The organism is Micromonospora sp. BS32 (genome assembly GCF_059089345.1).
On sequence record NZ_JBSSHR010000010.1, the window covers coordinates 1 to 57,671 of the forward strand.

General features: G+C 73.3%; 43 protein-coding genes and 1 pseudogene (1 of these 44 running past the window's edge). 19 read left to right on the forward strand and 25 right to left on the reverse strand.

The window, feature by feature from the left end:
- Positions 1-63 precede the first annotated feature (63 nt).
- From AC5RWQ_RS16570 to AC5RWQ_RS16585, 4 genes are all read left to right on the forward strand, one after another.
- Positions 64-1,113, forward strand: a complete 1,050-nt coding sequence (locus tag AC5RWQ_RS16570) for a carbohydrate ABC transporter permease (RefSeq protein ID WP_494283620.1) — start codon at positions 64-66, stop codon at positions 1,111-1,113.
- A 1-nt stretch (position 1,114) separates the two neighbouring features.
- Positions 1,115-2,080 (forward strand): carbohydrate ABC transporter permease, encoded by a 966-nt coding sequence (locus AC5RWQ_RS16575; RefSeq protein WP_494283621.1) that lies wholly within the window; start codon positions 1,115-1,117, stop codon positions 2,078-2,080.
- Between the two features lie 66 nt (positions 2,081-2,146).
- A complete protein-coding gene (locus tag AC5RWQ_RS16580; protein ID WP_494283622.1) occupies positions 2,147-3,217 on the forward strand; it encodes a LacI family DNA-binding transcriptional regulator in 1,071 nt (356 codons plus the stop codon).
- Between the two features lie 43 nt (positions 3,218-3,260).
- Entirely contained in the window at positions 3,261-4,931 is a 1,671-nt protein-coding gene (locus AC5RWQ_RS16585; RefSeq protein ID WP_494283786.1) for a glycoside hydrolase family 13 protein, read from the forward strand.
- Positions 4,932-5,235: 304 nt separating this feature from the next.
- Here the strand turns inward: AC5RWQ_RS16585 and AC5RWQ_RS16590 are convergent, their stop codons facing one another.
- From AC5RWQ_RS16590 to xylA, 3 genes are read right to left on the reverse strand one after another with little or no spacing between them, the layout of a single operon-like run.
- Positions 5,236-6,666 carry an MFS transporter gene (locus AC5RWQ_RS16590; RefSeq protein WP_494283623.1) on the reverse strand — a complete coding sequence of 477 codons (1,431 nt, stop codon included), beginning with the start codon at positions 6,664-6,666 and terminating at the stop codon, positions 5,236-5,238.
- Positions 6,667-6,715: 49 nt separating this feature from the next.
- The gene (locus tag AC5RWQ_RS16595) at positions 6,716-8,218 is read right to left on the reverse strand and encodes a xylulokinase (protein WP_494283624.1); all 1,503 of its coding nucleotides are present in this window, start codon (positions 8,216-8,218) and stop codon (positions 6,716-6,718) included.
- An 11-nt stretch (positions 8,219-8,229) separates the two neighbouring features.
- Positions 8,230-9,417, reverse strand: coding sequence for a xylose isomerase (xylA, locus tag AC5RWQ_RS16600; protein ID WP_494283625.1), 1,188 nt, complete (start codon positions 9,415-9,417; stop codon positions 8,230-8,232).
- Between the two features lie 51 nt (positions 9,418-9,468).
- Between xylA and AC5RWQ_RS16605 the strand changes: the two genes are divergently transcribed.
- The 3 genes from AC5RWQ_RS16605 (at position 9,469) to AC5RWQ_RS16615 (ending at position 13,560) form a co-directional block, all read left to right on the forward strand.
- Positions 9,469-10,731 (forward strand): ROK family protein, encoded by a 1,263-nt coding sequence (locus AC5RWQ_RS16605; RefSeq protein ID WP_494283626.1) that lies wholly within the window; start codon positions 9,469-9,471, stop codon positions 10,729-10,731.
- Positions 10,732-10,861: 130 nt separating this feature from the next.
- Entirely contained in the window at positions 10,862-12,538 is a 1,677-nt protein-coding gene (locus AC5RWQ_RS16610; protein WP_494283627.1) for a PP2C family protein-serine/threonine phosphatase, read from the forward strand.
- The gene (locus AC5RWQ_RS16615; RefSeq protein ID WP_494283628.1) at positions 12,535-13,560 is read left to right on the forward strand and encodes a cobalamin B12-binding domain-containing protein; all 1,026 of its coding nucleotides are present in this window, start codon (positions 12,535-12,537) and stop codon (positions 13,558-13,560) included. The genes AC5RWQ_RS16610 and AC5RWQ_RS16615 overlap by 4 nt, the downstream gene beginning before the upstream one ends.
- Before the next feature lie 30 nt (positions 13,561-13,590).
- Here the strand turns inward: AC5RWQ_RS16615 and AC5RWQ_RS16620 are convergent, their stop codons facing one another.
- Positions 13,591-14,103 carry a MarR family winged helix-turn-helix transcriptional regulator gene (locus AC5RWQ_RS16620; RefSeq protein ID WP_494283629.1) on the reverse strand — a complete coding sequence of 171 codons (513 nt, stop codon included), beginning with the start codon at positions 14,101-14,103 and terminating at the stop codon, positions 13,591-13,593.
- 89 nt (positions 14,104-14,192) lie between these two features.
- On the opposite strand from AC5RWQ_RS16620, the gene AC5RWQ_RS16625 reads away from it, so the two are divergent.
- Entirely contained in the window at positions 14,193-15,323 is a 1,131-nt protein-coding gene (locus AC5RWQ_RS16625) for a PP2C family protein-serine/threonine phosphatase (RefSeq protein WP_494283630.1), read from the forward strand.
- Between the two features lie 16 nt (positions 15,324-15,339).
- Here AC5RWQ_RS16625 and AC5RWQ_RS16630 read toward each other — a convergent pair whose 3' ends face one another.
- From AC5RWQ_RS16630 to AC5RWQ_RS16660, 7 genes are all read right to left on the reverse strand, one after another.
- Positions 15,340-16,827 (reverse strand): sugar transferase, encoded by a 1,488-nt coding sequence (locus tag AC5RWQ_RS16630; protein ID WP_494283631.1) that lies wholly within the window; start codon positions 16,825-16,827, stop codon positions 15,340-15,342.
- A 209-nt stretch (positions 16,828-17,036) separates the two neighbouring features.
- Entirely contained in the window at positions 17,037-18,773 is a 1,737-nt protein-coding gene (locus AC5RWQ_RS16635) for a substrate-binding domain-containing protein (RefSeq protein WP_494283632.1), read from the reverse strand.
- Between the two features lie 164 nt (positions 18,774-18,937).
- Positions 18,938-19,978: a lactonase family protein gene (locus tag AC5RWQ_RS16640; protein WP_494283633.1), complete on the reverse strand. Its 1,041-nt coding sequence runs from the start codon at positions 19,976-19,978 to the stop codon at positions 18,938-18,940.
- A 137-nt stretch (positions 19,979-20,115) separates the two neighbouring features.
- Positions 20,116-20,718 (reverse strand): GTP-binding protein, encoded by a 603-nt coding sequence (locus AC5RWQ_RS16645; RefSeq protein ID WP_494283634.1) that lies wholly within the window; start codon positions 20,716-20,718, stop codon positions 20,116-20,118.
- A complete protein-coding gene (locus tag AC5RWQ_RS16650; RefSeq protein ID WP_494283635.1) occupies positions 20,699-21,088 on the reverse strand; it encodes a DUF742 domain-containing protein in 390 nt (129 codons plus the stop codon). The genes AC5RWQ_RS16645 and AC5RWQ_RS16650 overlap by 20 nt, the downstream gene beginning before the upstream one ends.
- The gene (locus AC5RWQ_RS16655) at positions 21,078-21,500 is read right to left on the reverse strand and encodes a roadblock/LC7 domain-containing protein (RefSeq protein ID WP_494283636.1); all 423 of its coding nucleotides are present in this window, start codon (positions 21,498-21,500) and stop codon (positions 21,078-21,080) included. Before AC5RWQ_RS16655 ends, AC5RWQ_RS16650 begins: the two co-directional genes overlap by 11 nt.
- A complete protein-coding gene (locus AC5RWQ_RS16660) occupies positions 21,500-23,851 on the reverse strand; it encodes a sensor histidine kinase (protein WP_494283637.1) in 2,352 nt (783 codons plus the stop codon). The genes AC5RWQ_RS16655 and AC5RWQ_RS16660 overlap by 1 nt, the downstream gene beginning before the upstream one ends.
- Before the next feature lie 607 nt (positions 23,852-24,458).
- On the opposite strand from AC5RWQ_RS16660, the gene AC5RWQ_RS16665 reads away from it, so the two are divergent.
- The 3 genes from AC5RWQ_RS16665 to AC5RWQ_RS16675 all read left to right on the forward strand — a co-directional run bounded on the left by AC5RWQ_RS16665 (position 24,459) and on the right by AC5RWQ_RS16675 (position 26,622).
- Positions 24,459-25,052 (forward strand): hypothetical protein, encoded by a 594-nt coding sequence (locus tag AC5RWQ_RS16665; protein WP_494283638.1) that lies wholly within the window; start codon positions 24,459-24,461, stop codon positions 25,050-25,052.
- 13 nt (positions 25,053-25,065) lie between these two features.
- Positions 25,066-26,073 carry a hypothetical protein gene (locus AC5RWQ_RS16670; protein ID WP_494283639.1) on the forward strand — a complete coding sequence of 336 codons (1,008 nt, stop codon included), beginning with the start codon at positions 25,066-25,068 and terminating at the stop codon, positions 26,071-26,073.
- Positions 26,074-26,238: 165 nt separating this feature from the next.
- Positions 26,239-26,622 carry a hypothetical protein gene (locus AC5RWQ_RS16675; protein ID WP_494283640.1) on the forward strand — a complete coding sequence of 128 codons (384 nt, stop codon included), beginning with the start codon at positions 26,239-26,241 and terminating at the stop codon, positions 26,620-26,622.
- Positions 26,623-26,725: 103 nt separating this feature from the next.
- Here the strand turns inward: AC5RWQ_RS16675 and AC5RWQ_RS16680 are convergent, their stop codons facing one another.
- Positions 26,726-28,492 (reverse strand): glycoside hydrolase family 6 protein, encoded by a 1,767-nt coding sequence (locus AC5RWQ_RS16680; RefSeq protein WP_494283641.1) that lies wholly within the window; start codon positions 28,490-28,492, stop codon positions 26,726-26,728.
- A 611-nt stretch (positions 28,493-29,103) separates the two neighbouring features.
- Here AC5RWQ_RS16680 and AC5RWQ_RS16685 point away from each other — a divergent pair.
- Together AC5RWQ_RS16685 and AC5RWQ_RS16690 are read left to right on the forward strand one after the other, a co-directional pair.
- Positions 29,104-29,760 (forward strand): hypothetical protein, encoded by a 657-nt coding sequence (locus AC5RWQ_RS16685; protein WP_494283642.1) that lies wholly within the window; start codon positions 29,104-29,106, stop codon positions 29,758-29,760.
- A 1-nt stretch (position 29,761) separates the two neighbouring features.
- On the forward strand, positions 29,762-30,484 hold the full coding sequence (locus AC5RWQ_RS16690; protein ID WP_494283787.1) for a class F sortase: 723 nt from the start codon (positions 29,762-29,764) through the stop codon (positions 30,482-30,484).
- Between the two features lie 58 nt (positions 30,485-30,542).
- Here the strand turns inward: AC5RWQ_RS16690 and AC5RWQ_RS16695 are convergent, their stop codons facing one another.
- Positions 30,543-35,609: an NAD-glutamate dehydrogenase gene (locus tag AC5RWQ_RS16695; RefSeq protein WP_494283643.1), complete on the reverse strand. Its 5,067-nt coding sequence runs from the start codon at positions 35,607-35,609 to the stop codon at positions 30,543-30,545.
- 289 nt (positions 35,610-35,898) lie between these two features.
- On the opposite strand from AC5RWQ_RS16695, the gene AC5RWQ_RS16700 reads away from it, so the two are divergent.
- Positions 35,899-37,863 (forward strand): penicillin-binding transpeptidase domain-containing protein, encoded by a 1,965-nt coding sequence (locus tag AC5RWQ_RS16700; protein WP_494283644.1) that lies wholly within the window; start codon positions 35,899-35,901, stop codon positions 37,861-37,863.
- 361 nt (positions 37,864-38,224) lie between these two features.
- On the opposite strand, the pseudogene AC5RWQ_RS16705 reads toward AC5RWQ_RS16700, so the two are convergent.
- The 7 genes and pseudogenes from AC5RWQ_RS16705 to AC5RWQ_RS16735 all read right to left on the reverse strand — a co-directional run.
- Positions 38,225-39,412: pseudogene (locus AC5RWQ_RS16705) on the reverse strand (arginase family protein); the annotation flags it as partial.
- A gap of 67 nt (positions 39,413-39,479) precedes the next feature.
- Positions 39,480-40,400, reverse strand: coding sequence for a tetratricopeptide repeat protein (locus AC5RWQ_RS16710; protein WP_494283645.1), 921 nt, complete (start codon positions 40,398-40,400; stop codon positions 39,480-39,482).
- A gap of 166 nt (positions 40,401-40,566) precedes the next feature.
- On the reverse strand, positions 40,567-42,255 hold the full coding sequence (gene icmA / locus AC5RWQ_RS16715) for a coenzyme B12-dependent isobutyryl-CoA mutase large subunit (protein WP_494283646.1): 1,689 nt from the start codon (positions 42,253-42,255) through the stop codon (positions 40,567-40,569).
- A 95-nt stretch (positions 42,256-42,350) separates the two neighbouring features.
- Complete coding sequence (locus tag AC5RWQ_RS16720; protein ID WP_494283647.1) at positions 42,351-42,764, reverse strand: Asp23/Gls24 family envelope stress response protein; 414 nt, start codon at positions 42,762-42,764, stop codon at positions 42,351-42,353.
- An 84-nt stretch (positions 42,765-42,848) separates the two neighbouring features.
- Positions 42,849-43,691, reverse strand: a complete 843-nt coding sequence (locus AC5RWQ_RS16725) for a hypothetical protein (protein ID WP_494283648.1) — start codon at positions 43,689-43,691, stop codon at positions 42,849-42,851.
- Between the two features lie 73 nt (positions 43,692-43,764).
- A complete protein-coding gene (meaB, locus tag AC5RWQ_RS16730; RefSeq protein WP_494283788.1) occupies positions 43,765-44,700 on the reverse strand; it encodes a methylmalonyl Co-A mutase-associated GTPase MeaB in 936 nt (311 codons plus the stop codon).
- Between the two features lie 114 nt (positions 44,701-44,814).
- On the reverse strand, positions 44,815-46,011 hold the full coding sequence (locus AC5RWQ_RS16735; RefSeq protein ID WP_494283649.1) for an acetyl-CoA C-acetyltransferase: 1,197 nt from the start codon (positions 46,009-46,011) through the stop codon (positions 44,815-44,817).
- A 62-nt stretch (positions 46,012-46,073) separates the two neighbouring features.
- Between AC5RWQ_RS16735 and mce the strand changes: the two genes are divergently transcribed.
- The 5 genes from mce to AC5RWQ_RS16760 all read left to right on the forward strand — a co-directional run bounded on the left by mce (position 46,074) and on the right by AC5RWQ_RS16760 (position 53,370).
- A complete protein-coding gene (gene mce, locus AC5RWQ_RS16740; RefSeq protein ID WP_334492310.1) occupies positions 46,074-46,547 on the forward strand; it encodes a methylmalonyl-CoA epimerase in 474 nt (157 codons plus the stop codon).
- Positions 46,548-46,840: 293 nt separating this feature from the next.
- On the forward strand, positions 46,841-48,196 hold the full coding sequence (gene ccrA, locus AC5RWQ_RS16745; protein WP_494283789.1) for a crotonyl-CoA carboxylase/reductase: 1,356 nt from the start codon (positions 46,841-46,843) through the stop codon (positions 48,194-48,196).
- A 280-nt stretch (positions 48,197-48,476) separates the two neighbouring features.
- Positions 48,477-49,733, forward strand: coding sequence for a coiled-coil domain-containing protein (locus tag AC5RWQ_RS16750; protein WP_494283650.1), 1,257 nt, complete (start codon positions 48,477-48,479; stop codon positions 49,731-49,733).
- 178 nt (positions 49,734-49,911) lie between these two features.
- Positions 49,912-52,068, forward strand: a complete 2,157-nt coding sequence (locus tag AC5RWQ_RS16755; RefSeq protein ID WP_494283651.1) for a coiled-coil domain-containing protein — start codon at positions 49,912-49,914, stop codon at positions 52,066-52,068.
- 240 nt (positions 52,069-52,308) lie between these two features.
- A complete protein-coding gene (locus tag AC5RWQ_RS16760; protein ID WP_494283790.1) occupies positions 52,309-53,370 on the forward strand; it encodes an AI-2E family transporter in 1,062 nt (353 codons plus the stop codon).
- Between the two features lie 6 nt (positions 53,371-53,376).
- Here the strand turns inward: AC5RWQ_RS16760 and AC5RWQ_RS16765 are convergent, their stop codons facing one another.
- The 5 genes from AC5RWQ_RS16765 to AC5RWQ_RS16785 all read right to left on the reverse strand — a co-directional run.
- Positions 53,377-54,177: an alpha/beta hydrolase gene (locus AC5RWQ_RS16765; protein WP_494283652.1), complete on the reverse strand. Its 801-nt coding sequence runs from the start codon at positions 54,175-54,177 to the stop codon at positions 53,377-53,379.
- A gap of 66 nt (positions 54,178-54,243) precedes the next feature.
- Positions 54,244-54,570, reverse strand: a complete 327-nt coding sequence (locus AC5RWQ_RS16770; protein ID WP_494283653.1) for an Rv1322 family protein — start codon at positions 54,568-54,570, stop codon at positions 54,244-54,246.
- A 16-nt stretch (positions 54,571-54,586) separates the two neighbouring features.
- Positions 54,587-55,735: a hypothetical protein gene (locus tag AC5RWQ_RS16775; protein ID WP_494283654.1), complete on the reverse strand. Its 1,149-nt coding sequence runs from the start codon at positions 55,733-55,735 to the stop codon at positions 54,587-54,589.
- Complete coding sequence (locus tag AC5RWQ_RS16780) at positions 55,732-56,226, reverse strand: SigE family RNA polymerase sigma factor (protein ID WP_494283655.1); 495 nt, start codon at positions 56,224-56,226, stop codon at positions 55,732-55,734. The genes AC5RWQ_RS16775 and AC5RWQ_RS16780 overlap by 4 nt, the downstream gene beginning before the upstream one ends.
- 41 nt (positions 56,227-56,267) lie before the next feature.
- Positions 56,268-57,671 carry the 3' portion of a 3-hydroxyacyl-CoA dehydrogenase family protein gene (locus AC5RWQ_RS16785; protein ID WP_494283656.1) on the reverse strand. Its footprint extends 387 nt past the window's final position, so the window shows 1,404 of its 1,791 coding nt (coding positions 388-1,791); its start codon lies beyond the right edge, outside the window; it ends in the stop codon at positions 56,268-56,270.

The following is a 57,671-nucleotide window of genomic DNA, read 5'->3' on the forward strand; positions in this document are numbered from 1 at the left end:
GGTGGCCCGGCCCGCGCCGCGGGCCGGACCACCGACTTAATCCGAACCCTTGAAGGAGGGTCGATGGAGTTCGACTTCGCGGAGGAACAGCCGAAGTTCCTCATGCTGATGTACGGGCTGATCGCTTTCGTCGCGGTGGTGGGCGGTCTGCTCCTGCTCCTCGACGTGGTGCCGGCCTGGTTCGCCCGACGCCGCGAGGCCCAGCTGATCGCCGCCTCGGCGAGCGGTGCCCCGCTGCCTCGACGACGCAAGCCGCGGGAAGGACTGTTCGCGTTCTTCTTCCTGCTGCCGACGGTGCTGCTGCTCATGATCGGGCTGGTCGTGCCGGCGATCCGCACCACGCTGCTCTCCTTCATGGACGCCGGCAGCAACAACTGGGTGGGCTTCCAGAACTATGGCTGGATGTTCTCCGAGGACTCGATCGTCCGAGTGCTGGTCAACACCCTGGTCTGGGTGCTGCTGGTCCCGCTGGTGGCCACCTCGTTCGGCCTGCTCTACGCCGTGATGGTGGACAAGGCCCGGTTCGAGGCGGTCGCCAAGTCGCTGATCTTCCTGCCGATGGCGATCTCGTTCGTCGGCGCCAGCATCATCTGGAAGTTCGTCTACGCGTACCGGGGTGACGGGCAGGAACAGATCGGCCTGCTCAACCAGATCATCGTCAGCCTCGGCGGCGAGCCGAAGCAGTGGCTGCTCGAGTCGCCGCTGAACACGTTCCTGCTCATCGTGATCATGGTGTGGATCCAGGCCGGTTTCGCGATGGTGGTGCTCTCCGCCGCGATCAAGGCCATCCCCGCCGACATCGTCGAGGCCGCCCGCCTGGACGGGGTCACCCCGTGGCAGATGTTCTGGCGGATCACCATGCCGAGCATCCGGCCCGCGCTGATCGTGGTGGTGGTGACGCTGTCGATCGCCACGCTCAAGGTCTTCGACATCGTCCGTACCGCCACCAACGGCAACTACGACACCAGCGTCATCGCCAACGAGATGTACAACCAGGCGTTCCGGTACGGCCAGAACGGGCAGGGCTCCGCCCTGGCGGTCTTCCTCTTCGTCCTGGTCATCCCGATCGTGATCTACCAGATCCGCAACCTGCGTCAGCAGCGGGAGGGCTGAGATGACCACCGCCACGCCCACCGTCCCGGCGGGCACCCAGGCCACCGGGAAGGGACCCTCCATCGCCGGCCGGGTCCGCAAGCGCCTCAACACCCGCACCGCCACGCTGGTCTCCATCGTCATCGCGGTGCTCTGGACCATCCCCACCTTCGGCCTGCTGATCTCCTCGCTCCGGCCGGAGGACCAGATCAAGAGCACCGGCTGGTGGACGGCCTTCACCAACCCGTCATTCACCCTGGAGAACTACCAGGAAGTGCTCTTCGGCGGCTCCTCCTCGTCGGGGCAGCTGGCCAGCTACTTCATCAACTCGCTGGCGATCACCATTCCGTCGGTGCTCTTCCCGGTGGCCTTCGCGTCGCTCGCCGCGTACGCCCTGGCGTGGATCAACTTCCGCGGGCGGGACTGGCTCTACATCGCGATCTTCGCGATGCAGATCGTGCCGCTCCAGATGGCCCTCGTGCCGCTGCTGAAGTTCTTCTCCACCGGCGTCACCGTCGGCGGGGTCACGCTGATGCCGGCATGGGACCTGGTCGACGAGCAGAAGTTCGCCCAGGTGTGGTTCGCGCACACCTGTTTCGCGCTGCCCTTCGCGGTGTACCTGCTGCACAACTTCATCTCGCAGCTGCCCCAGGAGTTGATGGAGTCGGCCCGGGTCGACGGGGCCACCCACCCCAAGATCTTCCGCACCATCGTCCTGCCGCTGATCACCCCGGCGCTGGCCGCGATCGGCATCTTCCAGTTCCTCTGGGTCTGGAACGACCTGCTGGTCGCGCTGATCTTCGCCGGTGGCGGCAACGAGACCGCCCCGCTCACCGTCCGGCTGGCCGAGATGGCCGGCACCCGGGGCAACGAGTGGCAGCGGCTCACCGCGGGCGCGTTCGTCTCGATCGTGGTACCGCTGACCGTGTTCCTCTCCCTCCAGCGCTACTTCGTGCGAGGCCTGCTCGCCGGCAGCGTCAAGGGCTGACCCGGGTACCGCCGCCGCCCGGCATCACCGGGCGGCGGCGGGGGTCGGGCGCGGAGCAGGGGTACCGTGACCAGAATTGATGACGTGGCCCGGCTCGCCGGGGTATCGACCGCCACCGTCTCCCGTGCGCTGCGCGGGCTGCCGACGGTCTCGGCCGCAACGCGCCGCCGGGTGCTCGCCGCCGCCGAACAGCTGGATTACGCGGTCTCACCCAGCGCCTCCCGGCTGGCCGGCGGCCGGACCGGCACGGTCGCGGTGGTGGTCCCCCGGATCACCCGGTGGTTCTTCGGCACCGTCGTCGAGGCCGTGGAGGACTTCCTCCACCAGTCCGGGTACGACCTGCTCCTCTACAACCTCGGCGGGCGCGAGCAGGTCCGCCAGCGGGTGCTGCGCACCGCCAACCTGCACAAGCGGGTGGACGCCATCATGCTGGTCGCCACCCCGTTGCGGCCGGCCGACCTGACCGCGCTGGCCACCCTGGACCTGCCCGGCATCACCATCAGCTCGGGCACGGTGGTGCCCGGCTGGCCCTGCGTCCGGATCGACGACGTGGCCGCCGCCCGCACCGCCACCCGGCACCTGCTCGACCTGGGGCACCGGCGGATCGCCCACATCTCCGGCGACCCCGACGACGAGTTGGCCTTCACCACCCACCTGGACCGCCGCCGCGGCTACCAGGACGCACTGCGGCAGGCCGGGGTGCGCCCCGACCCGAGCCTGGACATCGAGTCGCAGTTCACCATCGACGGCGGCACCCGGGCCACCGCCGAACTGCTGGCCCGGGGCGAGCCGCCCACCGCGATCTTCGCGGCCTGCGACGAGATGGCGATGGGCGCGATGACCGCGCTGCGCGACGCCGGACTGCGGGTGCCGCAGGACGTCAGCGTGATCGGCGTCGACGACCACGACCTGGCCGGCGTGCTCGGGCTGAGCACCATCGCCCAGCCCGCCGCCGAGCAGGGGCGACTCGCCGCCCGGCTGCTGCTCGACCCGCTCGGCGCGCGCACCGCCGAGGCGTACCCCCGGCGGGTCCCCGACCCTCGCGGCGGCGCCGACGCCGACCCGCCCGGCGGCCCGGTGATCCTGCCCACTCGCCTGGTGGTGCGTGAATCGACCGCGCCGCCCCGGGAACACTGAACGGATTCGACCGCCCGCACCGGCTCGACACAGGGAGAAGGCTCTGAACACCGACGCGACGCAGCAGGACCAGCCCGGGGGCGTGACGCCCGGGTGGTGGACCGAGGCCGTCATCTACCAGATCTACCCGCGCTCCTTCGCCGACTCCGACGGCGACGGCATCGGCGACCTGCCCGGCATCACCGCCCGGCTCGGCCACCTCACCGAGCTGGGCGTCGACGCGGTCTGGCTGTCGCCGTTCTACCCGTCGCCCCAGGCCGACGCGGGGTACGACGTGGCCGACTACCGGGACGTCGACCCGCTCTTCGGGCGGCTGGAGGACGCCGACAAGCTCATCGCCGAGGCCCGCGCGAAGGGGCTCCGGGTGATCGTCGACCTGGTGCCGAACCACACCTCCTCGGCGCACCGGTGGTTCACCGCGGCCCTGGCCGCGGGCCCGGGCAGCCCGGAGCGGGCCCGGTACGTCTTCCGCGACGGCCTCGGCCCGGACGGCGACCAGCCGCCGAACGACTGGCAGAGCGTCTTCGGCGGCCCGGCCTGGACCCGGGTCACCGACCCCGACGGCCGGCCCGGCCAGTGGTACCTGCACCTGTTCGACACCGGCCAGCCCGACCTGAACTGGGACAACCCGGAGGTCCGGGCGGAGTTCCTGGACGTGCTGCGGTTCTGGCTGGACCGCGGTGTCGACGGCTTCCGGGTGGACGTGGCGCACGGCCTGATCAAGCAGGCGGACCTGGCCGACTGGCAGGAGCCGCAGGAGATCCTCTCCGGCAACGAGGTGTCGAAGCCCCGGCCGCCGATGTGGGACCAGGACGGCGTGCACGAGATCTACCGGGAGTGGCGCCGGGTGCTCGACTCCTACGACGGCGAGCGGATCCTGGTCGCCGAGGCGTGGGTGGAGCCGGCCGAGCGGCTGGTCCGCTACGTCCGCCCCGACGAGATGCACCAGGCCTTCAACTTCGAGTACCTGCTCGCCTCGTGGACGGCGCCCGCCCAGTACGCGGTGATCACCCGCTCGCTGGAGGCCACCGACGGGGTCGGCGCGCCGACCACCTGGGTGCTCTCCAACCACGACGTGGTGCGGCACGCCTCCCGGCTCGGCCTGACCATCGGCGGCGGCCGGCCCAACGGCATCGGCATCGGCGACCCGCAGCCGGACGCCGCGCTCGGCCTGCGCCGGGCCCGGGCGGCCACCCTGCTGATGCTGGCCCTGCCCGGCTCCGCGTACCTCTACCAGGGCGAGGAGCTGGGCCTGCCCGAGCACACCACGCTGCCGGACGAGGCGCGGCAGGATCCGACCTGGGGGCGCAGCGCGCACACCCAGCGCGGCCGGGACGGCTGCCGGGTGCCGATCCCGTGGGAGGCCGACGCGCCGTCGTACGGCTTCGGGCCGACCGACGCCAGCTGGCTGCCGCAGCCGCCGCTCTGGGCCGAGTACGCCCTGGACCGGCAGCGCGGGGTGGCCGGCTCCACGTACGAGATGTACCGCACCGCGCTGGCGCTGCGGCACGAGCACGGGCTGGGCCGGGGCACCCTGAAGTGGCTCGCCTCGGGCGACGAGGTGCTGACCTTCCGCAACGGCGCGCTGACCGTGCTGACCAACTTCGGCGACGCGCCCGTGCCGGCGCCGACCGGCGAGGTGCTGCACAGCAGCGCCCCGCTGGACGCCAACGGCCGGGTGCCGACCGACGTGACGGTCTGGGTCCGCGCCTGACGACCACCCGCGAGCCGGTCCCCGCCACCGAGGCGGAGGCCGGCTCGCGGCGTGTTCGGAGGCGGCTGGCGGCGTTTCGGTGCACGCCCGGCACGCTCAGCAGTGGGCAGCGAACAACTGTTCCGTCGCTACGAACTTGAAGCCGTGCACGTCATCGAGCGGCACGACCGCCGCGGCCCGAGCGGTGATACATCCACGACATCAAGTTCGTAGCGCACGCACCACCTCCCCGCCGCCCGCTGGTCGAAACCGCAACGGTTCCGGCCGAGCCGCACGGGTCACGCCGGAGGGCACTCGGCCGGCGTCAGTGCCGGTCGGCGTGGGCGTGGCGGTCGGCGCGGGCGTGCAGCAGCTCGTGCACGGACTCGATGTCACCGGGCGAGGTCCGCGACGCCAGCCAGTACATCAGCCCGGTCGGGATGAAGAAGAGCTGGAAGGCGGCCAGCCCGACCGCGTAGTTCAGCGGCGGCGGGAACGCCGCCCGCAGCGCGTGGAAGGCCACCCCGACCAGCCCGTTGCCGGCCGCCCGGCCGACCCCGTTGACCAGGTTGCCCAGGCTGTAGACGGTGCCGCGGTGCTCCGGCGGGTTGACGTCGGCGATCAGGGCGAACCAGTTCGGCGAGTTCGCCGAGGTCAGCGCCAGCGCGACGACCGCGGTGAGCAGGCTCAGCCCGACCGTCGGTTCGGTCATCACGCTGGCCAGCACCGCCCGGACGATCGTCCCCGCGCCGGCGCCGTCGGGCACCACGATGCGTACCGGGACGAGGAACAGGACCAGGTAGAACGGCAGGGCCGCGAGGATGCCCGCCGCGGCGACCAGCGCCCGGCCCCGGCGGGTACGCCGTTGCAGCGCGTCGCCGACCAGCCCGCCGACGATGGAGAGCACCCCGCCGAGCTGGAACAGGGTCGCGAAGACGCTGCCCACCACGACGGCGGTGGCCGACGAGTAGCCCTGCGCCTCGGCCCGCTCGGCGAAGAGCACCGGCAGCCAGACCAGCGAACCGAACGCCGCCTGCGCGGTCAGCCCCTGGAGGATCAGCCACCGGTTGGTCCGCCGGGCCAGGATCCGGGGCAGGTCGGCACGGGTGATCCGGTAGTCGTACTCGACGCCGGCGTCGAGCGCCGCGGCCAGCTCCGGCTCGCTCTGCCCGCGCCGGATGTCGTACGTGAAGAGGTAGGCCACGGTGGCGACCAGCCCGACCACGCTGAGCACCAGGAACGGGCGGCGCCAGTCCGTCGCGCCGAGGATGCCACCGGTGAGCGTGCCGGCCAGCGTGCCGACCCCCTGCGACAGCCCCCAGAAGCTCATCACCAGGCCCCGCCGGCGAGGCGAGATCAGGTCGGTGACCACGGAGAAGCCGACCGAGCCGACCGCGCCGAGCCCCACCGCGGCCAGCAGCTGCGCGGCCAGGAAGGTGGGGTAGTTCTCGGCGAGCGCGCCGCCGCCCGTGCCGGCCGCCCAGATCAGGGTGCCCACCATGAGCAGCGGCTTGCGGTTGGTCCGGTCGCCGACGTACGCCCAGGCCACCGCCGCCGCCGCGCTGACCAGGAAGCTCACGGCGGTGACCAGGCCGAGCCAACGCTGCGGTACGCCCAGCGCCCCGGAGATCGGCCCGTACAGCGGCGGCACCAGGCCGATCGCCACGTTGTCCAGCGAGGCGAGCACCACGAACACCACGACGCTGTAGAACCGGTGCGCCGCGTTCCCGCGCCCGGAGATCCTGGTGCTGGTCATGACCGGCAGCCAACCAGGGACAGATCACGGACCGGTGACCACCCCCGGCTCAGCGGCGGCCGTACCGGTCGAGGGTGTGGTCGCGGGCGGCGGCGTACCGCTCGCGGATGGTGGGGGCGGGCTCGGCGGCGTACTCCTCGGTGCCGGTGAGCGGCCACTCGGGTGGCGCCGCGCCACCCAGGGCGACCCAGGCGGCCTGGCGGGCCGCCCCGTCGGCGACGTACTCCCCCGGCGGCGGCACGACCACCGGCCGGCCGAAGACCTGCGGCGCGATCCGGCGCACCGCCGCCGAGCGGGCCCCGCCGCCGACCAGGATCACCCGGTCGGCGGTGGCCCCCTGGGCGGTGAGCGCGTCCAGCCCGTCGGCGAGCGCGCAGAGCATCCCCTCCACCGCCGCCCGGGCCAGGTGGGCCGGGGTCGAGGTACGCAGGGTGAGCCCGTGCACCGCGCCGGTGGCGAGCGGCCGGTCCGGGGTCCGCTCCCCCTCCAGGTAGGGGACCATGACCAGCCCGTCGGCGCCGGACGCGGCGGCGAGCGCCAGGCCGCTCAGCTCGTCGAGGCCGACCCCGAGCAGGGCCGCGGCGGCGTCGAGCACCCGGGCCGCGTTGAGGGTGCAGACCAGCGGCAGGTACCGCCCGGTGGCGTCGGCGAAGCCGGCCACGATGCCGGTGGGGTCGGCGGCCGGCGCCTCGGCCACCGCGAAGACCGTGCCGGAGGTGCCGATCGAGACGACCACGTCCCCGGGTCCGGCGCCGACGCCGAGCGCGGCGGCGGCGTTGTCCCCGGTGCCCGGGCCGAGCACGATCCCGCCGGGTCCGGCACCCGTCGGCCCGGCCCCGGAGCCCGGGACGGCGCCCGGCCGGGCTGCCGCCGACCGGCCGCCCAGCACGGCCGGGTCCAGGACGCCGGCGGCCTCGGCCGGGCCGAGCACCGTCGGCACCGCCACCACCCGCCCGAAGGCCCGTTCCAGCAGGTCGAGGCGGTACCCACCGGTCTGCGGTGACCAGTACCCGGTGCCACTGGCGTCGCCCCGGTCGGTGCGCAGCGCGTCGAGGCCGGGTGCGCCGGCCAGCCGCCAGGTCAGCCAGTCGTGCGGCAGGCAGACCGCCGCCACCCGGGCGGCGTCGGCCGGTTCGTGCCGGGCCAGCCAGCGCAGCTTGGTGCCGGTGAAGCTGGCCACCGGCACGCTGCCCGTCGCCTCGGCCCAGAACCGGCGGCCCGCCTCCCCGCCGCCCGCCTCGGCGATCAGGTCCCGGGCCGCGCCGGCGGAGCGGGTGTCGTTCCACAGCAGCGCGGGACGGACCACCTCCCCCGCCTCGTCCAGGCAGACCATGCCGTGCTGCTGGCCGGCCACCGAGACGGCCGCCACGTCGGCCAGCCCGCCGGCCGCGCCGACCGCCGTCCGCAGCGCCTCCCACCAGGCGGCGGGGTCGACCTCGGTGCCGTCCGGGTGCGGCGCCCGGCCCTGGCGGACCAGCGCGCCGGTCGCCGCGTCCCGGACCACCACCTTGCAGGACTGGGTCGACGAGTCGACCCCCGCGACCAGCGGCATGACGGCCCGCCTCAGCGCGCGCCGAGCAGGTGCTCGACGGCGAGCTGGTTGAGCCGGACGAAGCCGAAGCCCCTCGCCCCGGCAGCCTCCGGGTCGAACGTCTCGAACGCGGAGGTGTCGGCCAGCAGCTCGGCGTGCCCCTCCCCGGGGTTCAGCGTCGGGGTGGCCAGGTCGGCCACCCGGCTCGCGGCCAACGCCTCGGCCACCTCCGGATCGGCGCGGAACGCCGCGGCCCGCTCCCGGAGCAGGAGGTAGGTGCGCATGTTCGCCGCCGCCGACGCCCACACCCCGGCGATGTCCTCGGTGCGGGAGGGCTTGTAGTCGAAGTGCCGGGGCCCGTCGTACGCCGGAGTGCCGTTCGGGCCGCCGTGCTCCAGCAGGTCGACCAGGGCGAACGCGTTGAGCAGGTCACCGTGGCCGAAGACCAGGTCCTGGTCGTACTTGATGCCGCGCTGGCCGTTGAGGTCGATGTGGAACAGCTTGCCCTGCCAGAGCGCCTGGGCGATGCCGTGCGCGAAGTTCAGCCCGGCCATCTGCTCGTGCCCGACCTCCGGGTTGAGCCCGACCAGCTCGGGGCGGGCCAGGGTGGAGATGAACGCCAGCGCGTGCCCGACGGTGGGCAGCAGGATGTCGCCGCGCGGCTCGTTCGGCTTCGGTTCGAGGGCGAAGCGCAGGTCGTAACCCTGATCCACGACGTACTGGCAGAGCAGGTCGACGGCCTCCCGGTAGCGGTCCAGGGCGGCACGGACGTCCTTGGCGAGGTCGTACTCGGCCCCCTCCCGGCCGCCCCACATCACGAAGGTGCGGGCGCCGAGTTCCGCGGCGAGGTCGACGTTGCGCAGCACCTTGCGCAGCGCGTACCGCCGGACGTCGCGGTCGTTGCTGGTGAAGCCGCCGTCCTTGAAGACGGGGTGGGTGAAGAGGTTCGTGGTGACCATCGGGACCACCAGGCCGGTCTCGTCGAGGGCCTTGCGGAACCGGGCCAGCCGGGCGTCGCGGGTGGCCGCGTCCGCGCCGAAGGGGACCAGGTCGTCGTCGTGGAAGGTGATCCCGTACGCGCCGAGTTCGGCGAGCCGGTGCACCGCCTCCACCGCGTCCAGCTCCGGGCGGGTGGCGTCGCCGAACGGGTCGCGGGCCTGCCAGCCCACCGTCCAGAGACCGAAGGAGAACTTGTCGGCGGGGGTGGGACGGGGTGCCATGGCAGACCTCCGGGGTGGTGTCGTCCGCAATTTGTTCAGTGATTGAATTAAATGACCCGGCTGTGGCACTGTCAAGGAGTGACCAGCACCCGCACCGACGGCGCGGTCCGACAGGGCAGCCTGCGCGAACTCAACCTCGCCGTGGTGCTCGGCCGGATCGCCGCCGCCGACCGGCCGCCCTCCCGGGCCGGCATCGCCGCCGAGACCGGCCTGACCCGGGCCACCGTCTCGGCGGTGGTCGACGACCTGATCACCGGCCGGCTGGTGACCGAGGCCGACCCGGCGCCCCGGGCCGGCGCCGGTCGTCCCGCCCGCGGCCTGCTGCTCGCCCCCGACGGCCCGGCCGGGCTCGGGCTGGAGATCAACGTCGACTACCTGGCCGCCTGCGTGGTGGACCTCACCGGCGCCGTCCTGCACCACGAGGTGCACCGGGCCGACCTGCGACCGCTCTCCCCCGCCGACGCGCTCGCCCGACTGGTCGAGCTGGCCCGGCGGGCCCGGGCCGCCGCCGACGACACCGGGCTCACCCTGGCCGGGGCCGCGCTCGCCGTACCGGGCCTGGTCGACGCGCACGGGCTGGTCCGACTCGCGCCCAACCTGGGCTGGCGGGACGTCGACGTGCCCGCGCTGCTCGCCGCACACCCGACGCTCACCGCGACGGTCGACGGCGTGCCGGCCCTGGTGGTGGAGAACGAGGCCAATCTCGCCGCCCTCGGCGAGCTGCACGCCACACCCGCCGGGCCACGCAGCTTCCTGCACGTCTCCGGTGAGATCGGCATCGGTGCCGGGATCGTCCTCGACGGCGCGCTCTTCCGCGGCGTCCGGGGCTGGAGCGGGGAACTCGGTCACATGCCGGTGGAACCCGCCGGCCGGCCGTGCCGGTGCGGCGGGCGAGGCTGCCTCGAGACGTACGCCGGCCAGGAGGCCGTGCTGGCCGCGGCCGGGCTGGCCGGCGCGGACCTGCCGGCCGACACCGCCGCCCGGCGCCTCGCCGACCTGGCCGGGGCGGGCGACCCGGCGGCCCTCGCGGCGCTGCGCGCCGCCGGCACCGCGCTCGGCGTGGCCGTGGCCGGCGTGGTGAACCTGCTGGACCTGGACACCGTGGTCCTCGGCGGTGGATACGCCACCCTCGCGCCCTGGCTGCGCCCGCCGGTCGTCGCCGAGCTCGCCGACCGGGTGTTGACCGCGGCCTGGTCGCCGGTCACCGTCCGGGCCGCGGCGCTCGGCCCGGCCTCCGCCGCGGTCGGCGGGGCCGGCTCGGTGGTACGCCGGATCATCGCCCGTCCGTCCGGTTGGCTGGGCCGCACGGCGTGAGCCGGGGTTCTTCGATGGGCGATCCCGATCCGGCGTCGGTACCCTTTCCGTCAGGCAACCATCCCCCACCTGAGGAGTGCACGACCAGCATGCGCAGCCGGAGACAGGCCGAGGCGCCCGGCGACCGGCGGTGACGACGACCCGCCGGGGTGGGCAGGCCGGCCCGGTCAGCGGCGGTGGACGGGTGTCCCGTCCGCTGCCCCGACCGACCCCGGAGCCGCTGCTGCCCGCCGACTCCCGGCTCGCCCGCGAGCTGCTGGACGGCCTGGCCGAGGCGGTGGTGACCACCGACCGGTCGGGTGTGGTCACCCTGGTCAACGCGATGGCCGGTGAACTCCTCCCCGAGCTGACGCCCGGGACCGACCTCGCCCGCTGCGCCGTGCCGGCGCTCGCCGGGGCGGCCGGCCACGGCGCGGAGACCTTCGACGGCGAACACCGCGGGCGGCGGCTGCGCGGCGTCCGGCGCCCGCTCGCCGGCGGCCGGTGCGCCTGGTACGTGCGGGACGTCACCGAGGAGCAGGCCCGCACCGACGCCCTGCTGGCCGAGCGGTCCCGGACCGCCTTCCTGGCCCAGGCCGGCAGCCGGCTCGGCCTCTCCCTGCACCGCGAGCAGACGCTCCGGGCCACCGCCACCCTGCCGGTTCCCTACCTCGCCGACGCGGCCCTGGTCATCCACCACGCGCCGCAGCCCTCCGACGGCCTGCCGCACTGGATCCGGTACATCGACGGCGAGCCGGGCCCGGTCGCGGGCGTCGGCAGCCACGAGCTGACCGGTTCGGTCCCCGGGCTGGCGGAGGCGCTGGAGGGCGACAGCACCGACCCCAGCCCCTGGCTCGATGCCGAGCTGGCCGACCTGGCCACCGTGCTGCCCGAGTCCTTCGGCCGGCCCGGCACCCTGCTGATCAGCCCGATGCTCAGCGCCGGTGGGCCGGCCGGGGCACTGATCCTGATCCGCCGCGCCGGGCATGCCGGCTTCGACCAGCGGGACATCGAGCTGGCCCGGGAGTTCTCCGCCCGGGCCGGCGCCGCGGTCGCCACCGCCGAGCTCTACGGCGAGCAGGCCCACCTGGCCCGGGTGCTCCAGCAGAGCCTCCTGCCGCCGCAACTGCCCCCGGTGCCCGGGGTCACCCTGGCCGGCGGCTACCGCGCGGCCGGCGACAGCCTGCGCATCGGCGGTGACTTCTACGAGGTCTTCCCCACCGCGTCCGGCGGGATGTTCGCCCTCGGCGACGTCTGCGGCAAGGGTGTCGGCGCGGCGGTCCTCACCGGGCGGGTCCGCCAGTCGTTGCAGACCCTCCGGCTGGTCGAACAGCGCCCGTTGGAGCTGATCCGGCTGCTCAACCGGGCGCTCTTCGACGCGCCCGACGCGGCCCGGCGCGGCCAGTTCACCACCCTGCTGCTCGGCGTGACGGCCCACGATCCCGACGGTGGGGTCCGGATCCGGATCGCCGGGGGCGGCCATCCGTCCCCGCTGCTGGTCCGCCCCGACGGCGGGATCGCCCCGGTGCAGGTCGGCGGGATGCCGATCGGCGCGTTCGCCGACGCCCGCTTCGTTGAGGCGGAGGTCCGCCTCGCCCCGGGTGAGCTGCTGCTGGCGTACACCGACGGGGTGACCGAGGCGCGCGGCGGCCCGGCGGCGGTGGAGATGTTCGGCGAGACCCGACTGCGCCAGGCGCTCGCCTCGGTCGCCGGCCTGCCGCCCGGGGCGGTGGTGGACCGGCTGCTCCAACTGGTCGACGAGTGGCTGGACGGGCAGGGCCAAGACGACATCGCCATGCTGGCGGTCTGCGCGGCGGATCAGGCGTGACCGGAGACGACCCGGAGCCGGCCGGCCCGCCGCGACGGGTCGATCAGCCCGCGGTCGAGGCGTACCTCGACTCGCTGGACCGGGCCGATCCCGGCGGCGCCACCCGCATCGCGCTGGACCTGCTCGACGCCGGCTGCTCGGTCGCGGACGTCCTGGTCGACCTGGTCGCCGCCGCGCAACGGGAGGTCGGCCTGCGCTGGCTGACCGGCCGGTGGAGCGTCGCCCAGGAACACGCCGCGACCCACGTCAGCGAGCTGGTGGTCGGCGCGGTGGCCGGCCGGACCCCCCGCCGGGCCAGCCGGGGGCACGCGGTGATGGCCTGCGTCGAGGGCGAGTGGCACGCGCTCGCGGCCCGGATCGTCGCCGAGGTGGTCCGCGCCGCCGGCTGGCGGGTGACCTTCCTCGGCGCCAGCGTGCCGGCCCGGCACCTCGTCTCCTACCTGCACCAGACCGGCCCGGACGCGGTGCTGCTCAGCTGCGTGCAGCCCAGCCGGCTGATCCGCGCCGGCCGGATGATCGAGGCGTGCCGGTCGGCCGGGGTGCCGGTGGTCGCCGGCGGCCCCGGGTTCGGCCCCGAGGGCCGCTGGGCGGCGGCGGTCGGGGCGGCGGCCTGGGGGGAAACCGCCCGGGACGCCGCCCGGCTGCTCGACGGGCCGCTCTTCGCGGCCGTCAACACCGGCCCCGCTCCGGTGCCCGGCAGCGACGAGTACGTGGCGGTGCTGCGCCGCCGCCGGGACATCGTCCAGTTCGCCGTCCGCGACCTGGACCCGCCCGAGGAACGGGCCGAGGACTTCGCCACCGCCGTGGCACACCTGGTGGACGCACTGGCGGCGGCGATCCGGGTGAGTGACCCGCGGCTCCTGGTCGACTTCGCCGCCTGGCAGGAAGAGGTCCTCACCGCCCGGGGCGGCCGGCCGCTGCTCGACACCGTGCTCGCCAGCTGCGTCGCCGCGCTGGCCGAGCACCCGCACTCCTGCGACTACCTGCGGCTGACCCGGGAGGCGCTGGCCGGACGGGCCTGACCGCCATCGGGCCGCACCCGGCACGCGGGGTCAGGCCGAACGGGCCTCCGAGCCGTCCCGCCGTCCGTCGCGGGCCGACGGGGGCAGCACGGCCGGCCGCTCCAGCCGGTTCCCGGCGGCGCCTTCCCGCTCCCGGGCGACCCGGTCGAACTCGCGGAGCCCCCGCAGCAGCGCCGCGCGGTCCTCCCCGGCCATGCCGGCGAGCACCTCGGTCAGCCGTCGCCGGCGGTCCTGCCGCAGCTCGGCGAGGAGCCGGTGGGCCTCCGGGGTCAGGTGCAGGGAGATCTCCCGCCGGTCCGCCCGGCCGGGCTCGCGTTCCAGCATGCCGGCGGCGACCAGCCGGTCGCACAGCCGGCTGGCCGAAGAGAGGAGCATGTCCAGGAGGGTGGCGAGCCGGCGCAGGTTGATCCCGTCGTGCCGCTCCACGACCATCACCGCGCGCAGCTGAGCGCTGGAGAGGCGACTGGTGGTGCCCTCCCGCGCAGCCTCCCAGACGGCAAGCAGGGCCCCCGCCGCGGCATCCAGCTCGGCGACCATACTCATTTCTGGCCCCGCGGGACCCTGTTCTTCGGCCATGGTGGGCTGAAGACTACCCGGCGTACCAGGTCGACGGCCTGTCTGAAGGAGTGACGATGAGTGGACCCGAGGACCGGGCACGGCGGGTGCTGATCGACGCACCGGCTGATTTGCTGCTCGACCGGCTCGGCGCGGAGCTGGCCCGGGACTACCAGGTCACCGAGGTGGAGCTGTACCAGGTCGACTACCGGCTCTCGGTGCTGCTCCCGCTCGGCGACGGCGAGCGGCTCACCGGCCCGGGCCATCCGGCGTGGCGCTGCTTCGACCACCAGGAGCCGGTGCTGGCCAACGGCGCCGGTTGGTTCCCGGTGGGGATGCGCGGCGAGCGCCGCGGCGTGCTGCGGCTGGCCCCGGTGCCGGACGACGCCACCGTGCTCGCCGAGCTGGACGGCATCGCCACCGCGCTCGGGCACGAGCTCGCCGCGGTCTCCGAGGGCACCGACGTCTACCGGGCCGCCCGGCGGACCCGCCGGCTCACCCTCGCCGCCGAGATGCAGTGGGAGCTGCTGCCCGGGCGCAGTCGGATCCGCCCCTCGTTCAGCCTGGCCGGCCAGCTGGAACCGGCGTACGCGGTGCGGGGCGACAGCTTCGACTGGTCCGACGACGGGAACCGGCTCTGGCTCTCCACGATCAACGGGACGGGCGAGGGGGTGGCCGCGTCGATGTTGACCTCGCTGGCCACCCACGCCCTGCGCAACGCGCGCCGGGCCGGGCTCGCCCTGGCCGACCAGGCGGCCCTCGCCGACCAGGCGATCTACGCCCTGCACCGGGGCGAGCAGCACCTCTCCGTTCTGCTGCTGGAGCTCGACCTGGCCTCGGGCGAGCTGACCGCGGTCGACGCGGGCTCACCCCGGCTGGTGCTGCTGCGCGACGGCGAGGTCAGCGAGCAGGAACTCGAGAAGCAGTTCCCGCTCGGCATGTTCGAGGGCACCGACTACCAGGAGCAGCGGTTCACGCTGCGCCGGGGGGACCGGCTCTTCGTGGTCAGCGACGGCGTGATCGACGCGACCGGTCAGGACGTCCGGTACGGGGAGACCGCGCTGGACCGCTTCCTGCGCCGGACCGGGCCGATGGAGCCGCTGGACGCCGTCCGGTCGCTGATCGGCGACCTGCGGGCGTTCGTCGCCGGTGACCTGGTCGACGATGCGGTGGTGGTCTGCTTCGACTGGACCGGCCCGCAGCCGTGACCGCCGCCCGGCCGGGTCAGTAGGCGCCGCGGCTGCGCAGCACCGCGCCGAAGGTCTTCCAGAGGATGGTCAGGTCGGCGGCGAGCGACCAGTTCTCGACGTAGTAGAGGTCGAGCCGGATGCCGTCCTCCCAGCTCAGGTCGGATCGGCCGCTGACCTGCCAGAGGCCGGTCATGCCCGGCTTGACCAGCAGCCGGCGGGCCACGTCGCCGTCGTAGCGGGCCACCTCCGACGGCAGCGGCGGGCGGGGGCCGACCAGGCTCATCTGACCGAGCAGCACGTTGACCAGCTGGGGCAGCTCGTCCAGCGACCACTTGCGCAGCAGCCGCCCGACCCGGGTGACCCGCGGGTCGTCGCGCATCTTGAACATCAGGCCGTCGCTCTCGTTGCGCGCGGCCAGCTCGGCGAGCAGGGCGTCGGCGTTGGCCACCATGGTCCGGAACTTGAGCACCCCGAACTCCTGGCCGCCCTGCCCGACCCGGACCTGGCGGAACAGCACCGGGCCCCGGCTGTCCAGCCGGATCGCCAGCGCGACCATCCCCAGCACGGGCAGCAGCACCAGCAGCGCCAGCGCGGCGGCGGTGCGGTCGACGAACTCCTTGACCAGTTTGCGGGCGCCCCGGAACTCGGGCGCCTCGACGTGGATCAGCGGGAGGCCGGCCACCGGGCGGGTGTGGATGCGCGGCCCCGCCACGTCGGTGAGCGCGGGGGCGACGACCAGGTCGACGCCGGTGCCCTCCAACTGCCAGCCGAGCCGGCGCAACCGGGCCGCGGTCAGCTCGCCGGAGGCGGTGACCGCGACGGTGTCCGCGCGGATCGCGACGGCCGCCTCCGGGATGCCTCGCAGCGAGCCCACCACGGGCACGTCGCTGAGCCGCTGCGGCACCGGCGCGAGCAGCGCGTCCGGGATGCAGGCGCCGACGACGTGGTAGCCGGCGTACGGCTCACGGCGCAGGGTGTGCACGAGTTCCAGCACGTGTGCGGTGTCGCCCACCACCAGCACCCGGCGGGACCAGCCCGCGCCCTTGCAGCGGGCCAGGTGCAGGCGCTTGCGGGCGGCGAACCGGGTGACCTCCAGGGCCACCGTGCCGACCGCGAAGGAGATGCCCAGGAAGCCACGGGAGACCCCGACGTCGGCGATGTAGCCGACGATGGCGATCGCGCCGGCCAGCCGGAGGCTGGCGGAGCTGACCCGGCGGTACTCGTCGGCGCCGTAGCCGAGCACCCGGTCGTCGTAGCAACGCAGCGCCTTGAGCGAGACCAGCCAGACGAGCACCAGACCGGGGGCCACCAGGACGTACGGAATCTTGGAGCCGACCGGCACCCCCTCGCCGAAACGGGCGGCGTAGCCGGCGAGGACCGCCAGGGAGAGAACGGTGGTGTCGAGCACCACCAGGGTGCGGACGTAGGCCCGCTGCTCGGTGCGGGAGAAGCTGCTCGGCGGGCGCGCACCACCCGACGCCGCTGCGATGCGGGCGGGCGTGGACAGCGTCGCCGAGGTCACCGAGCCTCCCTACTTCGATACGGGCCGCTCCGGGCTCCCGCCGCCCGGTCGGGCGCCGGCGCCGGAGCACTCCCGACATCCTGTCTTGAAATGATGCTCACCGATTGCTTCGGACGTATTACCGTCAGTTTCCTACCCGCTCGGGGCCGGAATGCGAACCGCCGCACCGGTTTTACCGGTGCGGCGGCATTTTCGCACTGTGCCGCGACTCAGCGCGGTGCGTTCGGTCGCAGGGCGATCGCCCGCAGGAAGATGTCGCCGATCTTGGTCGGATCCGCGGTGACGAAGGGGGCCCCACCGGTGACGTCGGTGATCGACTGGAGCTCGGCCCTGGAGACCTCGTTACCGATACCGATGATGACCACCTGCACCGGACGCTCCGGGTCGTTGAGCTTCTTCAACTGGCTGACCAGCTGGGCCTGGGTGATGCCGTTCTTGTCGTCGTTCATGCCGTCGGTGAAGAGCACCACCGAGTTGACCTTGCCGGGCTGCCAGTCCTGCTGCACCCGCTTGTACGCCTCCAGCATGGTGTCGTACAGGCCGGTGTTGCCCTTGGACGGCCGGATGCTGGCCAGCCCCTGCTCCAGCAGGCTGCGGTTCGTCGAGAGCGGCTTGATCGGCACCACCTGCACCCAGTCCTGCGCACCGCGCAGCTCGGTGGAGAAGGTCCAGAGACCGATCGACCAGGAGTCGTCGAAGAGTCCCAGCCCTCGGGTGGCCGCCTCCACGGTGACCCGCTCGCGGCTGCGGCCACCGGCCGTGGGGACCAGCGTCTTCATCGAGCCGGAGACGTCGATGACGCAGAGCATCCGACCGGACTGGGTGGCGATCGACCAGCCGGAGACCGCGCGCTCTATGACGACGGGGTCCAGGCCACCCGCAGCGCTCCCGCCCCCCGGCGGCACCGTCGCGCCGCCCCCGGCCGGGCTCGGCGCGCCCTGCGGGGCCTTGAAGCCCTCGGCCCAGTTGCCGTCCGGGGCGCGCAGCGACTGGGCGGCCAGCCGGTTGCGGAAGGTCTGGTTGGTGAGCAGCTCGAAGAGGACCTTGGCGGCGGACGCCTTGGCCGGCTCGACGCCGGGCAGCACCGCGTACGGGTAGTCCAACGGCATCGGCGACGGTTCGAGGTAGAGCGCGGCCAGCTTGATCGGCGGCTTGGTCGCGTTGTACGCGATCACGTCTTCCTCGGAGAGCGCGGCGGCACCCAGTCCGGCGGCGATCGCCGTCGGGTCGTTGGACCGCGGGAAGCGGGCGAGCAGGTCCTGCCGCAGCGCGGACCGGCCGGTGGCCAGTGCCCGCAGCGCGCCGGTGGTCGCCTTCTGCGGGTCGGGGCCGGCTCCGCTCGCCGCGGCGGTCAGCGAGAGCAGCCCGGAGAGGCCGGCCGCGTCCTGGGTCGGCTCGACGATCCCGGCCCGCAGCGGCGGGTCGCTGCTCACCGCGCGCAGCATGTCGGTCCAGGCCAGCTTCTTGTCCGGCCAGCCCAGCCGGGAGGCGACCGGCTCCGGCATCGCCACCACCACCGGGCTGCGGGCGATCGAGGCGCCGTTGGCCGGCGCGAACGCGGCGGCGCCGTTCTTCAGCCGCAGCAGCCAGGTGGAGGAGTCCGGGATCCAGACGTCCGGGGTGACCGCCGTGCCGCTGGCCTGACCGACGCCGGCGAGGCTGGCGCCGTGCTTGCTGGCCACCGCGGCGGCCACGTCCACCGGCTCGGAGGCCGTCACGTTCACCCCAATGCAGGTGCCACCGACCGCCGCGCCGCCGTCGACCCACTGCGTCGCGACCGCCTGCACGGCCGGGGCGATCTCCGGGGCCGCCGCCACCGAGAGCTGGACCTGGCCCGTGCAGGACGGCCCCGCCAGCTGCTGGTAGCCGAACCAGGAACCGGCGACCACGACGACGAGAGCAGTCGCCGCTGCGGCGGCTCCTGCTCCACGGATACTTGAACGCATGCGATGGCGGCCAGACACGCTGACCATCTTGCGTATCCGGTCCGGTTCGTGCCACAACCGTTCGGACGAAAGTTACGCAGGAGAAACAGATGATCTCACTTTTCGCACTGTGAGTAGTCAGTCAGTGTCTCGCCGTCGCTGCTGTCCACTTCGGACAGCGCGGGTCAGGGCAGGACGCAGGTCGGGCTGAAGACCGGCACCGGCTCACCGACCGGCGCCGGCACGCCCGACGACGGGTCGACCCGGAACACCCGGACCATGTCGGCCCGCTCGTCGGCGACGTAGAGGTGCGGCCCAGTCAGCGCGAAGTGCCGGGGCCACTCCCCGCCGGTCTCCACCTCGGCGACCAGCCGGGGCAGCTCCCCGTCGAGCGCGAAGACGGAGACCGTCCCCACCCCCCGGTTGCCGACGTAGAGGAACCGGCCGTCCGGCCCCACGGTGATCTCCGAGGGCTGGACGTGCCCGGCCCGCTCGCTGGCGTCCACCCGGCCCCGCTGGTGCAACGCCCCCTCCGGGGTGAGGTCGTACGCGGTGACCGTCGCGTCCAGCTCGCCGGCGAGCCAGCAGCGCCGCCCGTCCGGGTGCCGGGCCAGGTGACGCGGCCCGGTCCCCGACGCGGTACGGACCCGGGGCGCCCGGGGCACCAGCCGGCCCGAGGCGGCGTCGAGGTCGTACCGGTAGACCGAGTCGGTGCCGAGGTCGACCGCGAGCAGCGGTCCCCGCCCCGGGTCGGGCGAGACCATGTGGGCGTGCGCCTTCTCCTGGCGCTCCGGGTCCGGGCCGTGCCCCTCGTGCACGACCAGGTCGCTGCGCTCCCCCGGCACGCCCCGCTCGTCCAGCGGGAGGACCGCCACGCTGCCGCCGCCGTAGTTGGCGACGAAGAGGTGCCGGCCGTCCGGGGCGACCGCCAGGTGGGCCGGCTCGGCGCCCCCGGTCGCCCGGACGGCCAGCGGGCTCAGCTCGCCCCGCTCGCCGACGGCGAAGGCGCTGACCTCCCCCTCCGGCAGCTCGTTGACCGCGTACAGCACCGGCAGGGTCGGATGCCGGACGAGGAACGACGGGTTCGCGGTGACCGCGACCGTGCCGAGCGGGGTGAGCTCTCCCGAGTCGGGATCCCGGCGGGCGGCGACGATGCCGTCGCCCCGTCCGCCGCCCTCCCCCGTGTAGCCGCCGATGTGGACGATCGTGCCGGTCACCCGCGCCACCCCTCTGCCGAATCCTCCCCGATCACACCAGAGGCTTCCCGGTCGATCGGACGGTTAGGCCTCTTTTCCCGGAATTCCCCGGCCGGTCGACCCGGCCGGGGCGACGCGCGGGCGGCCACGCCGGCCCGCGTCGCGGGTCAGGCGACCGGGACCGGCTCGCCGCGCTGCCGGGCGACGTGCTCGACCAGCGAGATCAACACCAGCTTGCCGGACTGCCGCTCGCGCGCGTCGCAGAGCACCACCGGGACGTCCGGGTCGAGGTCCAGGGCCTGCCGGACGGCCTCCGTGCCGAACCGGCGGGCGTCGTCGAAGCAGTTCACCCCGACCACGAACGGCACACCGCGCTGCTCGAAGTAGTCGATCGAGGGGAAGCAGTCGGCCAACCGTCGGGTGTCGGCCAGCACCACCGCGCCGAGCGCGCCGAAGGCCAGCTCGTCCCAGAGGAACCAGAACCGGTCCTGCCCCGGGGTACCGAAGAGATAGACCTGGAGGTCCTCGTTGATCGTGATCCGGCCGAAGTCCATCGCGACCGTGGTGGTGGACTTCTCCTCCACCCCGGAGAGGTCGTCGGTGCCGACGCCGGCCCCGGTCAGCACCTCCTCGGTCTGTAGCGGGCGGACCTCGCTGAGCGCGCTCACCAGGGTCGTCTTGCCGGCGCCGAAGCCGCCCGCGATGAGGATCTTGAGGGCCAGCGGGGTCCGCGTGGCGATCGCCCCCCGATCAGAGCGCACGTAGTCCACTGACCACCGCCTTGAGGATGTCGTTGTCGGGAAGTCCGGCGGCGGCCGGCGGCTGCTGCACCGAGACCAGGCCCCGGGCGAGCAGGTCGCCGAGGAGGACCCGGACCACGCCCACCGCGAGGTCCAGGTCCGCGGCGAGGTCCGCCACCGCGACCGGCCGCCGGGCCAGCTCGACCAGCCGACGGTGCTCCGGGTGCAGGCCCGGCAGGGCGGCCGGGTCGGCGTCGGCGGTCGCCCGCACGAAGGCGACCAGGTCGAAGCCCTCGACGCTGGGCCGGACCCGACCGCCGGTGAGGGTGTACGGGCGGACGACCGGTCCGGCGGCGGCGTCCATCCACTCGTGCTGGGGGCCCGGCGGCTCAGCCCGCATCGGCGGCTTCCACCGTCGCCCGGGCCGGCGCGGTGAGGTTCTCCCCCACCCGGACGACCAGCATGGCCATCTCGTACGCCACCAGACCGATGTCCGCGTCCGCCTCGGCGACCACGGCCAGGCACGCGCCCTGGCCGGCGGCCGTCACGAACAGGTACGCCGACGCCATCTCCACCACCGTCTGCCGCACCCCGCCGGCCGCCAGGTGCCGGCTGGCGCCCTTGGCCAGGCTGGAGAAGCCGGAGGCCAGGGCACAGAGATGCTCGGCGTCGGCGCGGTCCAGCTCGGCGGAGGCGCCGAGCAGCAGGCCGTCGGCGGAGAGCACGACCGCCTCCCGGGCCTCGGGCACGCGTCCCACCAGCTCGTCGAGCAACCAGCCGAGATCGGCGCTCTGCCTCGTCGTGTGCACCACTAGGCGTCCCTCTCAGTCGCGGTCGGAGATTCGGGGGCCGGCGCGGGCCGGTCGGGAGGGCCACCCGGCTCGTCGGTGCTGGGGCCACCCGGCTCGTCGGTGCTGGGGCCGGTCGGGGCGTCGGGGCCCTTTGCCGGCATGGGCCGGATCGCCCCACCCTCGCGGCGCCCGCGCGCGGTGCCCGCCTGGAGGGCGGACATCTGCCGGCGCATCTCCTCCGGCGAGCGGGGCGCCGGCGCGTCGGCGGTCACCGGCGGGCGGGGACGGACGGGCGTGCCGCGCCGGCGGACCCGGCGGGGCAGGCCGTCGCCGTCCGGGGCCGCCTCCACCGAGGAGGCGCGAGCCGGCGCGAACGGCAGCACGGTCTGGTCGGGCCGTTCCCGGGTCCGGGCGGCTCGCGGCGGCCGGGACAGCGTGGCCAGCCGGGCGACCGGGGCGTCGGGGCGGGACGCGACCGGCGGGGCGGTCGGCTCGTCGGTGACCAGGTCCGCCGGTACGAGCAGCACGGCGGTCACCCCACCCGGCCGCTCGGAGCGCAGGGTGACCCGGACGCCGTGCCGGTCGGCCAGTCGGGCCACCACGAAGAGGCCGAGCCGCGCGCTGTCGGCGGGGTCGAACTCGGGGGCGCGGGCCAGCCGCCGGTTGGCGTCCTCGACCGCCGGCGCGGACATGCCCAGCCCGTGGTCGGTGACCTCGACGACGTACCCCCGGGGCACCCGCTGGCCGTTGATCTCGACCCGGCTCTCCGGCGGGGAGAAGACGGTGGCGTTCTCGACCAGCTCGGCGAGCAGGTGGATGACGTCGGCGACGGCCCGGCCGAGGACGCCGGCCGGCTGCACCGTCCCGATGTCCACCCGGTCGTACGCCTCGACCTCGGAGACCGCACCGCGGATCACGTCGAGCACGGCGACCGGCTGGCGCCAACCGCGGCCGGGCGCCGCCCCGGCGAGAATGACCAGGTCCTCGGCGTGCCGGCGGAGCCGGGTGGCCAGGTGGTCGACCCGGAACAGCTCGGCCAACTCGTCCGGGTCCTCGACCCGGCGTTCCATCCCGTCCAGCAGCGCGAGCTGCCGGTGCACCAGGCCCTGGGTACGCCGGGCGATGTTGAGGAACACCTCGTTGAGCCCCCGGCGGAGGGTGACCTCGTCGACCGCGGCCCGCACCGCCGTCCGGCGGACCTCGTTGAAGGCCCGCCCGACCTCGCCGATCTCGTCGCCGCCGTACTCCAGTGGCGGCGCCTCCCGGGCGACGTCGACCTGCTCGCCCCGGCGCAGTCGGGCGACCACGTCGGGCAGCCGGTGCTCGGCCATTTCCAGCGCCGCGCTGCGCACGCCGGTCAGCCGGCGGGCCAGCGTCCGCCCGACCCGGACGGCGACCAGGACCGACACCGCGATCGCGGCGAGCCCGAGCACCCCGGCGACGCCGAGCCGGACGAGGATCCCCACGGCGACCGGCACGGACCGGTCGGCCAGCCCGTCAGCCTCGCTCAGCTCGAAGTCCCGCAGGCTCTGCTGGACGGCGTCGTGGCTGGTCTGCCAAGCCCGGGCGTCCACCGGCGGGCGGCCCGACGAGCTCCCCCGCAGCAGCGCCTCCTGCATGGTGCGCAGCCGGACGAAGTCGTCCCGCTCGATCAGCCGCTGGTAGGCGCTGCGGTCGGCGGCGGGGAGGTCGGCCACGGCGGAGTCGGCCAGGAACCGCTCGTTGCCGATGGTCTGCACCAGCCGCAGCTGCTCGCCCTCGGCGAACCGCCCGGTGGTCAACGCGCCGGTCAGCAGCGCGTCGGTCTGGCCGAGCAGCTCGCGGGAGCGGCCGAGCGCGGTGAGCGCGAGCGCCTCCCGGTTGAGATCCGCGTCCGGCAGCGTCGCCATCGCGGCGAAGGCCTGGAAGGCGGAGGAGATCATGCCGGTGTACAGCCCGATCGCCCCGGCCCGGTCGACCTGGCGACGGTCGATGAAACCGCGACCGGCAGGCAGCGCGTCGAGGGCGGAGCCGAGCGCGTCGAGCCGGGCGTCCAGCCGGTCGTCGGCGGCGTCGCGCAGCCGCTGGCCGTCCATCCGCCGGCGCAGCTCGGCGACCGCCCCGTCGGTCCGGCGGCGCTGCTCGGCCAGCGTCGGCAGCGCGCCCGGGGTGGAGAGCTGCACCACCGAGGCCCGGCGCTCGCGCTGGAGTTCGGCGACCACCCGCTCCCCGGGCCGGCCCAGGTCGTAGAGGAGGGTGCGCGCGGAGAGCAGGTCGATCGCGGGACCGAAGGTGAGCGTGGTGGCGAAGATCCAGAGCGCCAGCAGGGCGGCCACCGGGGTGACGACCAGGGCGGTCAGCTTGGCGCGGATCGGCCAGTCGCGGGTGTTCATGAGTCCTCGCCCGGAAGGGGTGTCAGCGGGGGCGCCGGCACCGGCCGGGCAACGTCCCGGCCGATGACCGGGCACCGACACGGGCGCCTTGGGCAGGATACGTAATCCCGGGCCTCAGCACTACCGTCCGTCGCGCTGGTCACTACTGTGGACTGATCTTGGGCCGAACCCGCCGGCGAACGGACGGCACTCCGGTAGGAGTCGTCGGCCTCGCGGAAGACCGGCCACCGAGGAGGTTGCCGCTCCGGTTGTCCACTCCGTACGACATCGGGCCGCCGCCCTGGTTGGTGCTGACCCGCACGTCCTCGCGTGGCCGGTTGGCCGGCAGCAGCTGGACGTATTTCGGCCTGCCCTGTGAGGGCGTGCAGGACGGCGTAGACCGCCTGGCCGGAGACCCGCCCCAGGCGGGCCCGGCTGAGCCGGGCAACACCCCACCCAGCTCGCTTTCTGGGACCAGTCAAGTTCTGCTGACGATCCCTGCTGTGGTTCCCGACATGCCGACCGGCGTTCCGGGTAAGCGCTACCGCACGGAATCGGTCAGGAAAGTCGCCGGGATCGGGATTGGCGATCAGTGGGCAGAGGGAATACCGGTGGCGAAGGAGGAGCCATGTCGCCCACACAGGTAGTCATTCTGGTTCTCGTCGTACTGGTGCTGGCCGCGGTGGTCGCCGCGGCGGTGGTGGCCGGCCGTCGCCGGTCGCTGCGGCGGCGCTTCGGCCCGGAGTACGACCGGGTCGTCGCCGAGCAGGACAACCGCTCCGCCGCCGAGCGGGAGCTGCGGGACCGGGAACGCCGGCACGCCGAACTCGAACTCACCCCGCTGGCCCCGGAGGCGCGGGCCCGCTACGCCGCGGCCTGGGAGGAGCTCCAGGTCCGCTTCGTCGACTCACCGGCCGAGACCGTGGGCGACGCCGACGAACTGGTCAGCCGGCTGATCACCGAGCGCGGCTACCCCACCGGGGACTTCTCCGACCAGATCGCCCATCTCTCCGTCGAGCACGCCCGCACGCTGACCCACTACCGCGACGCGCACGAGATCCGGCTGCGCAACGAGCGGGGCGAGGCCAGCACCGAGGAGCTCCGCCAGGCCGTCGTCCACTACCGCGCCCTCTTCGCCGACCTGCTCGGCGCGGACCCGGTCCGTGGGGTCACGCCGGAGCAGCACCACCCCGACAGCCCCCACGACGTCACCAGCCGCTGAGGAGACCACCACCATGCGCCAGGAAGAGCAGCAGCTGAACAACGACCACCCGGAGGCCGTCCGCTCCACGCCGGTGGCGGTACCCCCGCCCGGCGCGGTGGACGCCGCCGACGCCCGGCACGACCGGGACGGGCGTGCCGACGTGCCCGAGGACGCGCTCGACGACCGGGGCACCTTCGACGACCCGTCGGTGACCGACCAGCGCGGCGACGACCTCGACGACACCCGCCCGTACGCCCTGCGGGACACCGACCGTGACGCGGACGACGACCGGGACGGCGCGGCCGACCCCGACGGCGACGGCCGACCGGAGTTCCACGAGCCGGCCCCGCTGCCGACCACCTTCGGGGCGACCACGGTGGGCGACGCGGTGGCCGCCTCGGCGCTGGCCGGTGGTCGGCCGGAGGACGAGCGGGACGCCCGGGGCGAGGACACCGCCCAGCCGGGCGACGGCGCACCGGGGCGGACCGAGCCCTTCGACGACGAGCGGGCCGACCCGACCGCCGCCGACCGGATCCACGACCGGGACCGCTGGACGGCCGACGGCGACGGTCCGGTGGCCGCCTCGCGCCACGACGACGCGACCTCGGCCGGGGCGGCCGGCTACGGCAGCGCCACGCCGGCGATGGTCGACCCGGACGCCGAGGCGCCCGAGGGCGGCGCGTCAGCCGCCGCGGCGGGCGTCGGCGCGGTGGGTGCCGGCGGCGTCGCCGCCGCGGCGGCCCGCCCGGCCGGCGCCAACGTCCCCACCGACGCGGCCACCCTTTTCGAGCCGGCGGCCGCGCAGGACTTCCGGGACCGGTGGCGCGACGTCCAGCTCCGCTTCGTGGACGACCCGCGGGCGGCCGTGGGCGACGCCCAGTCGCTGATCGAGGAGGCCATCCAGGCACTCTCCTCCGCGCTGTCCGCGCAGAAGGAGAAGCTGGGCGGCTGGCAGGACGCCGGCTCGGCGGACACCGAGCAGCTGCGGATGGCGGTCCGCCAGTACCGGGACTTCCTGGACCGGGTCCTCGGCCGCTGACCACCACCGGGACGCCCCGACCGCACCCGCGGTCGGGGCGTCTCCGCGTCCGGCCGAGCCGCCGACCATCGAGGCGGCCCGGGAGGTCCGGCCTCCGTCGGCATGGCCCGGTCCCAGCGGGGTACGCGAGATCCGGGAACGCGTCTGGGACAGGGAGGCAGCACCATGACCGATCGTGACCCGAACCGCGGCCGGCCGCTGGAGGAGAGCCCGGAGGTGGCCGCCGCGGTGGACGACGAGAGCACCGTGCCGCAGTTGGCCACCGGCGGCGGCCCCGACCGGGACAACCCGTCCTTCACCGAGCCGGGCGCCGGGGGCGCCGGCGCGACGGAGGACCTGCTGGGCGACCCGTACGCGGCCGGCACCGGCGCCACCGGCACCGGCACCGGGGCCGGCGGGAACAACATCCGCACCGGCGCGGAGCAGCCCTGGGAGCCGGAGGACCTGGTGATGGCTCGCGGGCAGGACCTGACGCCGGAGAACATCGAGCGGGCCCGCCGGGACCTGGCCGAGCAGGGCCGGGCGGCGGTGGAGAAGACGGTCCCCTGACCGGCGGGGGCCCCTGGCCCGACCGGTGACGGTCGGACCAGGGGCCCGGGGAAACCTGCCGCGTCAGTACCTCACTCCTGTCGCGGCGGGCAGGCGTGCCGTCCTACAGCGCCGGGTAGGCGTTCTTCATGAGCTCCTGGAACTGAGCGGAGAACCAGGCGCCGGAGATCGGCGCGTTCGGCAGGGCGCCACTCATGCTGTTGCCGTTGCGGGCGTTGCCGGTGTAGGTCGGGTCGCACATCCGGTCGAAGCCCTTGCCCTCGGTGTTCGGGATCAGGCTGCTGGAGCCGTCCGACTCGCCTGGGGGCTTGACCCAGACGTACGCGTCGATGCCGGGCTCCGGGCTGGCCTTGGGACGCTCACCGAGTCCGGCGCCGGCCTGGTTGCACCAGTTGCCGGCGTGGAATCGGCGGTCGATGCGGCCGCCGTTGACGTAGGTGTCCACACTGGTCGTCGCGCCCGGGCCGGTGGGCCGGGCGGTGCCGCCCCAGCCGTTTCGGGAGGTGTCGATCAGCATGCCGATGTTGGTGTCGAAGCCGGTGGAGACCAGCTTGTTGCGGAACGCCTGGGCGAACGACAGCTCGTCGACGTACTGGTTCCAGTCGATCCACTTGGACTGGCGGACGGTCTGCCCGTTCACCGTGTCAGTGATCTTGACGTACGGCTCGCGCAGCGCCGAGTAGTTCGCGGTGTTGACGATGAAGCCGTGCACGTTCTTCACCGTGCTGCCGGAGGCGATGGCGGCCGTGTAGAGCTGGTTGGCGGTCGGGCCGAGGTTGCTGTCCCAGCCGATCCAGCCGTGGTGCGCGGCGTCGATGTAGTTGTAGACATTGCCGATCGCGCCGAGCTTGGCGAGGGCGTAGCCGACGCCGTTGACGTACGCGCCGTTGGCCTTCACCGTGTCGCACAGCACCGTGCCGCCGGGCTGGCCGGAGGTGTTGGTGACCAGGTTGGGCAGCGAGTCGATCTCGATGATGTTGACGATCCGCAGGCTGGCGTACTTCGGGTCGGCCTGGATCGCGGCGATCGGGTCGATGTACTCGGCCTTGTAGCGGGGCAGCTCGTCCGGGCCCAGCTCACCGTTGGAGGCGAGCGCGGAGCAGTCCCGGCCGGGCAGGTTGTAGATGACGAACTGGATGTAGCCGGCGCCCTGCTGCAGCGCGGCGTTCAGGTGGTCGCGTACACCCATCGCGCCGTTGGAGCTGCTGTCGGTGGTGCCGTTGATCGCGGCGATCCGGTCCAGCCAGACGGCGGTCGGGTTGTTGGACACCCGGCTGCCACCGGGCTCGGCGTCCGCCTTGGCCTTCCACTCCGGATTCACGTACCCCTTCACCCCGGCGTACGGGTTGTCCACCTTGGTGCCGGGCGGCGGGGTCGTGGGCGGGGGCGTGGTGGGCGGCGTCGTCGGCGGCGGGGTGGTGGGCGGCGGGGTGGTCGGGGTGCCGCCGTTGCAGACCGTGCCGTTCAGGGTGAACGAGGTCGGCTTCGGGTTGCTCCCGCTCCAGGCCCCGTTGAACCCGATGGTGGTGCTGGCGCCGCTGGCGAGCGAGCCGTTCCACGACTCGTTCGTGGCGGTGACGTTCTGGCCGCTCTGCGACCACTTCGCCGACCAGCCGGACACCACCTTCTGCGCGCTGTTCGGGAAGGTGAAGCCGAGGTTCCAGGCGCTGACCGGATCACCGAGGTTCTTGATGGTGACGGTGCCGGTGAAGCCGCCCGGCCAGTCGCTGGTGGTGTAGTCGACGCTGCACTGGGTCGCGGCCTGCGCCGCGGTGACCGGGATGGTCACCAGGCCGCCCGCCACCAGGACGCTCGCGCCGGTGAGGGCGAACGCCCGGCGCCGGCCGGACAGACTTCTCCACAGATTCATACCACTGAACTCCTTGGGCGAGACCGGATCCGCGTACGGCCCGGCGTTATGGCCCCGGCGGACGTCCGGACGGGACGACCTCGGCGCCAACGGGATGCTCGGGGGTGCTGCCCGCCCCGGACGGACGAGCGGTGGTGGTGAGCTGGCCGGCCCCCAGGACCGGTCTACGGCCACGTCGTCCGGCCTGGACCGGATGCCCTCGACGATCTGCCTGTGCGGTGTGGCTCCCCGAACCGCGTGCAGCGATTCTTGCATGGGAGCGCTTCCATGGCAATGGCTCGATATGACTGCTGAACCGACAGGGGGTGGACACGCCCGGACAGCAACCTGCCTGACCCGTTCCGGGCAGATGAGCCCAGGGCGGCGGAACGCGGTAGCGCAGCACCGTAGCAGGACCCCGGGGCCCAGGTATGCCACAGCGGGTCGCGTCACCCCGAAAGAAGCTGAAGGCCACTAAGACGGCACGAGGCGCTTAGCACTCCTATACGGCTAAGTACCATCAAACTCGCAAAAATGAATCTTCCCTCGCATAATTCTCGAAACGGTCTAACATCGGCGGTAGCTCGGCTGTCGTCGGGCTCAGGACATACAGGGATGGAGTGACGCAGGTCATGGCAAAGAAGATGCTCGGGAAGCTCGTTGCGGGTGCCGCTCTCGGCGGCGCGTCCCTGCTGCTGTTCTCGCCCGGGGCGGCGTACGCGGGCGGAAACGCTCAGTACGTGGGGAACGCCTTCGCCAAGCCGCAGGTCCAGCTCCTTGAGGTATGCCCCGGGAACCACGAGGACTGGGACCACAAGGACTGGGACCGCAAGGACTGGGACAACAAGGACCACGACCGCAAGGACGAGGACCGCAAGGACGAGGACCGCAAGGACGAGGACCGCAAGGACGAGGACCGCAAGGACGAGGACCGCAAGGACGAGGACCGCAAGGACTGGGACAACAAGGCCGGCGACACGTGGCAGCCGGAGACCGACGGCCAAGGCGGAGGCATGGCCGACGACCAGTCGGACAAGGCCGACGACCGGAAGGGTCACGACGGCAAGGACGAGGACCGCAAGGACGAGGACCGCAAGGACCACGACCGCAAGGACCACGACCGCAAGGACGACTGCATGCCGCGCGGCCACGTCGACGGCGGTGACGGTGGGATGACCACCACCAGCACCGACCGCGGCATGGCCACCGGCGGAGCGGGCATGATCGGCGCGGCTGCCCTCGGCGGCATCGTGCTGATGCGGCGGCGTCGGGCCAATGGGCTCGTCTGACCTGACGGCGACACGGGCCGGCGGCCGTCACGGGAGACCGTGGCGTGCCGCCGGCGCGGCCGTCGTCGTAGCGCTTGCCATGGGGGGTGCCGGAATGATCGGCGCCTCGCTCCGGACCGTTCCCCCGCCCCGCCCGCCGCAACCGGCGGCCCAGGCCGGCCCGGAGTCCGCCGCGCCCGACGTCCCGGACGCCACCGACGTTCCCGACGACGGCACCCCGGACGGCCGGACCGATCCCGATGCGACCGCCGCCGGACCGGCACCCCTGGCCCGGTCCGTGCCGACCACCATCTCGATCCCCCGGATCGGCGTCGATGCCGAGATCATGGCGCTGGGCACCAACCCGGACGGCACCGTCCAGGTCCCCCCGCTGGAGCAGGCGCAGAAGGCCGGCTGGTACTCCCCCGGAGCCAGCCCCGGCGAGGCCGGCAACGCCGTCGTCGTCGGCCACGTCGACTCGGCCAAGCTCGGGCCGGCCGTCTTCTTCCAGCTCGGCGCCCTGCTCAAGGGCGACACCGTCGCGGTGTCCCGGGCCGACGGCAGCACCGTTACCTTCACCGTCGACGAGGTGCGGTCGTACCCGAAGACGGCCTTTCCCACCGAGCGGGTGTACGGCCCGAACGACCGGCCCGCGCTGCGGGTGGTGACCTGCGGCGGCCAGTTCGACCAGGCCGCCGGCAGCTACCTGAACAACATCGTCGTGTACGCCTCGATGACCTCGTGAACGCCGAACGCGCCTCCGGCGGGATGTCGGTCCCGCCGGAGGCGCGTCGTCGTACGCGTCAGGCCGCGGCGGAGGTCCGCACCAGGGTGCGGATCTGGCGCAGCAGCACCGACAGGGCGGCCAGGTCCGCCCGGGATTCGTCGAACTCCCCCATCGCCCGGCGGGCCCGGTGGATCGAGGTGGCGTTCGACTGCTCCCACTCGAGCACCCGCTCCTGCGGGGGCAGGTTGTCCGCAGTGGAGCCGAGGACCTCCGCCGTGAGTGCCGCCAGCGCCGCGTACAGGTCGTAGCGCAACGCCATCCGGGCCAGCGTCTGCCAGCGGTCCTCCCGCGGCAGCAGGGAGATCTTCGACAGCAGGGAGTCCACCCGGAACAGGTCGGAGAGGACGAAGTAGACCGAGGCCACCTCGCCGACGTCCCGCCCGGAGGCGTTCGCCGTCTCCACCACGTCCAGCAGGCCGAAGCTGTACATCAGCCGGGTCGCCTGCTCGGCCAGCTCCCGCGGCAGGCCCTTGGCGGCCATCGCGTCGATGTGCGCCGCCAGCGCCTCCCGTTCGCTGCCGTAGAAGCGCTCCTCCAGGTCCGGCAGGAGCCGGGCCACGCCGGCCTTCAACCGCGCCGTCTCCGCCGGGACGTCGATCGGCGAACGCCGGTTGGTGACCAGCCAGCGCACCGCCCGGTCGAGCAACCGCCGGGTGTCCAGGTAGACGCTGGTCTGGAGCTCCGGGGAGACCTTGTTGTCCAGCGACTCCACCGCGTCCCAGAGTTCGCGCAGCCCGAAGACGTCACGGACCACCACGTATGCCCGGATCACGTCCGCCGGCGAGGCGGCCGTCTCCTCGACCACCCGGAAGATGAACGAGATGCCGCCCCGGTTGACCGCCTCGTTGACCAGGACCGTGGTGATGATGTCGCGGCGCAGCCGGTGCTGGGCCATCCGGTCGGCGAAGCGCTGCCGCATCGGCGTCGGGAAGTAGTTGACCAGGACGTCGGTCGTCCACTCCTCGTCCGCGAGACCCTCGGCGAGGATCTCCCGCTCCAGCACGATCTTCACGTACGCCAGCAGCACCGCGAACTCCGGCGCGGTCAGCCCGGACTCGGTGCGCACCGCCAGCTCCTCGTCCGGCGGCAGCGCCTCCAGCGCCCGGTCGAGCTGACCGGCCCGCTCCAGCTCATTGATCATCCGGCGGTGCACCGGGAGCAGCGAATTGGCCTGGGCCTGCGAGTTGTTGATCGCGCGGGCCTGGTCGTAGTTGTCCCGCAGCACCAGCTCACCGACCTCGTCGGTCATCTGGGCGAGCAGCTCGTCCCGCTGCGGGACGTCCAGCGCGCCGTCGGCGACCGCCGTGTTGAGCAGGATCTTGATGTTCACCTCGTGGTCGGAGCAGTCCACCCCGGCCGCGTTGTCGATGAAGTCGGTGTAGATCCGCCCGCCCGTCAACGCGTACTCGATCCGGCCGAGCTGGGTGCAGCCCAGGTTGCCGCCCTCGCCGACCACCCGGCAGCGCAGGCTCTTGCCGTCCACCCGGATCGCGTCGTTGGACTTGTCGCCCACCTCCGCGTTGGTCTGGGTGGAGGCCTTCACGTACGTGCCGATGCCGCCGTTCCAGAACAGGTCGACCGGCGCGGTCAGGATCGCCTTCATCAGCTCCTGCGGGCTGAGCTGCGTGACGTCGTCGTCCAGCCCGATCGCCGCCCGCACCTGCGGGCTGATCGGGATCGACTTCGCCGTCCGCGGGAAGATCCCGCCGCCTTCGGAGATCAGGCTCGCGTCGTAGTCCTCCCAGGACGACCGGGGCAGGTCGAACAGCCGCTTCCGCTCGGCGTACGAGGTGGCGGCGTCCGGGTCCGGGTCCAGGAAGATGTGCCGGTGGTCGAAGGCGGCCACCAGCCTGATGTGCTCCGACAGCAGCATCCCGTTGCCGAACACGTCGCCGGACATGTCGCCCACGCCGACCACGGTGAAGTCCTGGGTCTGGGTGTCGTGGCCCAGCTCCCGGAAGTGCCGCTTCACCGACTCCCAGGCGCCCCGGGCGGTGATCCCCATCTTCTTGTGGTCGTAGCCGGCGGAACCGCCGGAGGCGAACGCGTCACCAAGCCAGAAGCAGTGCGCCGCCGAGATCTCGTTGGCGATGTCGGAGAAGGTCGCGGTGCCCTTGTCCGCCGCCACCACCAGGTACGGGTCGTCCGCGTCGTGCCGGACCACGTCGGTCGGCGGCACGATCTCGCCGCTGACGATGTTGTCGGTAACGTCCAGCAGTGCGGAGATGAACTGCTTGTAGCAGGCCACCGCCTCGTCCCGGTCGCCCGGCTTCTGCTTGAGCACGAAGCCGCCCTTGGCGCCGACCGGCACGATCACGGCGTTCTTCACCATCTGCGCCTTGACCAGGCCCAGCACCTCGGTGCGGAAGTCCTCGCGCCGGTCGGACCAGCGCAGCCCGCCCCGGGCCACCGGCCCGAACCGCAGGTGCACGCCCTCGAACCGGGGCGAGTAGACGAAGATCTCGAACTTCGGCCGGGGCGCCGGCAACTCCGGGACCGCCTGCGGGTCCAGCTTGAACGCCACGTACGACTTGGGCCGCCCGTCGGTGCTCCGCTGGTAGAAGCTGGTCCGCAGGGTGGCCTGGATCAGCGTCAGGTACGACCGCAGGATCCGGTCCTGGTCCAGGCTCGCCACGTCGTCCAGTGCCGCGCCGATCGCGGTGACCAGGTCACCGCTGCGCTCGCGGCGCGTCTCGGCGCTCGTCGCACCCGGGGCGAACCGGGCCTCGAAGAGCTCCACCAGCAGCGCGGCGATCTTCGGGTACGCGATGAAGGTCTGCTCCATGTACTCCTGGGAGAAGACCGTGCCGGCCTGGCGCAGGTACTTCGCGTACGCCCGCAGCACCACCACCTGGCGCCATGTGAGGCCGCCGCGCAGCACCAGCTCGTTGAAGCCGTCCACCTCGGCCTCGCCCCGCCAGGACGCGGCGAAGGCGTTCTCCACGTGCGGGCGCACCTCGGCCAGCTCCTGGTGCGCCTCGGGCAGCCGCAGCCCGAAGTCGTAGAGGAAGACCCGGCCGTCGACCCGGTCCACCTCGTACGGGTGCTCGTCGACCACCCGCACGCCGAGCGAGTGCAGCACCGGCAGCACGGCGGAGAGCATCATCGGCTCGCCGTACCGGTAGACCTTGAACCGGACGTCCATCGCCTCGTCGACGTCGGCCGCCCCGTGGCCGTTGGCGCGCGGCGCGAGCTGCTTGCGGAACAGGTGCATCTCGAGCTGGCCGGGCTCCTCCAGCAGCTCCAGCTTGGCCAGGTCCTTCATCGCCTCGTACGGCGTGTGACCGTCCTTGTAGCCCTCCGGGAACGCGTCGGCGTACCGGCTGAACAGGTGCTTGGCCTGCTCGTCGCCGAGCTTGCGCTCCAGCACCAGCCGGTAGTCGTCGTCCCAGAGCCGGGTCGCGTCGGCCAACTCCTCGGCGAGCAGGTCGGCGTCGATGTCGCCGGGCGGGTTGCTCGGGTCGGTCCGGACGATGAAGTGCAGCCGGGCCAGCATCGACTCGGTGACCCGGGTGGTGTAGTCCACCCCGACGCCGTTCAGCTCGCGGTTCAGGATGTCCTGCATGCGCAGGCGGTTCTGGGTGGTGAACCGGTCCCGGGGCAGGTAGATCAGGCAGGAGATGAACCGCCCGTACGCGTCGCGGCGCAGGAAGACCCGCAGCTGCCGGCGGCCGGCCATCCGCAGCACGCCAACCACCGCGTGGTACAGGTCGTCGGTCTTGATCTGGAACAGCTCGTCGCGCGGGTAGGTCTCCAGGATCTGGAGCAGGTCCTTGCCGGAGTGGCTGCGCTGGCTCAGCCCGGAGCGGTCCAGCACCTCGGCCACCTTGCGGCGGACCACCGGCAGCTCACGCACGCTGGTCCGGTACGCCGCGGTGGAGAAGAGGCCGAGGAAACGCCGCTCGCCGACCACCTCGCCGGCGTCGTTGAAGATCTTGAAGCCGATGTAGTCGAGGTAGGCGGAGCGGTGCACCGTCGCCCGGGAGTTCGCCTTGGTGATGATCAGCAGCCGCTTCTCCATCACCCGCTCGTGCGCCTCGGGCGTCATCGACGACAGCGCCCGCGCCTCCGGCGAGTCGGACCGCAGGACGCCCAGCCCGGTGCCGAGCACCGCCTCCAGGGCCGGCCCGCCGTCGCCGCCCTCGCCGCTGGACTCGACCAGCCGGTACTCGCGGTAACCGAGGAAGGTGAAGTGGTCGTGGGCCAACCAGCGGAGCAGCTCCACCGAGTCGGTGATGTCCTTCTCCGGCACCGGCGGGCGGTTGTCCGACGTCCGGGCGGAGGCCAGCTCGTCGGCGAGCGCCAGGGCCCGCTGGCGCATCTTCGGCCAGTCCTCGACCGCCTCGCGGACGTCGGTGAGCACCCGCTGGAGCTCCCGACGCAACTGCTCGCGCTGCGCGGCGTCGCGGACCGGGTCGATCTCGACCCGCATCCAGCTCTCGATCAGGTCACCGGCGATCGCGTCGTCCGGCTCCACGTCGGCGGAGACCTCGGTCAGCCGGCCCAGCGGCTCGCGCCGGACCACCACCAGCGGGTGCACCAGCAGGTGCACGTCGAGGTGGTGGGCGTTGAGCAGCGCGGTCACCGAGTCGACCAGGAACGGCATGTCGTCGGTCACTATCTCGATCACCGTGTGGTGCTGGTCGGCGTCGGGCTCGTGAATGCGCAACTTCAGCTCGCCGGGCACCCGCTGCTGGGCCAGGTCCCGGTGCGCCCGGGCGGCGTCGAGCATCTCCTCGGCGGTGAATCCGATCAGTTCCTCGTCCGGCGCGAACCGCCAGAATCGACCCACCAGGGTCGCCGCGCCGTGATCGTCGCCGGCCAACGCCACCGCCTGGGCCACCAGGCGCTCCGCGTTGGGTACCGGCTCGTCGAGATCCGCGTCCTCCGCGTCGTCGCCCATGGCTTCCCCGGGGAGGCCCAGGTCGTAGAGGGTGTCGATACTCGAACCGGTCATCCCGGTCACTCCTGTGTCGAGTCGGCCGAAGCCGTCCCCGTCGGTCGCCGAATCGAAGCTGTCGTCCCGGCCGGTGTCAGCCTGCCGGAGGTCGGGTCCCGGTTTGATCGCCGGACGCCGGTCCATCGGTGCCACTCCCCTCGACCCACCGCGTTGTGGGTCACTCTGCCGCCCAGCCTAGGCCCTGCCGCTCTGTCCAATCGTCGGCGGATCACCAGCCGGACGTCCGGTTCGGGACTTTGTCCTTTCACCCGTTGCAGATCCACGGTCGGCCGGCTGCGGAGTACCCCGACTGGCGATGTTCATCACACGGCCGCACCGGCGTCTTCACCCGGCGGGCGGTCCGCCGGGGCGGTACGGGCGGCACCGGCGTACTAGCGTGGCAGGGCAGTCAGAGCCGCGGAGGTGCCGTTCCATGTCAGTCCCTTACCCCCACCGACGCCCCCGTACGCGCGTACGGCCGGCCCTCGCGGCGCTGGCCGCCACCGTGCTGGCGGCTGGTGCGCTGACGGGCTGCTCGGACGGCGCCGGGCCGGAGGAGAGCCTGGAGGCGTTCCTCGCCGGTTGGCGCTCGGGTGACCTGAACGCGGTCGGCTTCGTCGACCCGACCGGTGCCCGGCTGCCCGCCGGCGACGTGGCCAAGGAGATCAAGGACCTCTCCGGGGAGCTGGCCGCCACCCCGCCCACGCTGCGCCGCACCCGTGACGCCGAGATCACCAAGAACCTCGCCACCACGACCATCCGGGTGGAGTGGAAGCTCCCCGGCGACACCACCTGGGCGTACGACCGGCCGGTGCGGCTGCGCCAGGGCGGCGACGACGACCAGTGGCAGGTGATCTGGGAGCCGCAGATCGTCCAGGAGCAGCTGACCAGGGGTGACCGGCTGACGCTGCGCCGCGAGCCGGCGCCCCGCGGCGGCGTGCTGGACGACGCGGGCCAGCCGATCGTGGCGGCCCGGCCGGTGGTCCGGATCGGCGTGCAGCCGAGCGAGGCAACCGACGTCCCGGCGCTGGTACGGCAGCTCGACGCCGCGTTCAAGGCGATCCGGCCCCCGATCAGTCCGCCGGTCGACCTCTCCGACCTGCCCACCCGGCTCCGCGAGGCCGATCCGAACGCCTTCGTCGAGGTGGTGACGCTGCGGGACGACGCGTACCAGCAGATCAAGCCACGCATCTACGACCTGCCGGGCACCAAGTTCCGCTCCGAGAAGCTGGCGCTCGCGCCCACCCGCGAGTTCGCCCGCGCCCTGCTCGGCTCGGTCGACGAGGCCACGGCCGACGACCTCGCCGCCCACCCCGACCGGTACGCCCGCGGCGACCTCGTCGGGCACGGCGGCCTCCAGGGCCGGTACGACGAGCGGCTGCGCGGCACCGCCGGCGTCTCGGTGCTGGTCAGCAGGCCGGCGCCGGACAAGAACGAGCCGCCGGCCGAGGTCCCGGTGTTTCAGCACGCGCCACAGCCGGGGCAGGCGCTCAAGACCACCCTGGACGTGGCCACCCAGAACGCCGCCGACACCGCGCTGCGCGGCGAGAAGCGCCGCTCGGCCCTGGTGGCCGTCCGGATCACCGACGGCGCGGTGCTCGCCGCGGCCAACGGTCCCGGCGCGGCCGGGGAGAACCTCGCCTTCACCGCCCAGGTGCCGCCCGGCTCCACGTTCAAGATGGTCAGCGCCCTCGGCCTGCTCGACCGGGGGGCGGTCGGCGCGGACACCACGGTGGACTGTCCGAAGACCGTCGACGTGGACGGCCGGCCGTTCAAGAACTCCGACAACTTCGTCCTCGGCAAGGTGCCGTTCCGGACGGACTTCGCCAAGTCCTGCAACACCGCCTTCGCCTCGCTCGCGCCGGAGCTCGGCCCGGACGGGCTGGCGCAGACCGCCCGGACGGTCGGCCTGGAGGGCGCCTGGGACCTCGGCCTCGACGCCTTCACCGGCAAGGTCTCCGCCAACGGCTCGCGGGTCGAGCAGGCCGCCGCCGCGATCGGCCAGGGCACCACCGTGGTCAGCCCGCTGGCCATGGCGGGGGCCACCGCCGCCGTGGCCCGGGGTCACTGGGAGCAGCCGAAGCTGGTGCTCGACCCGGCGCCGGCCAAGCCGGCGGGGCCGGGCCCGCAGTTGAAGGCCGAGTCGGTGACGCCGCTCAAGGCGATGATGCGCGAGGTGGTGACGGTCGGCACCGCCAAGGCCCTCGCCGACGTCCCCGGCGGACCGGTGTACGGCAAGACCGGCACCGCCGAGTACGACAACAACCCGGCGCACACCCACGCCTGGTTCGTCGGCTGGCGGGGCGACGTGGCGTTCGCGGTCTTCGTGGAGCAGGGCGGGTCGAGCGCGGCCAGCGCGGTCCCGATCAGCGAACGCTTCCTCCGCGCCCTCCGCTGACCTCGGCCCGGACACGCTCGGCCCGGACACGCTAGGCCCGGACACTCGGTGCCCGGCCGGCGCCGCCGACCTGGACGGGTCAGGCGATGCCGGCGGTCGACCGGGGCGGCTCGTCGTCGGGCGGCGGCATCCCGTCCCCGGCCGGGCTGCCCTCCGGGGGATGCACCCGGCGCAGCAGCCCCGGCCCGGCGGAGGCGGGGGGCCCGACCGGCTCGACCGCCAGCGCGGGAACCGGCGTCACCACCAGATCCGAGGACGAACCGTCGGGCCCGGACGGACCGTCCAGCGAGGACGGACCGTCCAGCGGGGACGGGCCGTCGTGCGGCTGGGGGCCGCCGTTCGGGTGCGCGGCGGCGTCTCGTGGCGCGAGGCCGCCCATCCGGGTGAAGCTGTCGGCCGCGGGCAGCACGGCCCGATCGGCGCCGCCCGCGGCCCGGTCCGGAGGCCCGAGCAGGCGGGGCCCGCCCTCGGTGTCGGCATCACCCGGCCGCCCCAGGGGCGGCGCCTCGCTCTCCCCGATGGCGGGTACGGGGACCACCACGGCGCGCGCCGGAGCGGAGGAGGCCGACCGGCCCACCGACCGGACGCGCTGCGGCGGCGGGGCGGGCGGTAGCAGCCGGGGCGGGACTGCCTCGGGCGCGGACACCGGGGACAGCCCGGCCACCACGGTGTTGACGATCTCGGCGGCGTACGAGCCGTCCTGGTCGTAGTCCGGGTCGAAGACGGTCAGCTCCACGCCGAGGCAGTGCGGGGTGTCGACCAGGCCGCCGAGCAGGATCTCCAGCTCGGCGAAGGCGATCCCGCCCGGGTCGGGGGCGTCCACCGCGGGCATCACCGCCGGGTCGAGCACGTCCACGTCGATGTGCACCCAGTACCCGGCGCAGTCGGCGAGCTGCTCGTGGGCCCACTGGGCGGTGCGGGCGGCGCCCTCGGCGCGCAGCGCCGGCACCGGACGGGTGGTGATCCCGGCGGCCTGGAGGTCGAGCCGGTACTCGTCCTGGGCCCGGATGCCGAGCACCACCACGTCGACGTCCCGGAAGTACGGGCGGCGCCCCTCGATCGCCGCCAGGTCGGCCTGACCGCGCCCGGTCACCAGGGCGAGGTCCTCCCCCGCCGCAGCGCCGACGTACGAGGCGTTGCCGGGATGCCGGAAGTCGGAGTGACCGTCGACGAAGACCAGCCCGATCCGACCGCCGACCGCCTCGCCGAGCCGGTGCATGGCCAGCGCCGAGCCGAGCAGCACCGAGCAGTCCCCGCCGAGGACCAGCGGGAACTCCCCACGGTCGATGATCGCGCCGATCCGGTCGGCCAGGGCCACGGAGTAGCCGGAGATCTCCCGGGCGTGGCAGACGCCGTCGCCGGGCCGCCAGTCGCCCGGGTCGTACCGGGGCGGGGTGAGGCAGCCGGCGTCCCGGGCCCGCAGCCGGGCCAGCAGGCCGTGGTCGCGCAGCGCGCCCGGGGCCTTGCCGCAGCCGGGCACGGAGGTGGCCGTGGGTGGGCGCAGGCCGAGGTTGGTCGGCGCGTCGAGGACGGCGATCCGGCGCATCATGGGCTCCCGTCCTCGGTGGTCGGGCGGGCCGGCCGGAACGCCGGCCCGCGCTGGCGTGCTACGGAACTCAGAACAGGGCGCTAGCCAGTGCCCGGCGGGCCGAGGCGACCGCGGGGTCGTCCGGGCCGGCGATGGTGAAGAGCGAGACCAGGTGCTGGCGGGCCTTCTCCCGGTCGTCGCCGGCGGTCCGCCGGACCAGGCCGACCAGCCGCTGGTAGGCCTGCTCGGCCAGGCCGCTGAGCACCTCGATGTCGGCGGCCAGCAGCTGGGCCTCGACGTCGTCGGGGTTGCTCTGCGCGGCGGCGAGCGCCGCCTGCGGGTCCGCGCCGGCGACCCGGCGGGCCACCCCGACCTGGGCCAGGCCGGCCTCGGCCGCGGCGTCCGCCGGGGACTCGGCCAGGATCTTCCGGTACGCCCGCTCGGCGGCGTCCAGGTCGCCGCTCATCAGCGCGTCGTCGGCCTCGTCGAGCCGCGGGTCCTCCGGCTCAGCGACGGCGACGCCGCCGGCCTTGAGCACCGCGCCGATCCACTGCCGGAGCTGGGCCTCCGGCACCACGCCGGAGAAGGCGTCGACCGGCTGCCCGCCGACCACCGCGTAGACCATCGGGATGCCCTGCACCCGGAACATCTGGGCGATCCGCGGGTTCTCCTGCACGTCGACCCGGGCCAGGACCCACGCGCCGCCGCCCTCGACCGCCAGCCGCTCCAGCACCGGTGCGAACTGGTCGCTCTCCGGGTAGCCGGCCGCGCCGAAGAAGACCACGACGGGCATGGCCATCGACCGTTCGAGCACCTCGGACTGGAGGGTGGCCTCGGTGACGTCGATGATCGCGTCGTCACCGGCGGCGGAGCCGCCAGGGACGCCGGCGGGCGGGCCGGCCTGCGGGGGTGTGCCGGGGCGGGTAGTGGCTGGTGCGGTGCCGCGCAGCGCGCTGAGGTCGACCGCGCCGCGGGTGAAGATCGACGAGGTGATCCGTGGGTCGCTCATGGTTACCTAGTCTCGCACGTGTACCGCTGAAGTCAGATCAACCGCGACGGCGACAGTTGCGACTCTCACCCCCTGCTCAGACCGGCGCGTCCCACCTCCCGCGACCGGGCCGCTAGGGCGCCGGTGGAAGCGACGGACGCCGCCGGTCGCGGAAGGTGGGGACGGGTCAGAAACGGGCGGGTTCGCGGTAGACGCCCCACTCGGCGCGCAGGGCGTCGCAGATCTCGCCGAGGGTGGCCTCGGCGCGGACCGCGTCGAGCATCGCCGGGATCATGTTCTCGTCGGTACGGCTCGCGTCGACCATCCGGGCGATGGCGGTCTTGACGGCGGCGTCGTCCCGGGCGGTCTTCCGCTCGGCCAGCACCCGGCGCTGCTCCAGCTCCACCTCGTGCGAGATGCGCAGGATCTCCAGCTCCTTGGCGACGGTGCCGGTGTGGCAGTTGACCCCGACGATCCGCTTGTCGCCCTTCTCCAGCGCCTGCTGGTAGACGAAGGCGGACTCGGCGATGTGGCCGGTGAACCAGCCGTCCTCGATGCCGCGCAGGATGCCGGAGGTCATCGGGCCGATCTGGTGCGGGCCCTCGCCGCCGAGCTGCCGGATCCGGGCGAAGATCTCCTCCGCCTCGGCCTCGATCTTGTCGGTGAGCGCCTCGACGTACCAGGACCCGCCGAGCGGGTCGGCGACGTTGACCACCCCGGTCTCCTCCATCAGCACCTGCTGGGTACGCAGGGCGATCTCGGCGGACTCGTCGGTGGGCAGGGCCAGGGTCTCGTCCAGGGCGTTGGTGTGCAGCGAGTTCGTCCCGCCGAGCACCGCGGCGAGCGCCTCGACGGCGGTCCGCACCACGTTGTTGACCGGCTGCTGGGCGGTCAGCGACACCCCGGCGGTCTGCGTGTGGAACCGCAGCCAGAGCGCCTTCTCGCTGGTGGCGCCGTAGACGTCGCGCAGCCAGCGGGCCCAGATCCGGCGGGCGGCGCGGAACTTGGCGATCTCCTCGAAGAAGTCCAGGTGGGAGTCGAAGAAGAAGCTCAGGCCGGGGGCGAAGACGTTGACGTCCAGCCCGCGCGACAGCCCCAGCTCGACGTAGCCGAACCCGTCGGCGAGGGTGTACGCCAGCTCCTGCGCCGCGGTCGAACCGGCCTCGCGGATGTGGTACCCGGAGACGGAGAGCGGCTTGTAGCGCGGGATCTCCCGGGCGCAGTACTCCATCAGGTCGCCGATCAGGCGCAGGTGCGGCTCCGGGTCGAAGAGCCACTCCTTCTGCGCGATGTACTCCTTGAAGATGTCGGTCTGCAGCGTCCCGTCCAGCTTGGACAGGTCGGCGCCCTGGCGCTCGGCGGCGACCAGGTACATGCAGAAGACCGGCACGGCCGGGCCCGAGATGGTCATCGACGTGGTGACGCCGGCCAGGTCGATGCCGTCGAAGAGCGCCTGCATGTCGGTGGCGGTGTCGATGGCGACTCCGCAGTGGCCGACCTCGCCGAGCGCCTGCGGGTCGTCGGAGTCGCGGCCCATCAGGGTCGGCATGTCGAAGGCGACGGAGAGCCCGCCGCCGCCCGCCCCAAGGATCATCTTGTAGCGCTCGTTGGTCTGCTGGGCGTTGCCGAAGCCGGCGAACTGCCGGATCGTCCAGGTCCGCCCGCGGTAGCCCGTCGGATACAGCCCCCGGGTGTACGGGAACTCGCCCGGCCAGCCGATCCGCTCGAAGCCGGGGTACGCGGTGCCCTCCGGCGGCCCGTACACCGGGTCCACGGTCATCCCGGACAGCGTGGTGAAGTCCGCGTCCCGCTTGCGCGCGGCGTCGTAGCGGGCCTGCCAGCGTGCCCGTCCGGCGGCGATCTCGTCGGCGTTCATCCGCGGAGCTCCTCCTCGAGTCCTCGACTGAAGTCCGAGTGTAGAACGGATGCCTGAACGATCGCTAAGGAAGTGCGTACCGGTCGGTAACCTGGTCAGGCCTGAGGTGCCGCCGGACCGCCCAGCGCCACGTCGTCCACCCGGATGTTGATCTCGTCGACCCGAAGCCCGTACGCCTCGACCGCCGCCGTCACCGCGTACCGGACCGCGTCGGTCACCTCCGGCACCGGCCGGCCGCCCTCAATCACCAGCACCAGGTTGACCAGCGCCGCACCATTGGTGACATGCGCCGAGCAGCCCCTCGTCGCATCGCCGACCTGGTCCAGACCCACCCGGTCGAGCACCGCGTTGAAGAACCGGGCGACGTCCCCGCCGAGCTCGGCCACCCCGGGCACCGACCGGGCCGCGGCGACCGCGATCTTCTCCACCACCTCGTCGGAGACGAGCGTCGTCCCGCCCGCCACCGCGTCCGGAGTCACCGACAGCTCCTGGGTCGCCTCGTCAGCCATGCTCTCCCGCCTCGTTCCTCCGGCCCCACGGTCGGCGTGGCGCGGTGCGAGCGTACTAGGCGGGCGGCGTCCGGAGTGGACGGGTCAGGCCCCGGTCCGCCCCGCCGCGATCCGCGCCGGACCGGCCGGAGTGGCCAGCTCGTCACGCAACTCGGGATGCGCGTGGTAGAAGGTCAACGCGCGCAGCACCGTCTCCGCGTCGGCCGCCAGCCAGTAGGTGCGGACCACCAGGAAGGGCAGGAATCGCAGCTCGCCGGTGTCGAACCGGCTGGTGTGCCGGCGCAGCACGCTCTCCGGCGCCGGGTACGCCTTCACCACGATCACCGGCGTGCCCAGCCGCCGCGCCTCCACCTCGAACACGGCGGACCACGGCACGGAGTAGAAACCGGTCAGCATCCGGTGGGCGACCCCGACCGGCGAGAGCACCAGCTCACCGGGCGCGTGCCGGAGCATGGTGGCCAGGAACCAGCCGATCAGCGCCGCCAGGCCGCCGAGGACGACGGCCACCACCCGGCCGAGCGTGCCGCCCGAGGTGCCCTGCACCACCGCCAGGCCGCCGAGGACCAGCACGCAGCCGGCCAGCATCGCGCTGAACCAGCAGTACGCGCTGGTCGAATAGCCGAAGCGGACCCCCGAGCCGCCGCCGCCCGGCCATGGCGCCGACGTGGAGGCGGCACCGGAACCACGGGACCAGGCGACGACGAGAAACCCGAACGTCGAGCCGAACAGCAGGGCCATGACGGCGCCGACGGCGACGATCTCCCAGTCGCGGGCCGGCAGCGCTGCCACCACCGCGCCGAGCCCGCAGAGCGCCGCGACCACGAAGAAGACCATCCCCAGCACCGTGAGGACGGGCACCCGCCGGCCCGACCAGCCGGTGGGCGTGGGCGTCCCGCCCCGCTCCGCCGCGCTTCGGTCCGCGCCCATTGGAGCACCCCCGTCAGGAACACCGTGGGTGGCACAGTGCCCCGGGGCGCGCTCCGCCAATCCGGGGGTGGGGTCAGGAGCCGAGCTGGGCGAGCAGTTCGTCGGCGGCCGCGTACGGGTCCAGCGCCCCCTCGGCCACCTTCGCCGCGAGCGTGGTCAGCTCCGTACCGTCGCGCAGTGAGCCGATCCGCGCGCGGAGCACGCCCAGCGCGATCGCCTCGATCTCGGCGGCGGCCCGCGCCTCCCGACGGCGGCGCAGCTCGTCGTGCTGCTCGAGCCAGCCCCGGTGCTTGTCGATCGCGGCGGCGATGTCGTCGATGCCCTCGGCGCGGGCGGCGATGGCCCGGATCACCTGCGGGCGCCACTCCCCCGGCCCGCGCTCACCCAGGGCGATCATGCCCTGGATGTCGCGGACGGTGGCGTCGGCGCCGTCCCGGTCGGCCTTGTTGACCACGAAGACGTCGGCGATCTCCAGGATGCCAGCCTTGACCGCCTGGATCGCGTCGCCCATGCCCGGCGCGAGCAGCACCAGGGTGGTGTCTGCCAGCGAGGCGACCTCGACCTCGGCCTGCCCGACGCCGACGGTCTCCACCAGCACCACGTCGCAGCCGGCGCCCTCCAGCACCCGGACCGCCTGCGGCGTCGCGGCGGAGAGCCCGCCGAGGTGGCCGCGGCTGGACATCGAGCGGATGTAGACGCCGGGATCGGTGGCGTGGTCCTGCATCCGGACCCGGTCGCCGAGGATGGCCCCGCCGGTGAACGGGCTGGACGGGTCGATGGCCAGCACCCCGACCCGGTGCCCGCGCGCCCGCAGCGCCCGGACCAGCTCGTTGGTGGTGGTCGACTTGCCCACGCCCGGCGACCCGGTCAGGCCCACCACCTGGGCCTGACCGGCGTACGGCGCGAGGGCCGCCGCCACCTGCGGCAGCACCTCGTCGCCGGACTCGACCAGCGTGATCAGCCGGGCCACCGCGCGGGGGTCACCGTCGCGGGCCCGCGCCACCAGCATGGGTACGTCCCGACTACGGCGCACCGGACCGGTGGCCGCAGCCTGGACGTGGTCGACCGCTTCGCTCACTGCACCACTCTCGCTCAGGACCGGGGGATTCGCCGGACCAGCTCGTTACTCGGTCTCGCCACCCGACGGGACGTGGATGATCAGGGCGTCGCCCTGGCCCCCGCCGCCGCAGAGCGCGGCCGCGCCGGTGCCACCGCCACGCCGCTTGAGCTCCAGCGCGAGGGTGAGCACCAGCCGGGCGCCGGACATGCCGATCGGGTGGCCGAGCGCGATCGCGCCGCCGTTGACGTTGACCTTGTCGGTGCTGATCCCGAGATCCCGCGCGGACTGGATGCCGACCTGGGCGAACGCCTCGTTGATCTCGATGAGGTCGAGGTCGCCGACGCTCAGGCCACCCTTTTTCAGGGCGTGGCTGATCGCGTTGGAGGGCTGCGAGTGCAGAGAGTTGTCCGGGCCGGCCACGTTGCCGTGCGCGCCGATCTCGGCCAGCCAGGTCAGCCCCAGCTCCTTGGCCTTGGCCTTGCTCATCACGACCACCGCGGCGGCGCCGTCGGAGATCGGCGAGGAGCTGCCCGCGGTGATGGTGCCGTCCTTGGCGAACGCGGGGCGCAGCTTGCCGAGGGACTCGGCGGTGGTGTCCGGGCGGATGCCCTCGTCCTCGCTGATCACCAGCGGGTCGCCCTTACGCTGCGGGATGACCACCGGGGTGATCTCGTCGGCGAAGTGGCCGTTCTTCTGCGCGGCGGCCGCGCGCTGGTGGCTGGCGGCGGCGAAGGCGTCCTGCTCCTCGCGGCTGATCCCGTGCTTCGCACCGTGCCGCTCGGTGGACTCGCCCATCGAGCAGCAGTCCCAGGCGTCGCTGAGGCCGTCGTGGGCCATGTGGTCCTTGATCGTGACGTCGCCGTACTTGTAGCCGCTGCGCTGGCCGAGCAGCAGGTGCGGGGCGTTGGTCATCGACTCCATGCCGCCGGCCACCACGATGTCGAACTCGCCGGCCCGGACCAGCTGGTCGGCCAGGGCGATCGCGTCCAGGCCGGAGAGGCAGACCTTGTTGATGGTCAGCGCCGGCACGGACATCGGGATGCCGGCCTCGACGGCCGCCTGGCGGGCCGGGATCTGCCCGGCGCCGGCCTGGAGCACCTGACCCATGATCACGTACTGGACCTGGTCCGGGGCGACGCCGGCCCGCTCCAGCGCTGCCTTGATCGCGACGCCGCCGAGCTTCGTCGCCGGAAGATCCTTGAGGTTGCCGAGCAGGCGCCCCATCGGGGTCCGCGCGCCGCTGACGATCACCGAAGCCATTGCCTGCCTCCGAGGGGGTGCCGACCTGTACGCCTTAACGATTGTTCGGTCAGACTAGCGCCATGGCTGAGAACTCCCCCGCCGAGACCGCTGCCGACTATGTCACAGACATCGGCCTGCGCCGGATCGACCATGTCGGGGTCGCGGTGCCCGACCTGGACGCCGCGATCGACTTCTACCAGCGGACCTTCGGCATGCGCTGCGTGCACACCGAGACCAACACCGAGCAGGGCGTACGCGAGGCGATGCTGGCCGTCGGCCCGACCACCGAGGGCGGCTGCGTGCAGCTGCTCGCCCCGCTGAACCCCGAGTCGACCATCGCGAAGTTCCTGGACCGCAACGGCCCGGGCGTGCAGCAGGTGGCGTACACGGTGGCCGACATCGACGCCGCCTGCGCGGCGCTGCGCGAGCGGGGCGTCCGGCTGCTCTACGAGAAGCCGAAGCGCGGCACCGCCGACTCCCGGATCAACTTCGTGCACCCCAAGGACGCCGGTGGCGTCCTGGTCGAGCTGGTCGAGCCCGCCGCGGGCCACTGACCCCGCCGCTCGGCCCCGGCCAACGGCGCGGGGCCGGGCGGTGTCCCACCTGGCGGGAACGAGCGCGAGAGTGCGCGGTGCGCCGTTCCCATGGACAGCTCCACGCATCGGCCAATGCAGTTTTTCACACAGGACTTCCGGCCCTAGCTACCGTTCAGTAACGTCCCGGCCCACAAGGAGCGCGACCCGGTGCCGGATGTGTCGATTGCCGACATGGCGGTCGGTCGCACCGGTGCCGACGATGGCAGCACCCCTGCCCCCCCGGCATGGGTGCGGACGAACGGGAGGTCACCGTGCAGGACATCCTCGAAGCGATCATGGCGGCGGAAGGCTCGGAACAGCCCGAGCGGCAGCTCGCCGGTCTCGCCGGGCTGCCAGTGCCGGAGACCTACCGGGGTGTGGTGGTCCGCGCGGAGGACACCCGGATGTTCGACGGGATGGCCACCCGCGACAAGGACCCGCGCAAGGCGTTGCACCTGCAGGAGGTGCCCACCCCGGAGCTCGGGCCGGGCGAGGCGCTGGTCGCCGTGATGGCCAGTGCGATCAACTACAACACGGTGTGGACCAGCATCTTCGAGCCGCTCTCCACCTTCAAGTTCCTCCAGCGCTACGGCCGGCTCTCCGAGCTGACCCGCCGGCACGACCTGCCGTACCACGTGGTGGGTTCGGACGCGGCCGGCGTGGTGCTCCGGACCGGCCCCGGCGTGACGAAGTGGAAGGCCGGCGACGAGGTCGTCGCGCACTGCCTCTCGGTGGAGCTGGAGGACGCGGCCGGCCACGACGACACCATGCTCGACCCGCAGCAGCGGATCTGGGGCTTCGAGACGAACTTCGGCGGCCTCGCCGAACTGTGCGTGGTCAAGGCCAACCAGCTGATGCCGAAGCCGCGCCACCTCAGCTGGGAGGAGGCGGCCAGCCCCGGGCTGGTCAACTCCACCGCGTACCGGCAGCTCGTCTCGCACCACGGGGCCAACATGAAGCAGGGCGACGTGGTGCTGATCTGGGGCGCCTCCGGCGGCCTGGGCGGCTACGCCACCCAGATGGCCCTCAACGGCGGGGCGATCCCGGTCTGCGTGGTCTCCTCGCCGGAGAAGGCCGAGCTGTGCCGGAAGATGGGCGCGGAGCTGGTCATCGACCGGGCCGCCGAGGGGTTCCGGTTCTGGAAGGACGAGGAGACCCAGGATCAGGACGAGTGGCGCCGCTTCGGTGAGCGGATCCGCGAGCTGACCGGCGGCGAGGACCCGGACATCGTCTTCGAGCACCCCGGCCGGGAGACCTTCGGCGCGAGTGTCTACGTGGCCAAGCGCGGCGGCACCATCGTCACCTGCGCCTCCACCAGCGGCTTCCAGCACCAGTACGACAACCGCTACCTCTGGATGCACCTCAAGCGGATCGTCGGCAGCCACTTCGCCAACTACCGCGAGGCGTGGGAGGCCAACCGGCTAGTCGCCCTTGGCAAGATCCACCCGACCGTGTCGAAGACGTACGACCTGGCGCAGACCGGCCAGGCCGCGTACGAGGTGCACCGCAACGCGCACCAGGGCAAGGTCGGGGTGCGCTGCCTCGCCCCCACGGACGGGCTCGGCGTGCGCGACCGGGAGATGCGCTCCCGGCACGAGACCGCGATCAACCGGTTCCGCGGCCACTGAGCCGTCCGGGTGATGCCGGCTCATCCATTGCGGCGAGGCGGACATTGCCTTTTCGCGCCGGTGGCCGGCCGCCATTCGAGTGACATCGGACAAAGGGCCGCGGGGATCCCCCGCGGCCCTTTTTCGCGCTCACTTTGCGTGACGCCCGACCCGCCCGGGAGCTGCCAAGATCGCCGATTGGTCCGGTCCTGGACGCGCGGGAAGTTGACCATGTAAAGAGGACGCGAAAGCTCGGCACCGCTCTTGCGAACGCCCCCGGGGGGTCTGCAAGTATGTCCCAATGCCCCAGCAGCAGTCCTCCCCTCTCGCGTTCTTCGATAACGCGAACTCGCAGCCAGATTTCACCGTTGGCCTGCGCGGATACAACACCCATCAGGTCGATGACTTCATCGGCCGGATGACCGCCGCGCTGACCCAGTCCGAACAGGCCCGGGCCGAGGCCGAGCAGCGGATGAACGACGCGCAGCGTCGGCTCCGCCAGGCCGAGCAGCGGCAGTCGGCGCTCGAGCAGAAGCTCACCGACACCAACAAGCAGCTCGAGGAGAACAGCCGGCCGACCCTCTCCGGTCTCGGCACCCGGGTCGAACAGATCCTCCGGTTGGCCGAGGAACAGGCCAACGACCACCGCAACGAGGCCAAGCGCGAGTCCGAGGGCATCCTCTCCGCGGCCCGCCTCGAGGCGCGCGAGATCACCGACAAGGCCCGCGCCGAGGCCGCCGCGATGAAGGCCACCGCCGAGCGCGAGGCCGGCAGCGCCCGCACCGCCGCCGAGCGGGAGGCCGCCGAGGTCCGGGTGCAGGCCCGCCGGGAGGCCGACACCCTGCGCGCGGACGCCGACCGGGAGACCAAGCAGCTGCGTACGGTCACCGCCCACGAGGTGGCCGAGCTCAAGTCCACGGTCGAGCGTGAGGTGGCCACCCTGCGCGCCACCGCCGAGCGGGAGATCACCCAGCAGCGGGCGAAGGCCGCGCGCGAGGCCGAGGAGAAGCGGGCCGAGGCGACCAAGCTGCTCACCGACGCCCGCGACAAGCGGGACAAGGACCTCCAGGCCCTGGAGCTCCAGCTCGCCGAGCGCCGGGAGAAGGCCGAGCGCGAGGAGTCCGAGCGGCACGCGGCCCAGGTCGCGCAGACCCAGAAGCTGGTCGGCGAGGCCGAGCAGCGCGCCCGGGCCGCCCAGGAGCGGGCCAAGGAGATCGAGCAGCGGGCCGAGGCCCGCCGGATCGAGTCGGAGCGCACCGCGAACGAGACCGTCGACAAGGCCAAGGCGCTCTCCGAGAAGACCCTCAACGAGGCCAAGGCCGAGGCGAACCGGCTGCTCACCGAGGCGCGCACCGAGGCGGAACTGACCACCCAGGCGGCCCGCCGCGAGGTCGAGGACCTGACCCGCCAGAAGGACGCCGTCACCTCCCAGCTCGGCCAGATGCTCTCCGGCCTGGCCGGGATCGTCCCGGGCGTGCCGGCCCAGCCGCCGGCGGCCAAGCCGGAGCCGGCCAAGGCCGACGCCGCGTCGCGGGCGACCGCGGAGAACGCCAGCTGACCCACCGCACCGACGGGGCATGAATCACGGCGCGGGGTGACACCGGGTAACCGGTGTGACCCCGCGCTGTATTCGTTTCCCAGCCTGTGACACGCGGTCGGGTAGTACCAGTGAAGTAGGTCCCAACCGGGGCGTCCGTATCGCCCCAGGAGGGCCGGATGCGTGTGAGGATGGGGGCATGTCGCACGGCGAGGAACTGTTCGCTCTCGGCGGGGACGTGACCACGGAGCCCAGCTTCGAGTCCGCTCTGCGGGGGTACGAGAAACGACAGGTCGACCGGTACGTCGCTCGTGCGGAGCACGAGATCGGGACCCTCACGGCCGAGCGGGAGCAGGCCTACACGCAGATCCACAAGCTGGCCGGCCAGGTCGAGCACCTCCAGCGGGATCTCGCCCAGGTGCGCAAGCAGGTGGGCGTGGTGGACCGGGCCTCGTTCAAGCACCTCGGCCCCCGGGTGGAGCAGATCCTCGCCCTTGCCGAGGAGCAGGCCGACGCGATCCTCTCCGCCGCCAACGAGGAGATCGAGGCCCGCCGGGCCGCCGCCGAACACATCATCGACGAGGCCCGGGAGCAGGCCGCCAAGGCCCTCAAGGACTTCGAGATCGCGCTGGCCTCCCGACGCGCCGAGGAGGAGCGACACACCGCCGCCCGCAAGGCCGAGGCGGACGCGGCGGTCAAGAGCGCCAACGACGACGCCGCCCGGCTGCGCGCCACCGCGGAGGAGGAGTCCACCCGGCTGCGGACCACGGCGCAGGAGGAGTCCACCCGGCTGCGGACCACCGCGCAGGAGGCGCTGGCCAAGGCCCAGCAGGAGGCCACCAAGCTGCGCGACACGGCCCGGGAAATCCACAACCGGGCCCAGCAGGAGGCCACCAGGCTGCGTGAGACGGCCAAGGAGGCGCTGGCCAAGGCCCAGCAGGACGCGACCCAGCTGCGCGAGGCGGCCAAGGAGGTGCACGCCAAGGCCCAACAGGAGGCCAAGCGGCTCACCGAGTCGGCTGCCGAGGCCGGTCGCGCCACTCACGCGAAGGCGCTCCAGGAGGCCAAGCGGATCACCGACGACGCCGAGGAGGCGGCGAAGGGCACCCGCGGTCGGGCCCGGCAGGAGGCGCACCGGCTGACCACCGAGGCCGCCGAGGTGGCCAAGCGCAGCCGCACCGACACCGAGGCGTACGTGCAGCGGATGCGCAGCGAGACCGAGGCGTACGTGCAGCACGCCCGGGCCCAGACCCAGCAGGAGCTGGGCGCCTGGCGGGCCGGGGTGGAGCAGGAGGTCAACAGCCGGCGGGAGGCCGCCGACCGGGAGCTGGCCCAGCGCCACGCCGCCGCCGAGCAGGAGTACGCCAAGCGCCGCGACGAGCTCGACAAGCAGCACAAGACCCGGCACGACCAGCTGGAGCGGGAGTGGACCGCGCGGCGCGACGAGATCGAGCAGGGCGCCGCCGAGGTCCGCCGCTCCGCCGAGACCGACGCGTCGACCATGCGCCGCCGGGCGGAGGAGGAGGCCACCGCGCTGCTCCAGCGGGCCGAGACCGAGGCCGTCGAGAAGCGCCGCAAGGCCGACGAGCACGTCGCCGCCTCCCGCCGCCAGTTCGAGGAGTACGCGGCCACCACCCAGCAGCACCTGGCCACCACCCAGCAGCACCTCGCCGCGACGCAGCAGGAGGCCGCGGCCGGCCGCCAGCAGCTGGCCCAGGTGATGCTGGAGATCGCCCAGGCCCAGCAGGAGCTCGCCAACCTGCGGCAGGAGACCTGGCAGGCCCGCCAGGAATACGACGAGGTGCAGCGGCAGATCACCGAACTCCAGCTGCGCAGGATGACCGGCACGGCGGCCGTTCCCGGGCTGGACGGAACCGGGCCGGCGACGGACGGCGCGAAGCCGGCCGGGGTGAAGGCGACGGCCCAGACGGCCGACGGCGCGAAACCGGCCGGAGTGAAGGCCACCGCACAGGCGGCCGACGGCGCGAAGCCGGCCGCGGTGAGGGCCACGGTCCCGGCGCCCGACGGCGCCAAGCCGGTGGACGCGCCGGCCGGCGACGCGACCTCGGCGGAAGCGCCGGCCAACGGCGGTAAGCCGGCGGCCGAGCCGGTCTCCGCCAACGGCGGCAAGCTGAGGGCCAAACCGGTCGCCGAGCCGGTCACCACGGTGGACGGCGGCGCCGCTGGCGCCGGTGTGGACGGTGAGCCCACCGTGGCGGCGGTGCCCGGCACCGGCGGCCGGGAGGCCACCCCGACGAGGATCACCAGCACCGGGGAGAACGGCAAGCGGCCGAGCAAGCCCACCACCGACGAGCGCAGCGCCAAGCCGAGCACGGTCAGCGTCGAGCCCGAGTGACCAGGGGGTGGCCGGGGGCACCGGCCGCCACTACCCTGCCGACAGGGGTTCGCACGGACAGTGCCGTCGGCGCGGATCCCGGCGACGACCTCCGGTGACCCACGCCGGAGCGGGACCGGGGGAGGTCCGGTGGCACAGGACGGTCCGGCCCACGATGACGCGGCGACCGATCCCGACCGGGACGCGACGCCCGGCGAGGCGGCCGGCGGGGACCCGACGGACTTCGAGGCGCCCGGCCCGGTGACCACCCCGTCGGGCCGGTTCGGCCAGCCCGGCCGTCCGCTACGCCCGAGTCCCTTCCTGATCGGCTTCACCGGCGCGCTCGGGGTGCTGCTGGCGTACACGGTCTACCTCGGCATCCGCAACGCCGGCGGCATCCTCGTCCTGGTGGTCATCGCGCTCTTCCTGGCGGTGGGGCTCAACCCGGCGGTGGTCCGGCTGCGCCGCTGGGGCCTGCCGCACGGCCTCGCCGTGGCCCTGGTCGTGCTGACCGTGGTGCTGCTGATCGCCGGCGGCCTGGTGGCCCTGGTGCCACCGGTGGTCACCCAGAGCGGGCAGTTCATCGAGCAGCTGCCCAGCTACGTCGAGGAGCTGCGCCGTAACCACACCGTCAACGACCTGGTGGACCGCTACGGCGTGATGCGCCGGGTGCAGGAGGCGGCGAACGCGGACACCGTCGGCCGGGCGCTCGGCGGGGTGCTCGGTGGCGCCCAACTGATCTTCGGCACCCTGTTCCGGGCGCTCACCGTGCTGGTGCTGACCATCTACTTCCTGGCCTACTTCGACAAGCTGCGCGCCCTCGGGTACGCCCTGGTGCCTCGCTCGCGGCGGCAGCGGGTCAGCCTGATCGGCGACGAGATCCTCGCCAAGGTGGGGGCGTACATGGTGGGCGCGCTGAGCATCGCCGTGCTGGCCGGGGTGACCACCTTCGTGTTCGCGCTGGTCGTCGGGCTGCCGTACCCGTTCGCGCTGGCCGTGGTGGTCGCGGTGACCGACCTGATCCCGCAGATCGGCGCCACCCTCGGCGCGGTGATCATCAGCCTGGTCGGCTTCGCCACCGGGCTGCCGGAGGGGATCGCCTGCGTGGTGTTCTTCCTGATCTACCAGCAGGTGGAGAACTACCTGATCTACCCGAAGGTGATGCGCCGGTCGGTGCAGGTCAACGAGGTGGCCGCGCTGCTCGCCGCGCTGCTCGGGGTGGCGCTGATCGGCGTGGTCGGCGCGCTGGTCGCCATCCCCACGGTGGCCGCCCTCCAGCTGATCCTGCGCGAGGTGGTCCTGCCCCGGCAGGACTCCCGCTGAACCGGGTCAGTCGCGCTGCGGGCCGGGCACCGGGGTGTCGGCGAAGGAGGCCACCGTCCGGTCGGCGTACGCGCTGACGTTACCGGTCTCCACCGGGCCGTCCCAGGTCGTCGGCAGCGGCAGCGGCACCGCCGGGTTGACCCGTTTGACGATCTCGTCCAGCACCCGTTCGGCGTCACCCACCCAGAGGTGCTTGGCGCCGGGCACCCCGACCACCTCGGCCTGCGGCACCGCCGCGAAACGCTCCCGCGCCTCCGCCGGCCGCAGGTAGTCGTCGAACTCCGGCACCAGGGCGGTGAGCGGACGGCCCGACTCGGCCCAGACGGCCAGGTCCTCCGGCTGGGAGTAGCGCAGCGGCGGGGAGAGCAGGATCGCCCCGGCCACCGCGGGGTCGCAGCCGTACCTGATGGTCAGGTCGGTGCCGAACGACCAGCCGACCAGCCAGATGTTCGGCAGCTCGTGGAACTCCGCGTACTCGATTGCGGCGGCGACGTCGAAGCGCTCCCCCACCGCGTTGTCGAACGCTCCCTCGCTGGTGCCCCGGACACTGCTGGTGCCGCGGGTGTTGAACCGGAGCACCGCCAGGTCGGCCAGCGCCGGCAGCCGCCAGGCGGCCTTGCGGAAGATGTGGCTGTCCATCATCCCGCCGTGGGTGGGCAGCGGGTGCAGGCAGACCAGGGTCCCCACCGGCTCGCGGTCGACCGGGCGGGCCAGCTCACCGACCAACCGCAGGCCGTCGGCCGTGTGCAGCTCGATGTCCTCCCGGTGGCCGGGGAGGATCGACGACGCGCGGATCGGAGTGCTCACGGGTCAAGTCTGGCGCGTCTTCACCGTCGCCGCCCGCCCGGGCCGAAACCGGGTGATCCAGATCGCTCAGCCGTACCGCGGGGCGCCCCGCCCGCGCAGCAGGTTGGGGCCCCGCCGGTCCCGGGCCCGCCAGCAGCCGCTGTGCCAGTGCCGGCGGTCGGCCAGGTCGCCCGTGCCGTCCGCCGGCCACGCCACCAGGTGCGCCACCCCGGGGCGGATCTCCTGGTCACAGCCGGGGCAGCGGTACGTCTTGGTGGACGCACCGCCGCCGATCCCGCGTACCTGCCACTCGCCGTCGCGCCACTGCTGCACCGACTCCACGCCCTGCCGGACCCGGGCCGAGTCCAGGTGGGCGGTGTCCTCACGGCGGGGACGGTTGCGACGGGGGCTCACGTCGTCAAGGTTACGGTCACTCCCAGGTGGTCGGCTCGCCAAGGTCGTCGGCCAACCGCAGCCCCCGGATCACCGTGAAGACGTCGGCGTCGTAGGGGCCCTTGTCCGTGCTGAGCTCCCGGCCCATGGAGAGATAGGTGTGCGGGATGCCGACCACCTGCTTGAAGTAGCCGTCGTCGCGCACCTTCCAGGGGCCCACCGTCCGGTCGACCGGCATCCTCGGGTCGTTCTCGGCCTGCGGGGAATACGACAGGCGCACCGGCAGGGACGCCCAGTTGGCCATCCGGACGGTCAGCACGGCGCTGACGCGCTCGACGGGGGCGGGAGTCTTCGTTCCGCCGGGCAGCCGCCGGTTCGGGTCCTGCTCGTTCGGCCAGGGCAGCTCCCGCACCGACGCCTCGCACTCACCGATCCAGGCCCCCTTCGGCAGGGTGGTCAGTCGCATCGGCGTGACGCAGCGACGGGCCTCGTCGAAGCGCAGCGCCGCCGCCACCCGGCGTACCTCGGCGTCGGTGTCGCCGAGGGTGGCGACCCGGGCGTAGACCCCCGGGGCGGGCCGCCACCGCAGCACCCAGCCCCTGGTGACCTCCTCCAGCCGGCGCGGCAACCCGTTGTACCGGGAGGCGTCGTCCCCGGGGTGCCGGTCGCGCTCCTCACCCTGACCCGACCTGTCGACCTCGTCCGGCCCGATGCCGTACGGGAAGTTGGTGCCGATTTCGACCCGCTGCGGGTCGGCGCCGACCGCGACCAGCGCCAACACTCCCCCGCCGAGGTCCAGGTTCATGGTCTCCACCCGGTCCGCCGAGCGCCAGGCCACCGGCTGCCCCACCGCCGGGTCCACCCCGAAGTGCAGCACCGCCCGATCGGAGCCGACCAGGCCGGGGCGGGCCGCCGCCCCCGGCACCCCCGGCGCCCGGGGCGGGACGACCACGGCCGGGCTGGGCGTGACCGCCGGCGTGGGCGGCGGCGCCGCCGAGGGCGTACGCAGGGCCACCCCGGCCCCCAGCGCGACCGCGACGCCCAGCGCGGCTCCGACCACCGCGCGCCGCCGTCGCCGACGGGCCCGTCCCCCGTTCACCGCGGCCGTCACCAGCCGGCCGGTGTCCACGGGCCCGTCGGCGTGCTCCCGCAGGGTCCGCGCGATCCGCTCGTCGAGGTCGGTCACGACCGGCTCCCGTTCGTCGTCGGGGCGCCGTGACGCTCCCGGAGCTGGGTGAGCGCCCGCATCGCGTGGGTGCGGACGGTGACCGCGGAGCAGCCGAGGATCTGCGCGATGGTCGCGTCGTCGAGGTCCTCGTAGTAGCGCAGCACCAGCACCGCCCGCTGCCGGTCGGGCAGGCCGAGGATCAACCGCCACATCTCGTCCCGGTCGGCGGTCTCGCCGCCCAGGTCGAACCGGCCGGCGCGCTCGGCGAACTCGGCCGTGGCCAGCTCCCGGCTGGATCGTCGGCGCCACCAGGAGGTGTTGGCATTGACCAGCATCCGGCGCACGTAGACGTCCGGTCGGTCGGCCCGGGAGATCCGGCGCCAGTGCACGTAGGCGCGCGCCAGCACGTCCTGGGTGAGGTCCTCGGCGCGGTGCTCGTCACCGGTCAGCAGCCGGGCCAGCCGGACGAGCGCCGGCCCGCGACTGCTGACGTACTCCTCGAAGGTCACACCAGTCAGACGCCGTCACCGGCGTCCGCTGTTGACACCGTTCAGCGGCGGGTGTGGTCGCGGAAGCCCCGGCCGCTCTTGCGCCCGAGGTAGCCGGCGGTGACCAGGTGCTCCAGCAGCGGCGCGGGGGCGAAGCCCGGCTCGCGCAGCTCCAGGTAGAGCTCCCGCTGGATGGCCAGCGAGACGTCCAGCCCGACCACGTCGAGCAGCTCGAACGGGCCCATCGGGTAACCGCAGCCGAGCTTCATCGCGTAGTCGATGTCGTCGGCGGTGGAGTAGCTGGCCTCCAGCATCTTCACCGCGTCGTTCAGGTACGGGAAGAGCAGCGCGTTGACGATGAAGCCGGACCGGTCGCCGCAGACCACGCCGGTCTTGCCGAGCGCCGCGCAGACCGCACGGGCGACGGCGGTGGTCTCCGCCGAGGTGCGGATGGTCTGCACCACCTCGACCAGGGGCATGATCGGCGCCGGGTTGAAGAAGTGCAGCCCCACCACGTCGGCCGGCCGCTGGGTGGCCATCGCCACGTCGATCACCGGCAGGGACGAGGTGGTGGTGGCGAGCACGACGCCCGGCTTGCAGATCTCGTCGAGGCTGGCGAAGAGGGCCTTCTTGACGCTCAGCTCCTCGACCACGGCCTCGACCACCAGGTCGACGTCGGCCAGGTGCTCCAGCGTCGCCGACCAGTTGATCCGGCCGAGCGCGGCGTCCCGGTCGGCGTCGCTGAGCTTGCCGCGCACCACGCCCTTGTTGAGCGAGGTCTTGACCGTTTCGAAGACCTTGGCGGACTTCTCCGCGCCCCGGGTCACCGAGACGACCTCGTAGCCGGCCTTGGCGAAGACCTCGATGATGCCGGTGGCCATCGTGCCGGAGCCGACCACGCCGACCTTCGCGATGCCGCGCGCGCCGTCGGCGAGCGCCGACCCCGCCGCCACCGGCGTGTGCTCGTCGGGTACGACAACCGGGGAGCCCGGCCGCTCGTAGGTGTAGAAGCCCCGGCCGGACTTGCGGCCGAGCAGACCCGCGGTGACCATCTGCTTGATCAGCGGCACCGGGGCGTGCCGGCGGTCCCGCCCGCCGCGCCGGTACATGGTGTCCAGGATCTCGTACGCGGTGTCCAGGCCGATCAGGTCCATCAGCGCGAGCGGACCCATCGGCAGGCCGCAGCCGAGCTTCATGGCGGCGTCGATGTCCTCGCGGGTGGCGTACCGCCCCTCGAACATGCTCACCGCGTGGTTGAGGTAGCCGAAGAGCAGCGCGTTGGCGATGAAGCCGGCCCGGTCGCTGATGGTGACGTCGACCTTGCCAAGGCGGGCGCAGAGCGCCTCCACGTCGGCCACCACGTCGGCGGAGGTGACCACGGTGCGGACCACCTCGACCAGCTTCATCACCGGCGCCGGGTTGAAGAAGTGGATGCCGATGACCTGGTTGGGCCGGCCGGTCGCGAC

Coding starts and splice junctions, on each gene's coding strand:
- AC5RWQ_RS16675 (WP_494283640.1), top strand. CDS start 26,239: ATGACCGATCGTGACCCGAACCGCGGCCGGCCGCTGGAGGAGAGCCCG.
- AC5RWQ_RS16670 (WP_494283639.1), top strand. CDS start 25,066: ATGCGCCAGGAAGAGCAGCAGCTGAACAACGACCACCCGGAGGCCGTC.
- AC5RWQ_RS16625 (WP_494283630.1), top strand. CDS start 14,193: ATGAGTGGACCCGAGGACCGGGCACGGCGGGTGCTGATCGACGCACCG.
- AC5RWQ_RS16680 (WP_494283641.1), bottom strand. CDS start 28,492: ATGAATCTGTGGAGAAGTCTGTCCGGCCGGCGCCGGGCGTTCGCCCTC.
- xylA (WP_494283625.1), bottom strand. CDS start 9,417: ATGGCACCCCGTCCCACCCCCGCCGACAAGTTCTCCTTCGGTCTCTGG.
- AC5RWQ_RS16590 (WP_494283623.1), bottom strand. CDS start 6,666: ATGACCAGCACCAGGATCTCCGGGCGCGGGAACGCGGCGCACCGGTTC.
- AC5RWQ_RS16635 (WP_494283632.1), bottom strand. CDS start 18,773: ATGCGTTCAAGTATCCGTGGAGCAGGAGCCGCCGCAGCGGCGACTGCT.
- AC5RWQ_RS16660 (WP_494283637.1), bottom strand. CDS start 23,851: ATGAACACCCGCGACTGGCCGATCCGCGCCAAGCTGACCGCCCTGGTC.
- AC5RWQ_RS16735 (WP_494283649.1), bottom strand. CDS start 46,011: ATGGCTTCGGTGATCGTCAGCGGCGCGCGGACCCCGATGGGGCGCCTG.
- AC5RWQ_RS16595 (WP_494283624.1), bottom strand. CDS start 8,218: ATGCCGCTGGTCGCGGGGGTCGACTCGTCGACCCAGTCCTGCAAGGTG.
- AC5RWQ_RS16665 (WP_494283638.1), top strand. CDS start 24,459: ATGTCGCCCACACAGGTAGTCATTCTGGTTCTCGTCGTACTGGTGCTG.
- AC5RWQ_RS16710 (WP_494283645.1), bottom strand. CDS start 40,400: ATGAGCGACCCACGGATCACCTCGTCGATCTTCACCCGCGGCGCGGTC.
- AC5RWQ_RS16620 (WP_494283629.1), bottom strand. CDS start 14,103: ATGAGTATGGTCGCCGAGCTGGATGCCGCGGCGGGGGCCCTGCTTGCC.
- AC5RWQ_RS16755 (WP_494283651.1), top strand. CDS start 49,912: ATGTCGCACGGCGAGGAACTGTTCGCTCTCGGCGGGGACGTGACCACG.
- AC5RWQ_RS16575 (WP_494283621.1), top strand. CDS start 1,115: ATGACCACCGCCACGCCCACCGTCCCGGCGGGCACCCAGGCCACCGGG.
- AC5RWQ_RS16695 (WP_494283643.1), bottom strand. CDS start 35,609: ATGGACCGGCGTCCGGCGATCAAACCGGGACCCGACCTCCGGCAGGCT.
- AC5RWQ_RS16570 (WP_494283620.1), top strand. CDS start 64: ATGGAGTTCGACTTCGCGGAGGAACAGCCGAAGTTCCTCATGCTGATG.
- AC5RWQ_RS16605 (WP_494283626.1), top strand. CDS start 9,469: ATGACCCGGCTGTGGCACTGTCAAGGAGTGACCAGCACCCGCACCGAC.
- AC5RWQ_RS16685 (WP_494283642.1), top strand. CDS start 29,104: ATGGCAAAGAAGATGCTCGGGAAGCTCGTTGCGGGTGCCGCTCTCGGC.
- AC5RWQ_RS16725 (WP_494283648.1), bottom strand. CDS start 43,691: ATGGGCGCGGACCGAAGCGCGGCGGAGCGGGGCGGGACGCCCACGCCC.
- mce (WP_334492310.1), top strand. CDS start 46,074: ATGGCTGAGAACTCCCCCGCCGAGACCGCTGCCGACTATGTCACAGAC.
- AC5RWQ_RS16650 (WP_494283635.1), bottom strand. CDS start 21,088: ATGCGGGCTGAGCCGCCGGGCCCCCAGCACGAGTGGATGGACGCCGCC.
- AC5RWQ_RS16750 (WP_494283650.1), top strand. CDS start 48,477: ATGCCCCAGCAGCAGTCCTCCCCTCTCGCGTTCTTCGATAACGCGAAC.
- icmA (WP_494283646.1), bottom strand. CDS start 42,255: ATGAACGCCGACGAGATCGCCGCCGGACGGGCACGCTGGCAGGCCCGC.
- AC5RWQ_RS16720 (WP_494283647.1), bottom strand. CDS start 42,764: ATGGCTGACGAGGCGACCCAGGAGCTGTCGGTGACTCCGGACGCGGTG.
- AC5RWQ_RS16700 (WP_494283644.1), top strand. CDS start 35,899: ATGTCAGTCCCTTACCCCCACCGACGCCCCCGTACGCGCGTACGGCCG.
- meaB (WP_494283788.1), bottom strand. CDS start 44,700: ATGCTGGTGGCGCGGGCCCGCGACGGTGACCCCCGCGCGGTGGCCCGG.